Genomic DNA, 40,842 nt, shown 5'->3' with positions numbered 1-40,842 from the left:
GCCCCTCGGCGTCACCGCCGTCCAGGCCGAGGCGCTGCTGATCATCGCCGACGAGCAGCCGGTCCGGCCTTCGGGAAGCGCGGTGGTGAGGCGTGGCCCCTGGGTCAGGCCACCTTCTCGGACGAAGACGACTTCGACGAGGAGGCGGAAGACGAGGACGACGACGAGTCGCCCGACGAGCCCGACGAGGACGCCGAGTCGGACTTGCCGGAGTCACCGCTCGACGACGAGCCGTTCGAGCCGTTGGACGAGCTCCCCACGGTGGAGGACGACTTGCCTGAGCCGCGGCTGTCGGTGCGGTAGAAGCCCGACCCCTTGAAGATGATCCCCGCGGCGGAGAAGACCTTGCGGAGCTTTCCCTTGCACGCCGGGCATTCGGTCAGCGCGTCGTCGCTGAACTTCTGCACGACCTCCAGAGGCTCGCCGCACTCGGTGCAAACGTACTGATACGTCGGCACGGTTCCTCCTCGCTGACTCAGTCCGGCGCCGTCCCGGACTGGCACTCACTCTAGATGACTGCTAATGGTACCCACCCGTGGAACAGGATTCGCCGCGGGTCTGTTCCCAGCCGCCCCAAGCCTGCCCCCAAGCCCGGCCCCCAAGCCCGGCCCCACCCCAAGGCCCGGCCGAGCCTAGGTGCCCATGCCGCAGGACGCTCATGCGCCGGTCTCGCCGAACCAGCCGGCCAGCTTCCCGCGGCGGCTGATGGCGCGCAGCCTGCGTTCCGTGGTCTCGCGTACGGCCTCGGTGGTCACGACCAGCAGCGTGTCGCCGCTCGCCAGGGGCGTGGTGGGTTCCGGTACGAAGCTCTCCCCATCCCGCACGACGAGGGTAATGGACGCCCCGGCCGGCAACCGTAGCTCGAAGAGCTCCACTCCGCTCAACCGGGAGTCGGGCGGGATGCGGACTTCGAGCAGGTCCGCATGGAGTTCCTCCAGGGGCGCGGCCTCCACGTCCAGTTCGCGCGTCTGCTCGTCGCTCTTGAGGCGGCACCAGCGCGCGACCAGGGGCAGCGTAGGGCCCTGCAAGAGCGTGAACACCACGACGATGTTGAAGACGATGGAGAACAGCCGGTCGGCGTCCGGCACGTCCTTCACCATGGGGATGGTGGCCAGGACGATCGGGACGGCGCCGCGCAGCCCCGCCCATGAGGCGAACACCTTCTCGCCCCACGACAGCTTGAACCCGATCGAGGACAGGACGACCGACACGGGGCGCGCCACGAGCAGCAGGACGAACCCGATGACGAGCGCCGGGACGATCTGGCCGGGGAGCGCGCCGGGCGAGGCCAGCAGGCCCAGCATCACGAACAGCCCGATCTGGGCGAGCCAGCCGATGCCTTCGGCGAAGCCCCTCGTGGCCGGACGGTGCGGCAGGCGCGCGTTGCCGAGCACCAGCGCGCTGACGTAGACGGCCAGGAAGCCGCTCGCGTGCAGCAGCGTGGCGGCGCCATAGGAGCCGATGGACAGCGACATCACGGCGATGGGGTACAGGCCGGACGCGGGGAGGGCGACGCGGCGCAGCGCCTGTGCGCCGAGCCAGCCGATCGCGAACCCGAGCACGCCGCCGGCGATCAGCTCGTACACCATCACGCCCGCGAGCTCGGCGATGTTGGGGACGCCGCCGTGCTTGACGCTGAGCGTCGCCACGATGATCACGACGGGTGCGTCGTTGAAGCCGGATTCGGCTTCGAGCAGCCCGGTCAGCCGGGAGGGCAGGGGCAGCCGGCGCAGCACCGAGAACACGGCCGCGGCGTCGGTGGGGGCGAGGACGGCGGCCAGCAGGAACGCCGGGCGCCAGTCCATGCCGATCAGCCACATGGCGGCGAGCGCCACCACGACGATGCTGATCAGGGTGCCGATGGTGGACACGCTGAGCGCGGCCGGCACGGACGGCCGCACGTGCCGCCAGTTGGTGGTGAGACCGCCCTCGGCGAGGATCAGGACGAGCGCGCCGAGGCCGAGGGTCTCGGCCAGCTCGGCATTGTCGAAGTCGATGTGGAGGGGACCGGACTCGCCGATGAGAAGGCCGAGGCCCATGTACGCCAGAAGGGTCGGCAGGCCGGCCTGGTGCGACAGCCGGACCGCGACGATGGCGCTGAGTACGAGCACGGCCCCGAGGAGTAGCCAGATGTCGAGATGCACATCCCACCCTTCGGGGTCGTCAAAGTTGAACTTTTAGCAATACTACAGAATCGTGTGTCAAATGCATACTTGCGGTTGATGAACGGGATGCCTAGAACGTCCGTTATCTCCGTCTGACCTGCGGATCCACCCCGTTCACAACGTTCTGCACCGCGTGTCCCTGGACGGCCCTGGTGACGTTGTCGAGCAGCATCGTCACGATGTTCCGCTGCGACTGCGTCGTCCCTCCCGCCGCATGCGGGGACAGCAGGACGTTCTCGTTCGTGCGCAGGGGGTGGTCGGCCGCAGGCGGCTCCTCGTCGAAGACGTCCAGGGCGGCCCCGGCGAGCCGCCCCGACTCCAGTGCGGCGAGGACGGCGTCGTCGGGCGCGATGCCGCCCCGCGCCACGTTCACGAGAAGCGCCTTGTCGGGGAGTAGCGCGAGACGTTCCGGCCCTATGAGGCCGCGCGTCTCATCGGTCAGCGGAAGGGCGAGCACCAAGATGTCGGACGTGGCGAGCAGATCGTCCAGATCCCTGTAGGGGACGGGCGCCGAAGCACGCGGGTGCCTCGTCCAGTAGGAGACCTCACAGCCGAGGGCCTGGAACAGCCGCGCCGCTTCCGCGCCGATGGCCCCGTAACCGACGACCCCTACGCGCTGCGCATGGACTTCCCTGGTGCCCCGGGCCAGAAGCTCCGCCTGCGGCCATTCGCCCGCGCGCACATGCCGGTCCCCCCAGACGAAGTGGCGGCACAGGGCGAACGCGGCGCCGACCGCCCACTCGGCCACACCGCGCGCGTTGGCGCCCGCGGTGTTCGCCAGAGGCACGCCGGCCTCCGCCAGCGCGGCGCCGTCGATGCTGTCGGTCCCCACCGCGGGCATCTGCACGAACGCCAGGTGCGGCGCGGCGGCGACCGCCTCGGCGTCGAGTTTCAGTTGGGCGCTGAAGTCGCCGATGACCAGCTCGGCGTCCGGGAGCGCCGCGAGGAGCCCGGCGCGGTCCCTGGTCTGCGGGAACGCCACCTCCACGGTGTCGCCGAACGATCCGAACAGGCCCCGCACGATGTCCTCCCCGAGCGGGGGGAGGGAAAGGATCCGCCACGGCGCCGTCATCTGGAACCTCCCGGTGAGCCTCGGGTCCGACCGCGGTCCCCGATCCGCGATCTTGCTGATCCTCAGCCTATGCGCCCGTCCGGTACTGGCCACAGAGCCAGGTACTGCTAACCGCCAGGCCACACCTCTGCCACCGCCCGGCAGCGCTTCCGACGCCGCTCGGACACCCCCTGACGCCTCGGACACCCCCTGACGCCGCTCGGCCACCGCCCGGCACCCCCGGCCCCGCTCTCGGCACCGCCGGCCGCACTTCGCGGCCGTCCGAACGCCGGCCGGCGCCCGCCGGCGCCTCAGCCGAACCGCACCAGGCCCTCGGACGGCGTCGCCGCGGCCCGCACCCGCTGGTCGTGCGGCTCCGCGGGAAGCTCGTCCACCAGCTCGGAGTCGTACACCAGCCCGACGGTCAGGATCGCGGGCCCCACGCGGGCCAGCGCCCGGTCGTACGACCCGCCGCCGCGGCCCAGCCGCATGCCCGTCCGGTCGATCGCGACCGCCGGTGTCAGGACCACGTCCGCGCTGGCCACGGCGCCCGGGCCGCGCGGCGGCTCGGTCGGCTCCAGGCATCCGCGGGGGCCCGGCGCGAGCGAGTCGGGGCCCTCGTAGGACGCCCAGTCGAGGTCGCCGTCCGGCAGCAGGCGGGGGAGGAGCACGTAGGCGCCGCGCTTCCACAGCGCGAACAGCAGGCTCCGGGTGTCCGGTTCGGTGCCGACGGAGACGTAGGCGGCGATCGTCCCCGCCATCTCGATCTCGGGCACGGACAGCAGCGCGTCGCGCAGCGACCGGCCCGCCGCGGCGCGCTCCTCGGGAGCCATGATCCCACGCCTTTCCAGCAGTCCGGCGCGGATGTCGGTCTTCGAAACGATGTCGTGCACGCTGTTGTCCTCGCGGATGGCTAGGGTCTTTTCATGGTCGACATTGCACCCGTGCTCAAGGCCGTCGTCCCTGCGGCGGGCCTCGGTACCCGATTCTTGCCCGCCACCAAGGCGACGCCCAAGGAAATGCTTCCCGTCGTCGACAAACCGGCGATCCAGTACGTCGTCGAAGAGGCCGTCGACGCCGGCCTCAGCGACGTCCTCATGATCACCGGGCGCAGCAAGCGGTCCATCGAGGACCACTTCGACCGCGCCTACGAGCTGGAGGAGGCGCTCAACGCCAAGGGCGACAGCGAGCGCCTCGCGGCCATCCGCGAGTCCGCCGACCTGGCGATCATGCACTACGTCCGGCAGGGCGAGCCGCGCGGGCTCGGCCACGCGGTGCACTGCGCCCGCCAGCACGTCGGCGACGAGCCGTTCGCGGTGCTGCTCGGCGACGACATGATCGACGCGCGCGACAAGCTCCTGCAGCGGATGATCGAGGTGCGCGGCCAGTACGGCGGCAGCGTCGTGGCGCTGATGGAGGTCGAGCCCGACCAGGTGTCCGCGTACGGCTGCGCGGCCATCGAGGCGACCGGCGAGGACGACGTCGTGCGCATCTCCGACCTGGTCGAGAAGCCCGCGCCCGAGGAGGCGCCGAGCAACTGGATCATCATCGGCCGGTACGTCTGCGACCCCGCGGTGTTCGACGTGCTGGAGAAGACCCCGCCCGGCCGCGGCGGCGAGATCCAGCTGACCGACGCGCTGCGCACCCTCGCCGACATGCCGTCCGAGAACGGCGGCGGCGTGTACGGCGTGAAGTTCCGCGGCCGCCGCTACGACACCGGCAACAAGCTGGAGTACCTGCGCACGGTGGTGCAGTTCGCCGCGGAACGCCCCGATCTGGCGCCCGAGTTCATCCCGTGGCTGCGCGAGTTCGTCCGCACCCATGACGCCGCGGACGGCGTGGGCGGCTCCGGCGACGCGTGACGACCCGTCACACTGGGGCCGTGGGCATGAGAACGGTCGATGAGCACCTGACGGAGATCCTCGGCAGCGTCGCGGCGCTGCCGCCGCTCGACCTCGCGCTGCTGGAGGCGCAGGGGACGGTGCTCGCCGAGCCCGTCACCGCGCCGGTCCCGCTGCCGCCGTTCGACAACTCCGCGATGGACGGCTACGCCGTCGTCGCGGCGGACATCGCGGGGGCCACCGAGGCGGAGCCGGTCGTGCTGCCCGTGGTCGGGGACATCGTGGCCGGGGACTCGGGCGTCTCCGCCATCAGGACGGGGCTGACCGCCCGCATCATGACGGGCGCCCCGCTGCCCGCCGGAGCCGACGCGGTCATCCCGGTCGAGTGGACGGACGGCGGCGCCGCGACCGTCCGCATCAGCCGTCCCGCACCGGCGGGGAACTACATCCGGCGGTCCGGCGAGGACGTCCTCGCGGGCCAGACCGTCGTGGAGGCGGGGACGCGGCTCGGCGCGACGCAGATCGGCATGGTCGCCGCCGTAGGGCGCTCCCATGTCGCCGTAAGGCCGAAACCGCGCGTCGTCGTCGTCTCCACAGGGGACGAGCTCCAGGAGCCCGGCACGCGGCTCGCGCCGGGGCAGATCTGGGAGTCCAACAGCTACATGCTCACCGCCGCCGTCGTCGAGGCGGGCGGGATGGGCTTCCGGCAGGCGACCGTCCACGACGAGCCCGCCAAGGTCATGGAGATGCTGGAGGACCAGCTCGTCCGTGCCGACGCCATCATCACCTCGGGCGGGGTGTCCATGGGCACCAGGGACGTGGTGAAGGAGGTGCTGTCCGGCACCGGCACCGTACGGTTCCACAAGGTGCGCATGCGCCCGGGTAAGCCGCAGGGGTTCGGCCTGCTGGAAGGCGTGCCCGTCTTCACGCTGCCGGGGAATCCCGTTAGCGCGTACGTCTCGTTCCAGGTTTTCGTGCGTCCCGCCTTGCGCGCCATGCAGGGCCTGCCGCCCGAACCGATGCCCACCGTAAGCGCCGTCCTGGCGGAGGACATCAAGTCGCCCGCCGGGCTGCGGCATTTCGTCCGCGGGCGGCTGTCGTCCAACCGCGGCCACTACACCGTCACCCCGGCGGAGACGCAGGGCTCCCACCAGCTCGGTTCGCTCGCCATGGCGAACGCGCTGATCGCACTGCCCGAGGACACCGAGGCCCTGCCCGCCGGTTCGCACGTCGACGTCATGAGGTTGCCATGAGTGCCATGGGCACCGAGTTCTCGCATCTGGACGACAAGGGCGCGGCCCGGATGGTCGACGTGTCCGCCAAGGGCGTGTCGTCCAGGACCGCCACCGCGACCGGGTTCGTCCGGCTTTCCGCCGAATGCATCGAGTTGCTCCGCGCCGGCGACATGCCGAAGGGCGACGCGCTGTCGGTCGCCCGCATCGCCGGGATCATGGGGGCCAAGCGCGTCCCCGACCTGGTCCCGCTCTGCCACCCGATCGCCCTGCACGGCGTCACCGTCGAGCTGGAGATCCACGACGAGGGCGTGGCGATCAGGGCCGTGACGCGCACCGCCGACCGCACCGGCGTGGAGATGGAGGCGCTCACCTCCGTCTCCGTCGCCGCGCTCGCGCTGGTCGACATGGTCAAGGCGGTCGACCCGGGCGCCGTGATCACCGACGTGCGGGTCGAGGAGAAGACCGGCGGCAAGACCGGCGTGTGGCGCCGATGATCCGCGCGATGGCGGTCACCGTGTCCAACCGCGCCGCCGCCGGCGTCTACCCGGACAAGTCGGGCCCGGTGCTGGTCGAGCTGCTGGAGGACCTCGGCTGCCAGGTGGACGGCCCCGTCGTCGTGCCGGACGGCGAGCCGGTCGCCGAGGTGCTGCGGGACGCGGTCGCGCAGGGCTACGACGTCGTCGTGACGTCCGGCGGCACCGGCCTGACCCCGACCGACCGGACGCCCGAGATGACCCGGCTCGTCATCGAGCGGGAGGTCCCGGGGATCGCCGAGGCGATCCGGCTGGAGGGCCGCGACAAGGTGCCCGCCGCGATCCTGTCCCGCGGCCTCGCCGGGCTCGCAGGGCGGACGCTGATCGTCAACCTGCCGGGCTCGACCGGCGGCGTGCGCGACGGCATGGCCGTCCTCGGCCGCGTCCTGGCGCACGCCGTCGACCAGATCGGCGGCGGCGACCACCCCCGCCCCGCCGGCGGCTAGACCCGGACTGCACCGACCCTGGACGACCCAGACTAGACCTGGACGACCCGGACGCCGGCCTCGGTGAAGGCGGCGACGTCGGCGTCCCCGACGGTGCCGTCGGTGACCAGCACGTCGATCCGGCTCGTGTCGCAGATCCGGGCGAATGCGCGGCGCCCCACCTTCGAACCGTCCGCGACCACGACCACCTGGTCGGCGCGCTCGGCCATCAGCCGGTTGACGTCCGCCTCGCCCTCGTTGTGGCAGGTCGCGCCGTGCTCGACGGTGACCCCGTTGACGCCGAGGACGGCCACGTCCAGCGTCACCTGGTCGAAGATCCCGGTGGCCAGCGGGCCGGTCAGCTCGTAGGACTGGGGGCGCGGCACGCCGCCGGTCAGCACGATCTTCACGTGCGGGCGGACGGCGAGCTCGGTGCCGATGTTCAGCGCGTTCGTCACGATGGTGATCGCCGGTGAGCCGCCCTCGGCGTGCAGGTCGGCGCGCGTCGCCAGCACCCGCGCCACCTCGGACGTCGTCGTGCCGCCGTTCAGCCCGATGATCGACCCCGGCCGGGCCAGCTCGGCGGTCGCGGCGGCGATGCGCTGCTTCTCCGTCGCGTTGCGCGCGGTCTTGTAGCGCAGCGGCAGGTCGTAGCTGACGCTCTGCGCGACCGCGCCGCCGCGCGTCCGGGTGAGCATCTGCTGCTGCGCGAGCTGGTCGAAGTCGCGGCGGATCGTCGCGGCCGACACCGCCATCCGGGCCGCCGCCTCCTCGACGCTCAGCCGGCCGGCGTCGGCGAGCAGTTCGAGCAGCGCGTTCCAGCGTTCGTGGCGTGTCACCCCGGCCCCTTTCCGGTACGCGGACGGCCCCGCGGGACGGCTCCGGACTGGATTCTAGCGATGCACCACTATGGTCTTTTCTGCTCAGACTTGGTATTGAACAAGCAAGAACACGCAGACAGCTGCAGAGGGAGAGGTCCATGGCGGAGCGCGGCGGCGGGCACACCGAGGCCGAGATCGCGTCCCAGCCCGACCGGTGGCGGCGGGCCGCCGCGACGGCCGCGGACCTCGCGCCGGTGCTGCCCCGCCGCGGCGAGCGGGTCGCGGTGATCGGGTGCGGGACGTCCTGGTTCGTCGCGCAGGCGTACGCGGCGCTCCGCGAGTCCTCCGGGCACGGCGAGACCGACGCGTTCGCCGCGTCCGAGTTCCCGGACGGCCGCCGCTACGACCGGCTGCTGGCGCTGACCAGGTCCGGCACGACCACCGAGGTCCTGGACGCGCTGGCGCGCGTGCGCGGCGCGATCCCGACCGTCGCGATCACCGCCGACGCCGCGACGCCGGTGATGAACGCGGCCGACGAGATCATCGTCCTCGACTACGCCGACGAGCGCTCGGTGGTGCAGACCCGCTACGCCACCACGCAGCTCGTCCTGCTCCGCGCCCACCTCGGCGAGGACGTCTCCGGAGTGATCGCCGACGCCGAGCGGGCCGTCGCCGAGCCGCTGCCCGCCGCCGCCGTCGCCGCGGACCAGTTCACCTTCCTCGGCCGCAGCTGGACGATCGGCCTCGCGCACGAGGCGGCCCTCAAGATGCGCGAGGCCGCGGGCGCGTGGACCGAGTCGTACCCGGCCATGGAGTACCGGCACGGCCCGATCGCGATCACCGGGCCCGGCCGCGTCGCCTGGATGTTCGGCGAGCCGCCGGAGGGCCTCGCCGCCCAGGTCGCGGGCGTCGGCGGCACGATGGTCACGACCTCGCTGGACCCGCTCGCCGACCTGGTCAGGGCGCAGCGGCTCGCCGTCGAGATCGCCCGCGCACGCGGGGACGATCCCGACCGTCCACGGAACCTCACCCGCTCGGTCATCCTGGACGTCCGATGACGAACCTCACGAACGCCCGGATCGTCCTGCCCGGTGGCGTCGCGACCGGCACGCTGCGCATCGACGGCGGCCGCCTCGCCGCGCCGTCCGCCGGCCTCGGCGAGACCGTCGACCTCGGCGGCCGCCACGTCGTCCCCGGCTTCGTGGACATGCACGTCCACGGCGGCGCGGGCGCGTCCTACCAGACCGGACGTCCCGAAGAGGCCGAAAGGGCCGCCCGTTTCCACCTGTCCCACGGGACGACCACGACGGTCGCGAGCCTCGTCACCGGCACGCCCGACGAGCTCGCCAACGCGGTCGCGGGCCTCGCCGACCTCGCCGCCGACGGCCTCGTCGCCGGCGTCCACCTCGAAGGCCCCTACCTCGCCCGGGACCGCTGCGGCGCCCACGACCCCGATCTCCTGCGCCACCCCGACCGCGCCGAGTTCGCCCGCCTCGTCCGGCTCGGCCGCGGCCGCCTCCGCATGATCACCCTGGCGCCCGAGCTGCCCGGCGCGCTCGATCTCGTCCGGGACGCCGTGGACGCCGGCGTGCTCGCGGCCGTCGGGCACACCGACGCGCCCGGCGCGACCGCCCGCGCCGCCTTCGACGCCGGCGCCACCGTCGCGACCCACCTGTTCAACGCCATGCGCCCGCTGCACCATCGCGAGGGCGGCCCGGTCGCCGCCGCCCTCAACGACCCCCCCGTCACCGCCGAACTGATCAACGACGGCGTGCACGTCGAGGGCGCCGTCGGACGGCTGGCGTTCCGCGCCGCCCCGGGCCGCGTCGCGCTCATCACCGACGCGATGGCCGCCGCCGGCATGGGCGACGGCGACTACCGGCTCGGCGTCATGGACGTCCAGGTCCGCGACGGCCGCGCCACTCTCGCCGGAGGGACGTCCATCGCCGGAAGCACGATCACGATGGCGGACGCGTTCCGCCGCGCGGTGACCGTGCTCGGCCTGCCCATCGAAGAGGCCGCTGTAGCGGCGTCCCTCATCCCGGCGCGCGCGCTGGGCGTCGACTCGCGCGTCGGCTCCCTGGAACCAGGAAAGGACGCCGATCTCGTGGTCCTGAACGACGACATGTCCGTCCACCGCGTCATGAAGGCCGGCCGCTGGGTGTGACCCGCGCGCCCCCGGACGATTTCCCGGCCACAATGGATGGCGTTCGCAGGTCCTACCAGGGAATCATGGAACCGTGGAACGATTGCGGGGATGGCCGGTCACCCTCACCGAGGGTCCCGTCGGTCTGCGGCCGCTGCGGCACCGCGACGCCGCCATCTGGCGCGAACTGCGGGTCCGCAACGCCGACTGGCTGCGCCCCTGGGAGCCCACCAACCCCGAGACGCCGCTGTTCCGCAGCGGGCTCGGCCCCTACGTCAGCATGGTGCACACCATGCGCCGCGAGGCCCGCCAGGGCCTCGCCCTGCCCTGGGTCGTCACCTACGAGGACCGCTTCGCCGGCCAGCTCACCATCGGCGCGATCGTCTGGGGCTCGGCCCGCTCCGCGCAGATCGGCTACTGGGTCGACAAGCAGGTCGCCGGACGCGGCGTCATTCCGACCGCGGTCGCCCTCGCCGTCGACCACTGTTTCTTCACCGTCGGCCTGCACCGGCTCGAAGCGAATATCCGCCCCGAGAACGCCGCCAGCCGCCGCGTCGTCGAAAAGCTCGGATTCCGGGAAGAAGGAATTCGCCGCCGCCATCTGCACATCGACGGCGCCTGGCGCGACCACATCTGCTACGCCCTGACCGTCGAGGACGTCCCCGGTGGCCTGCGGGCCCGCTGGCTGGCCGAACGCAAACAGGCATTTCCCCGGCACACTTGAGTCCGGAGTGACTTTCGCCGCGTAAGAATCCTGCGATCGAGAAGACTCGGCAAACGGAGAGTAACGGCGGCATCGATCTCGCGACACACCGCCCCTTATGCTCGTCAACCTCTGACACCGGCTCGTACCGTGCGGGGCGTGACCCTGCTCCCATTGCACGCCCGCGCGCCGAAAGTCGGCCCGCCGATTCCGCGTGCCCTGGGACGGCCCGAGGCGGTGACCGCGTGAGCAGCGCCGTCCTCTACCTCGCCATAGTCGCGGTCTGGGCCATCGTCCTGGTACCCATGTGGCTGCGCCGCGACACCGAGAACGCCGGCATCACCCGGCTCCTCCACAAGCGCGCCGACGAGCTCGACGGCGACGAGGAGGCCACCGAGGCGCCCCGGACCGCCGAGGAGGAGCCGCAGGAGGCCGACGAGCCCCAGGAGGCCCCGCGGCCCCGCCGTCCGGTGACCCGCGCCGCCGTCATCGCCCGTCGCCGCCGCCGCACGTCGGGCCTGGCGGCCCTCGTCGTCACCGCCGTGGCCCTCGTCGCGTCCGGTGTGCTGCCCTGGTGGGCGACGGTGCCGCCGACCCTGCTGCTGGCCGGGCACCTCACCCTGCTACGCGTCGCCGTCGGCATGGACGCCGCCCGCCGTCGCGCCGCGGCCGAGGCCCGCGCCGCCGCCGCCCGCGCCCGCGCGATCGAGGCCCGCCGCGCCGAGCAGGAGACCGAGCCCGCCGAGGTCATCGAGCTGGTCACGCCGGAGGAGGTCTTCGACCAGTACGCCGACGACCGCCGCGCCGTGGGCGAATGACCCGGGCGTGCGCGAGCACCCCTCGGAGTGCGCTAACCTTACAGAGTCCTCGGGGCTGTAGCGCAGTCCGGTAGCGCACCTCGTTCGCATCGAGGGGGTCAGGGGTTCAAATCCCCTCAGCTCCACCCAGGATTTGCAAGTCAAGGGCCTGATCGGAATCTACTCCGGTCGGGCCCTCACTCGTTTGTCACCGAGATGTCATCACGACCGTCCGTCGTTAGGCCGGGCGTCGGGGGCCATTGCCTTGCCGGGGTGCTGGTGAGCTTACGGAGTGCGAACGTTCGGGCAGCTCAGGCGGCTACTGGCGGGTCACCTCCATAGCCTCGTCCTACGCGGACGCTCCGGACGGATCGGAGACCGCATGGGCGAGGGGAACGAGGATGAGCACAATCGTCGTCGAGGCACGCGACCTGCGCGTCGGCTCCGGCGGCCGGATGGTCGGGGGCTTGTCGCTGGCGGTGCCGGAAGGCGAGATCCACGCGCTGCTCGGCCATCGGGGGGCTGGAAAGACCCTGGTGCTCGAGGCGCTGGCCGGTCTCCGGCGGCCGTGCGGCGGCCGGGTGCGGCTCCGGGGTGCCGATCCCTACACCGAGCGGGACGGGCTGCGGGTCGGCACGGTGTGGCGGGACGGCGGCCTGTTCCCTGGCCTCACCGTCACCGAGGTCCTCGAAGGCTGGCGGCGCTGGACACTGGACCCGCTGACGGTGGACGAGGCGCTCGCGCTGACCGGGCTGGAGAAGGCCGCCCGGGTGCGGTTCGAGCGGCTGACGGCGGGTGAGCGGCGGCTGCTCGACCTGTCGCTGGCGATGGTGAACCGCTCGGACGTGCTGTTCCTCGACGAGCCGACGTCCGGCCTGGATAGTGGAACGGTCCATCGAATCTGGGCGACGCTGCGCCACGTGGCCGCGGCCGGGACGACCGTGCTGCTCACCACCCGCGACGCGGCCGAAAGCCGGCGGGCCTCCCGCGTCAGCGTCGTCGACCGGGACCGCTCCTACTCGGGCGGGCGTCGACTCGGCGCCGCCTGACCGCTGCGGCCTCCGCCGGTGAAAAGGGTTGACAGTGCCATGACGAGCAGGCCGATTCCCACGCCGCACAGCGTCCACAGCACTCGGTAGCCTTCGGCCGAGTAGTGCGAGGGCTGCGGAAGGTCCACCAGGATGAGCACGCCCGCGGCGATGCACGCGCTGTAGAACGTGTAGTTCCAGAAGCGGATCCCCGCGCCGTGCATGAACAGGACGAGCGCCACCATCTGGAGTCCGTGTTCCACCGCGAACAGCCGGAGGCCGTGCTCGCTCGCGGGGATCAGCAGCAGCAGTGCGGCGGCGACGGCACCGATCAGCGCGCCGGTGAGGCGCTGCGCGGCCACGAGCGTCGCCTGCTCCAGGCTCGGCTTCATCGCGATCATGGCCGCGATCGGGATCCAGTAGCCGTAGGACAGGTCGAGTCCGAACGCGAGCGCGACGGTTCCGGTGATGACGAGCGCGCGGATCAGGGCGAAGGCGACCAGCGGTCGGGTCAGCGCCTTGCGTGCGGTGTCGCCGGGGATCTCCGCGAGAGGACGCGGTGCGTCCCCGCGTCCGCTCACCAGCCACCAGATGGACGCCGCCGCGATCCACAGCGCCGCCCCGCCGGTCCAGGCGAGGACCTGCGCCCAGGTGTGGCTGCTGATGTGACTGTGCCGGTGGAGGGTGAACGCGACGCCGATGGTCACGACGAACCAGATGTTGAGAAGCAGGGCGGCGACGAAGCGGTGCACCCCGAAAGCGACGGTCAGCCCGGCCACCAGCGTGACCGCGAAGGCCGCGAGGACCGGCCAGCCCCAGGGGACCGCCCCGATTCCGAATCCCAGGGCGGTCACGCCCGCGCCGATCAGCGCGAAGAGGCAGAGGCGCGACATGCGGCGCCGGTAGCCGCCGCCCGGATCGCACAGCACGGTGAACAGCAGGCCGAACAGCGTGCTGAGCAGGTACTGCTCATGGCCGATCGCCCAGAAGACGAACAGCGGCACCAGCCCGACGTCCAGGAAGACGACCGCTCGCGGCCAGTTGAGGCCCGCCGGTTCGACCTTGAACACCCTCGCCGGTCGGCTCATGGTCCACTCCCGCTGTCAGGCCTGCCCGGTCACCGAGGTTCAGCGGATCGCAGGCGCCCGGCCTGGTCAAACACCTGGGCGCGGGCCTGAGCGTGTCCACCTCATGCCTTTGCTCCGGTGCGACCGTCGATCATCTCGAGTTCGAACCCGGCCACCGGACGGCGGGTGGGCGGGGTTTTCGGCAGGATGGGCGGGTGGCGGGAGAATCGTCGTACGTGGAGCGGGTGCCGGCGCCGGCGCTCGCGGCGGTGGCGTCGTTGGTGTGGATCCAGCAGGTCGGGGACGAGCCGCTCGCGCAGCGGATCGTGCCGCACGGCGGTGCCGAGCTGCGGTGCGTCCTCGGTGAGACGCCGCGGCTGCTCGGACCCCTCACCACGGCGACCTACCATGACATTCCGGCAGGTGGCACGGTCGTCGGAGTGCGCCTGCGACCGGGCGTGCTCGGTGGCCTCGCCGGAATCCCGGCGGACGAACTGGTCGACCAGGACATCGCCGGCACCGACATCTGGCGCGGCCTGAGCCGCCTGACGGATCTGCTCGGGGACGCCCCGACGCCGCAGGCCGCGCTCGGCCATCTCCAGTCGTTCGCCGCGCGGTCCGCCGGTGCGGACGACCCGCTGGTGGACGAGGCCGTCCGGCACCTCATGCCGTGGCGCGGCGGGAGGCCGGCGGCCCTGCCCGCGCTGCTGTCCATCTCCGAGCGCCAGTTGCGGCGCCGGTGCCGGGCGGCGGTCGGCGTCGGGGTGAAGGAGTTGCACCGCATCCTGCGTCTGCAGGGCTTCATCGCCCGGGTCCAGGCGTCGGTCGATCAGCAGGACGTCCTGGACGTCGACCTCGCGCGGTGGGCGGTCGAGACGGGCTACACCGACCAGGCGCACCTCGGCCGCGAGTGCCGCCGGCTCGTCGGCGTGACGCCGGGCGTGCTCCTCGCGCAGACGGGCGCGGCGTGCGGATGCGGGCACGATCACGCCGCGTCCTACCTTCCGATGCTGCGGCCGGGGGATGGCCGTTTTGTACAAGAGCGGCGATCGGTGCCCGCCTAACGTCGGGCGGGTGAGAACACCCGGCTCGCGTGCTGATCGCGATCCCCAGCGGAAGGGAACGACCGTGCTCAACGAGGCCGCCCGCGCCCTTTTCGAGGGGCCGAACATCGCCCACGTCGCCACGCTCCTGCCCGACGGCGGGCCGCACTCGGTGCCGGTCATGATCGACGTCGAGGGCGATCATCTGGCCTTCTTCACCTCGCCCGACTCGCGCAAGGGCCGGAACCTGGCCGCGGACGACCGCATCGCGATCTCCGTGACCGACCGGGAGAACCTGGTGCTGAGCGCGCTCGTGCGCGGACGCGTCGTGAAGCGGGTCGGCGGCGACGAGGGCTGGGCCATCGTCGATCGCATCTTCGCGAAGTACACGGGCGGTCCGTATCCGTCGCGGGAGGACCGCGAGGCGTATCTCGTGGAGCCGGAGCACGTGACCGTCCCGACATTCGGATGAGCCAAGGAGCGGGTGGAATGGCCAGGGTTGTCATGCAGGCCGTGGTCTCGGTGGACGGCTTCATCGCCTATCCCGACGACACGGTGGGGCCGCTGTTCGACTGGTACGGCAATGGTGACGTGGTGGTGCGCGCGAACGATGAATGGCAGTTCCGCGTCAGCCGCGCGTCCGCGGACTACGTCCAGCCTTTCTGGGACGCCGTCAAGGTCACGGTGATCGGACGGCACCTGTTCGACACCACCGACGGCTGGTCGGGCGTGCCGGCCGCCGGTGAGCAGTTGGTCGTCGTCACCCACCGGCCGCTGCCCGAGGAATGGCTGGCGAGGTTCCCCGACGCGCCGTTCCATACGGCCGACTCGGTCGAGGCGGCCATCACCCGCGCTAAGGAACTCGCCGGCGACGGTCTGGTCTGTGTGTGCGCGGGCGACGTCGGCGGCCAGGCATTCTCGGCGGGGCTCGTCGACGAGGTGGCGATGGACGTCGTCCCGGTGGTCCTGGGGGAAGGGGTGCGCTTCTTCGGCGGCCACACCGGGACGGTCCTGCTCGGGGATCCCGACGCGGTGGTCCAGGGCGACCGCGTGCTGCACCTGCACTACACCGTCAAGCGCTGACCGGCGCGTCCAGAGACAACTCCATCCAGAGACAACAGGGGTGCGAATGATCCTCGTCACCGGCGGCCTGGGTTCCATCGGGTCGCACACCGCACGGGCACTGCTCGACCTGGGCGAGTCCGTCGTGCTCACCGCGCACCGGTCCACCCGGTTGCCCGAGCACCTCGCCGGCGAGCCCGGCGGCCGGGTCGTCGTCGAGCCGCTGGACGCCACCGACGAGACCGCGTTCCTCGACATAGGGAAGCGTCACGAGATCACCGGCATCGTGCATCTCGCGGCGGGCCGGTACGACATGCCCGATCCTGTCGAGTACCTCCGCGCCGAAACCGCCGCGCTGCTCAACGCGCTCAAGGCGGCGAGGGAGTGGGGCGTGCGGCGGTTCTCCGTCGCCAGTTCCATCGGCGTGTACGCCGGGGTGGACGAATCCCCGTGGCGCGAGGACGTCCCGCTTCCGGTGGTGGCGCCGCACCAGATCCACGCGTTCAAGAAGACCGCCGAGCTGTTCACCGCACTGGCCGGCGACAGCGCCGGGTTCGAGACGGTGAGCCTGCGGATCGGCACGATCTGGGGGCCGCTCGGCCTGCCCGACTCGCCGTTCTTCCCGCTTCCCCGCCTGCTCAGCGCGGCGGTCCGGGGCGAGGACCCCGATCTCACCCCGCCCCGTCCGCCCGCCTATGCCGAGGACGCCACGGACCTCTGCTACGTGAAGGACTGCGGCCGGGCCATCGCGCTGCTCATGCTCGCCGAGCGGCTGAACCATCGCGTCTACAACGTCTCGACCGGACGGCTGGTGCGCTTCAGTGAGGTGGTCGCCGCGATCAACGCCGCTGTTCCGGACGCGAACATCGTCCTTCCCGAGGGGCGCAACCCGGACCAGCCTCGGCCCAACCACCTCGACATCACCCGGCTGCGGGAGGACACCGGATTCCGGCCGGAGTACGACGTCGAGAACGCCGTACCGGACTATGTCGACTGGCTCAGGAGGCACGACAGCTGAAGAGCCGGCCCGGGCCGCGCCGGTCGGCCGGTGCCTCGTCCGCTCCTCTAGGCTCAATAGGGTGAATCTGGGCGAAGCGGTACGTATGTGGGACCCGGAACCGGGGTGGCTGAACACCGCGAGCTACGGCATCCCGCCGGAGCCGGCGTTCGCGGCGCTGCAGGACGCGCTGGCCGAATGGCGCCGCGGCGCCACCGGCTGGGACAAGTGGGACCGGTCCACCGGCCGTGCCCGCGACGCGTTCGCGCGGCTGGTCGGCGTCGCGTCCGACGACGTCGCCGTGGGCGCCTCCGCCGCGCAGGTGCTGGCCCCGGTCGCGGCCTCGCTGCCGCCCGGCTCGCGCGTCGTCGTGCCCGACATCGAGCAGACGTCGAACCTGTTCCCGTGGCTGGTGCACGACCTCGACGTGCGCACGGTACCGCCCGCCGACCTGCCCGGCGCGATCGACGAGCACACGGACGCGGTGGCCTTCAGCCTGGTCCAGTCCGCGACGGGCGAGGTCGCCGACGCCGCCGCGGTCGTCGCGGCGGCGCGCGCGCACGGCGCGCTCGTCGTCGCCGACGCCACCCAGGCGGTCGGCTGGCTGCCGGTCGACGCGACGCCCTTCGACGTCCTGGCCGTCTCGGCGTACAAGTGGCTGATGTGCCCGCGCGGCACCGCCTTCTGCTACGTGAGCCCCGCCGTGCGCGACCGGATCCGGCCGCTCGCCGCCAACTGGTACGCCGGTGACGGCGACGCCTCCTACGGCCCGCCGCTGCGGCTGGCCAAGGACGCCCGCCGCTTCGACATCGCCGCCCCCTGGTTCTCCTACGTCGCGGCGGCCCCCACGCTGGAGCTGCTCCTGGAGATCGGCGTCGGCGCGATCCACGACCACGACGTGCGGATGGCCGACCGGTTCCGGGCCGGCCTCGGCATGCCGTCCGGCGACAGCGCGATCGTCACCGTCGACCGCCCGGGTGCGGCCGAGCGGCTCGCGGCGGCCGGCGTCCGGGCGTCCGTCCGCAAGGGGGCGGTGCGCCTGGCCTTCCACCTCTACACGACGGAAGCCGATGTGGACGCCGCCGTCGCGGCACTGAGCTGAGCCCGGCGCGGGCGACCGCCCGGCCGCGGTCAGGACTCGATCGTGATGCCCGCGTCGGCGGCCAGGACGTCCAGCAGGCTCATCGCGTCCTGGGCGGCGACGATCGCCCCGTCGAACGACCTGATCCCCGCGACACCGGACAGCTCGCAGTCCCGGAAGCGGGTGCCGCTCATGGTCGCGCCGGAGAACTGGGTGCCGCTCAGCCTGCAGCCCTCGAACCGCACGTCGTGCAGCTCGGCGGACTGGAAGCTGGCCTCGCTCAGGTTGCAGTCCGCGAACACGACCGTCCGCAGCCGGGCGAACCGGAAGCCGGCCATGTCCGCGCGGCAGCCGTCGAACCGCACGTCGCGCAGGCCGCCCTCGGTGAGCTGCAGGCCCGTCATGCGGCAGTTGCGGACCTCGGTGTTGAACATCCGCGCGTTGAACATCCGCAGGTTGGCCAGGTCGCAGCCCTCGAAGACGACGTCGGCGAACCCGGCGCGCTGGAGCCGCAACCCGGCCATGCCGCTGCGGGCGAACCGGCACCGCTCGAACTCCACGTCCTCGACGTCCTCGGCGTCCCCGGTGGTGAGGTCGGCCTCGCCGTAGGCCAGCGACAGGTACGTCCCGTCGTCGCGCAGCTCCAGCTCGTCGATGCCGGCCGCCGTCAGGTTCTCGGGGAGTGCCGGGGGGCGCGGTTCGCGCGGCGGACGCGCGCGGTGGGCGGCGTGTGGGGTCGCGGACATGACGGCGACCCTACTGCGCCTCCCGCACAGGTCCGGGGCGAGTCAGCCCGCCCGGCCGTCCTGGAGGCCGGATTCGAGGGCGGCGGCGACGAAGGACGCGACCAGCGGGCGGCGGTCCTGCTCGTTCCAGGCGAGGACGAGGCGGCTGGGCGGCGCGTCGGTCACGGCGACGCCCACCAGGCCGGGCGGGAGCGGTTCGACCAGCGAACGGGGCAGCATCCCGATCATCCGGCCCACCGTGACCATGTGGAGCAGCTGCACCACGTCGGCGACCTCCGGGCCGGTGCCGTCGCCTCCGGGGACCCCCTTCCAGCGCGGCAGCGTCTCACCGTCCAGATCCGCCGTCCGGACGCGGGCGCGCCCGGCCAGGCGGTGCCCGGACGGGACGACGGCGACGCGGTCCTCGGTGTGGAGCGTCTCGTGGGCCAGGCCGTCGAGGTCGTCGAACGGCGCGTAGAGCAGGCCGACGTCGGCGCGGCCGTCGCGCAGGAAGTCGGTGCGGTCGGCGGGGCCGCTGAACAGGATGTCCACCCGGCGGGCGTCGGGCTGCCGGGCGTACGCGGCGAGGATCCCCGACAGCAGGCCGGCGTCGCCACCGGGCTTGAGCACGAGCCGCAGGTGGGCGCGGGGATCGGCGGCGCGGCGGGCGCCGCGGACGGCGGCGGCGACCGCGTTGAGCGCGTGCCGCCCGTGCTCCTGGAGCGCCTTCCCGGGCTCGGTGAGCTCGACGTGCCGGCTGGAGCGGACGAACAGCGGGACGCCGAGCCGGTTCTCGATCCGCCGGATCGCCTTCGACAGCGCCGGCTGGGCGATCGACAGGCGGACGGCGGCCCGGCCGAAGTGCAGCTCGTCGGCGACCGCCATGAAGTACTCGAGTTCGCGGGTCTCCAGTTCGGCCATGCCTCCAGGTTATCGCCGGAGGCCGAACCGGTCTTGGACTCCGGAGGCGGGTACGGCCGAGAATCGAAGCATGATCCAGCACACGATGATCGTTTCCTTTGACGAGTCCCTGCCCGACGCCGAGCTCGATCAATACCTCGGTGACATCGAACGCGCCATGCGCGACACCGGTTCCGTCGAGTCGGTCGAGGCCCGGCGCCACATTCCCGTGCCGGGTGAGGAGGCCGTCCCGGCACTGGTCGCGACCGCGATCGTGCAGGTCGCCGTGGCGGACACCGGCGCGCTGGCCAAGGCGTTCGCGGCGCCCGGCATCCACGAGGTCATCGACCGCTGGCAGTCGCGGCACCCGTACAAGGTCGCCTGGGCGAACCACGAGCCGCTGGCCTGAGCGGCGCCGCCCGGCTGCTGTAGCTTCGGCTGATGACGATCGGCCTGATCTCCGCCCCCACCAATCTCGGGCTGCGCCCGCCCGCCCCGGCGAGCGTGCCCGGCACCGCCAAGGCGCCCGAGGCGCTGCGTGAAGCCGGCCTGTACCGGCGCTTCGCCGAGCGCGGCGCGCACGAGCGGGGCGTGGTGCTCCCCGGACGGTACGCCGACGACGCCGCACCGGGCGTGCTCCGCAACCAGGCGGCCATCGTGGAGCACGCCCGGCGGCTCGCCGAGCGCATCGGGAGCATCCGCGCCGACGGGCTCGTGCCGCTGGTGATCGGCGGGGACTGCAGCCTGCTGGTGGGGGCGGGGGTCGCGCTGCGGCGGGCGCCGGGACGCCACGGCCTGGTGCATCTCGACGGGCACACCGACTTCCGGCATCCCGGCAACTCGGACCGGTGCGCCAGCCTGGCGGGGGAGGACCTCGCCGCCGCGGTGGGCCTGCACTGGCCCGCCGTCGCCGACATCGACGGCCTGAGCCCCTACTTCGACCCGGCCGACACCGTCCATGCGGGCTGCCGGGACGACGACGCCGCCCTCGACGAGACCACCGCGCTCCTCGGGGCGGTGGTGCCCGCGGCGCGGATCCGGCGGGAGGGCGCCGCGGAGGCCGCGCGCCGGATCCTCGACGTCGTCGACCGCGACGACCTCGACGGCTACTGGCTCCACCTGGACGTCGACATCCTCGACCCGAGCGTGATGCCCGCCGTCGACTCCCCGGACCCCGGCGGCCTCGACGCCGCCGAGCTCACCGACCTGCTCGCGGCCCTCGCGCCGCGCGCGATCGGGGCGCAGGTGACCGTCTTCGACCCCGATCTCGACCCGGACGGGAGCCGCGCCCGCCTGCTCGCCGACGTCCTCGCCGCCGGCCTCGAAGCGCTCGGCGAGCGCCGCTGAGCGCGACCGTCCCGGCCCCGGCTACTTGGGCGCGCTGGCCAGTTCCTTGGTGTTGGGACGGGACGGATGGTCGCGGCCGAGCGGCCCGGCGGCCATGGCGCGGACGAGCGTCCCCGTGACCTGGGTGGTGAACGCGCGGCCGGCGTCGTTGACGCCGTGCCCGCAGGCGCGCCCGCGCATCGCGCACACCCAGCGCATCGTGCCGGTGGCGAACACGCCCGCGCCGCTGCGGGTGGTGTAGTAGGACGCGTGCGCGGTCGCCTGGGCGTTCCCGCAGGTGATCGGCGAGCGCGCGACGATCTCCAGGGTGGACGGCGTCGGGCCGGCGCGGTTCAGCGCGTCCGCCTCGGGGCCGACCACGCCGGGGAAGCGGGTCCCCGCGCGGACGCCGGTGCCGCGGAACAGCCAGAAGTCGGGCTCGTAGACGGTGAACGCCCCCTCGGCCGGGAAGCACATGTACTGGATGCCGATGATGTCGCTCTCCGGCCGCGGCATCGGCGGCAGCCGCCAGTCCTGCGTCGTCTCGGCCGGGTTCGTCCGGGACATGGGGTCGGCCGTGGAGTCCTTGTAGCAGATGACGAGCCGGTCGGCGCCGAGCGCCGTGCCGCCGAACCGGATGTGCCGGTTGACCGCGTTGGCGCCGAGGAAGGCGATGTTGACGCCGTGGTCGCGGGCCTGCGTCGCGCGCTGCCGCATGGTGGACGACCAGTACTCGTCATGCCCGAGGCTGAGCAGCCCGCGCGCCCCCTCCAGCAGGCGGGAGTCGGCATGCAGGTCGTTGTCCGTCGCGTACGCCAGCGGGACGCCGAGCTTCTCGGCGAGCGCGATGGCGGGCTGCTCGTAGAGCATGAACTTGCTCGCGCCGTTGCCGTCGTAGGGGCGGTCGAAGCTGACCGCGTGGGCGCGGTCGGTCTCGCCGCCGGACGGCCCCTTGTACAGGTCGTAGCCGCCCCACATGTTGTACGCCTGCCAGGTGGTGGTCGCGTTGAGCACCACGACGCGTCCGGAGGCGTTCGGCGAGCGGACGGTCACCGGCACGTACCGCTGCGCGCCCGACGCGGCGGTCAGCCTGATCAGGTAGCTGCCGGCGGGCCAGCCGGAGGTGGGGACGGTCAGCGACGGCCGCCACGGGGCCGACACGGTACGGGTCGTCCGGTCGATCCGCGGCGCGGCCTGCCGGGCGCCCGCGACCTGCCCGGACCGCCACACGCGCCGCGCCTCCGCGCCGCCGTACCAGCCCATCCGGAACGCCTCGGCGGTGAAACCGGACGTCGTGGTCGAGACGAACAGCCGGAACGATCCCCCGGGCGGCACGCTCACGTGATCGGCGTATCCCTCGATCTCGTGCTCGGCGCCCTTGTGGCGGATCTGCCAGTCAGGCGTGCCGGACTTGGTGTTCTCGGCCTTCTCCGCGACCGCCGCCGTGCTGGGCCGTCCGGAGGACGAGTGGTGGGACGACGTGCATCCGCCGGCCAGGACGACCACCGAGAGCATCACCAGCACGACCGGCGCCCCGAGCGCGCGCAGGACCGACCCTTCGCGCGGGGGCCGCCCCTTTTCCCCATCGGACACGCCGCACCCACCCCTCCCTGCATTTCTCGCGGGTGTCCCGTCCGCCGCCACGCACCAATGATCGCTTCCCCCGCCGAGCGGCCTTTTAACCGCCGGTGGCATTCTGGGTAATCGCCGGTGGCGTCAAGGTCGCCTGGAATGTCGCGTACGCCCCCGGAGGTGCGGAACATGCTGGTGGAGGACGGTGCCGTCGCGCTCGACGACCCCGTGGGCGAGTCGCTGCGCGGCGCTCACGCGCACCTCGCCCGACGGGCCGGCAGGGCCGCCACGTACCTCCCGGAAGTCGCGACCTTCGCCGCGGTGTCCGCCGGCCCGGACGCGGCGGAATGGGACCGGATTCCGCGTCCCGTAGCGGCTCCCGTCCGCCGGGCCAGGCGGACGCGCCGGCCGTGTCGTCCCCCGGTGATGCCTACACGGGGCCGAACCGGATAAGTATCCGCTCATGGGCGACCCGGAGAAGGCGACCGGCACGGCGACGGCCGAGCACGGTACCTCCGCGTCCGGGAGGAGGGGGCGCGCGGCGCTGATGCTGGGCGCGCTGGGCGTCGTCTACGGCGACATCGGTACCAGCCCTCTGTACTCCCTTCAGACGGTGTTCTCGATCGACCACGGGGCCGTCCACCCCACGCACAGCGACGTCAACGGCGTGATCTCACTGGTGTTCTGGACGATCACCGTGATCGTGTCGGTGAAGTACGTGACCCTCATCCTGCGGGCCGACAACGACGGCGAGGGCGGCGTGATGGCGCTCGCCGCGCTGGTCCGGCGGGTGCTGGGCGACGTGCGGGGCAAGGCCGCCGTGGCGATGGGGCTGGGGGTGCTGGGCGCCTCGCTGTTCTACGGCGACAGCGTGATCACCCCGGCGATCTCGGTGCTGTCGGCGGTGGAGGGCCTGAAGGTGAGCACGCCGGGCCTGTCGCACGCGGTCGTGCCCGTCGCGGCGACGATCCTCGCGCTGCTGTTCCTCGTCCAGCGCTGGGGCACGCACCGGGTCGGCAGCCTGTTCGGCCCGGTCATGCTGGTGTGGTTCGCGGCGCTGGCGGCGGCCGGCCTGGTCGAGGTGGTCGAGCGGCCCGCCATCGCCCGCGCCCTGCTGCCGTCCTACGCCGTCGAGTTCATCGCGGACCGCCCCTACACCGCGTTCATCGCCATGGGCGCGGTCGTCCTGGTGATCACCGGTGCGGAGGCGCTGTACGCCGACATGGGGCACTTCGGGAAGGCCCCCATCCGCCGGGTCTGGTTCGCGGTCGTGTTCCCCGCGCTGACGCTGAACTACCTCGGCCAGGGCGCGCTGATCCTCGGCGACCCGAGCAGCATCCGGAACCCGTTCTTCCTGCTGTACCCGCACTGGGCGCGGCTCCCGATGGTGGTGCTGGCGACCGCCGCGACCGTGATCGCCTCCCAGGCGGTGATCTCCGGCGCGTTCTCGGTGTCCCGCCAGGCCGTCCGGCTCGGCTACCTGCCGCCGCTGCGGATCAAGCACACCTCGCCGCGCGAGATCGGCCAGGTCTACCTGCCGGCGATCAACGGGATCCTGTTCGCCGGCGTGCTGATCCTCATGCTCGGCTTCCGCTCGTCCGGCCGGCTGGCGACCGCGTACGGCATGGCCGTCACCGGCACCTTCCTCATCACCACCGCGCTGTTCCTGGTCATCGCGCGGGTGGCCTGGCGGTGGGCGGCGTGGAAGCTCGTGCTGACCGGGGTCGTCGTCGGCGGCGCGGAGATCACCTACTTCTCCGCGAACCTCACCAAGGTCACGCACGGCGGCTGGCTGCCGCTGCTCATCGGGCTCACGGTGTTCACGCTGATGACGACCTGGGAGCGCGGGCGGGAGATCGTCACCGCCAACCGGAACTCCAAGGAGGGGCCGCTCCCGGAGTTCATCGAGAAGCTGCACCGGGACGGCGTGCGGCGGGTGCCCGGCACCGCGGTGTTCCCCCATCCGACCAAGACGACGACGCCGATCGCGCTGCGCGCCAACTTCGAGCACAACCACGTCGTCCACGAGCACGTCGTGATCGTCTCGATGGTGTCGGAGAACGTCCCGTACATCCCGCTCGAGGAGCGGCTGAGCATCGACGACCTCGGGTACAGCGACGACGGGATCGTCCACGTCACCGTCCGGCACGGCTTCCAGGACCGCCAGGACCTGCCGGCGGAGCTGCGCCGCGCGGCCCGGCTGCCCGGCGCCGAACTGCGCTTCGACCCCGACCGGGCCTCCTACTTCCTGTCCTACGGGGCGCTGCGGCTCACGCGCGCGTCCGGCATGCGCCGGTGGCGCAAGCGGCTGTTCCTGGCGCTGGCCCGCAACGCCGCGAATCCCGCCGAGTACTTCGCCCTGCCGGAGACCCGCACCGTTCTCATGGGCTCCCGGATCGACCTCTGACGTCGTCCGCCGCGTGCCGGGGCAAGGTCACCGCCCGCGCGTTCGCCAAGGCGGTCGGCGTCGGCCTGCGGGGCTGGTGCGGTAGACGTGGTGCATGAGGCTGCGCGACGAGACCGAACGCGTCCTGCGGGCGTGGAACGCCCATGAGACGGCCCGCGGCGGGTCCCCGATCATCGACTTCGACTGCCGTCCGGAGGGGGTGGAGCCCGAACCGGCCTCCGACCGGCTGGCCGTCCACCGGCGGCTCGCGGAGCTGCGCGCGGACGCCGCCGGGCCGGTGGCGGCGCGCCTGGACGCCGACCTCGCCTACCTCGGCGCCCTGCTCGGCGAGCGGCCGCCCCTCGGCGACTACGTCCGCAGGACGCAGGGGTGCGGCACCGCCGGGTGGCCCGAGGAGTACGTGGCGGAGCGCGGCGACCGGGCCCGCGCCGCGCTGTCCGACCTCGGTATCGGCTGGGGGCCGGACGCCAACGCCGAACTCCGGCAGTTGGAAGGGCCCTTGGACGTCCGCGACGCCCCGGACGCCATCCGGCAGGCCGCAGCCGAACTGGAGCCCGCCGTCCGGGAGGCGACGGGCAGCACCGCCGAATACACGCTGACCATCGAGACCGCCGAGGTGGACGCGTACTGGGCCTACTGGCTGGACGGCGCGGGCCACGACGTCCGGCTCCGGCTCAACCTCCCGAACGTCGCGTTCACCGAGTCCGGCGCCCGGCAGTTCGCGCTGCACGAGGTGCTCGGCCACGGGCTGCAGAGCGCGAGCCTCACCGAGCGGGCGTCCGCCGAGGACGTCCCGTGGGTGCGGCTGCTCAGCGTCCACGCACCGCACCAGGTGATGCTCGAAGGGCTCGCCCAGGCGTGGCCGCTGTTCCTCCTGCCCGATGACCGGGTGCTGACGGCGCGGGTCCGGCTCGGCCACTACGTGCAGCTCGTCCTCGCCCAGGTCCACCGCGCGATCAACGACGGGACGCCCGCCGCCGAGTGCGCCGCCCATCTGCGCGCGGCCGTCCCGTGGATGACGGACAAGGCCATCGCGGGCGCCCTCGCCGATCGGGGGACGAACCCGGAGCACCGCTCCTACATGTGGGCGTACCCGGCCGGGATGGACTGGTTCGCGGCTCTCGCCGAGGCGGGCGGCGAGACGTCCCGGGAGGTGCTGCGGGCCGCGTACCGGGCCCCGCTCACCCCGTCGGACCTCGCCGCGCTCTGGCCGGACGGCCCGGTCATCGGCGGTCCGAACGCCCCGTCCGCCCTGCCGAGGTGACCGGCGCCCGCGTCAGCCGTCCCGGGAGACGGACGAGGCGCGCTGGAAGCGGTCGGCCCAGTCATGGAGCAGGTCGACCAGCTCGGGCGGGTGCACGACCCGGAAGTCGGCGCCGATCGCGCCGACGGCCAGGGCCGCCCAGTCCAGCGAGTCGGACGTGAAGCGGACGCGGCAGCGGTCCGGCCCGGCCTCCTCGGCGGCGGCCCAGCGCCCGATCCGCTCGCGGACCGCCGCGGCGGGCGCGTCCACCAGCACCTCGACGCGGTGGGAGCGGGGCACGGCGTCGAGGCGGGCGCGGACGAACTCGGCGGCGTCGGCGGCGGGCAGCTCGCGGGGGCGGAAGCGGGCGCCGGTGCCCGCCGGGTCCGCGATCCGGTCGACACGGAGGTTGCGCCAGTCGGCGCGGTCGAGGTCGTAGGCGACGAGGTACCAGCGGCGGCCCAGCGACACGAGCCGGAGCGGCTCGACGTGCCGCTCCGTGCGCCGCCCGTCGGCGGCGGTGTAGGCGAACCGGAGCCGCTCGGTGTCGCGGCAGGCCAGCGCCACGGACGTGAGGACGTCGGGGTCGACGTCGGTCCGGGCGGGCCCGCCCCAGCCGCCGGTCACCGTCATGGCGCGCAGCGCCTCGACGCGGCGGCGCAGCCGGCCCGGCATCACCTGGACGATCTTGGCGAGGACCCGCAGGGACGGCTCGGCGATCCCGTCCACCGGGCCCTGCGCGGCGGCCTGGAGGCCGACGGCGAGCGCGACGGCCTCCTCATCGTCGATCACGAGCGGCGGCAGGGCCGCGCCCGCCGCGAGCTGGTAGCCGCCGTCGACACCGCGCCGGGCCTCGACCGGGTAGCCGAGCTCGCGCAGCCGGTCGACGTCGCGGCGCAGCGTGCGCTGCGAGACGTCGAGGCGCTCGGCCAGCTCGGCGCCCGGCCAGTAGCGGTGGCTCTGCAGCAGCGAGAGGAGCCGCAGGGTGCGGTTGCTGGTGTTCGCCATGGTTCCGAGTCTCCCGTAATTGAGGTCAGAAAGTGGCCGCTATGGCCCGTAGCGTGGTCGTTGTCAGGGAGAAGGACGAGACCAGGAGGTACGGACCATGACCGAGCACGCGATCGTCGGCGGAACGCGCGAGGACGCCCCGGCGGTGACCGGCGAGCGCGCCGACCTGCTGGCGCTGCTGGCCAAGGCCCGGCACTTCCTGCGGTTCCCCGCCCGCGGCCTCACCGACGAGCAGGCCGGGCTGCGGACGACCGCGAGCGAGCTGTGCCTCGGCGGCCTGATCAAGCACGTCACCTCGTGCGAGCGGGGCTGGGTGGACTTCATCCTGGAGGGGCCGTCCGCGATGCCCGACTTCTCCGCCATGACGGAGGCGGACTTCCAGCGCCGCGCCGACGACTTCCGGATGCTGCCGGGCGAGACCCTGGAGGGCGTCCTGGCGGACTACGAGGAGGTCGCGCGGCGGACCGACGAGCTGATCGTCTCGCTGCCCGACCTGGACGCCTCCCAGCCGCTGCCGAAGGCGCCCTGGTTCCAGGCCGACACCCACTGGTCGGCGCGCCTGGTGCTGATGCACATCGCCGCCGAGACGCTCCAGCACGCCGGGCACGCCGACATCATCCGCGAGTCCTTGGACGGCGCCAAGAGCATGGGCTGAGCGGCGGCGCGGCCGCCGTCAGGCCGGCTCGGGGACGGGGGCGGGGGACGGCAGCAGGCGCGGCGCCAGGGCGGCGGCCAGCGTCGCCGCCACCGCCGACGCCGTGACGATCGCCCAGGCGCCCGGCCCGAGCGGCGTGCAGCCGAAGAACCCGCTGACGCCCGGCGTCTCGATCACCGCGACCAGCGCGGCGGCCGAGACGGCGCAGGTCGCCATGACGAGCGGGCTGCGCCAGCGGGAGATCAGCGTCTGCCCGAGCTGCGCGCCGACCAGCGCGGCGAGCGCCATCGTGGAGGCCCGGCGGCGGCCCCCCGGGACGAGCCGGGTCAGCCGTCCGAGCTGCCAGGACACCAGGGCCGCCGCGGCGGTCGCGGTCCCGCGGACGGCCAGCGCCCGCCGCATCTCGCGGCCGGTGAAGCCGCGGACCGGCTCGCCGCCGAGCGGCGCCGCCCCCTCCCCGCCGTAGTCGGCCGGCGTGATCGCGACGGCGAGCGCCGGGAGCATGTCGGTGAGCATGTTCACCACGAGCAGCTGCCGGGTGCTGAGCGGCGCGTCCCCGCTGAGCGCGGTGCCGAGGACGGTGAAGGAGACCTCGCCGGCGTTGCCGCCGACGAGGATCGCGGCGGCGTCGCGGACGCTGTTCCACAGCGCGCGGCCCTCGCGCAGCGCGTCCAGGATGAGCGCCGTGTCGGGAGCGGTGAGGACGAGATCGGCGGCGATGCGGGCGGCGCCGGAGCCGCGGCCGACCACCGCGATGCCGACGTCGGCGCGGCGGATGGCGGCGGCGTCGTTGGCGCCGTCGCCGGTCATCGCGACGACCCGGCCGGCCCGCCGCAGGTCCTTGACGATCCGGACCTTCTGCGCGGGCGACACGCGGGCGAACACCGCGGCCCGCTGGACGGCGGCGATCCGGTCGGCGGCGGCCATCGCGTCGAGCTCCGCGCCGGTGAGGACCCGGTCCGCGTCGGGGATGCCGAGCTCGGCGGCGACGGCCGCGGCGGTGTCCGGATGGTCGCCGGTGATCATGGTGGTGCGGACGCCCGCGGCGCCGAGCCGCCGCACGGCCTCCTGCGCGGTGGGGCGCGGGGTGTCGGCGATGCCGATGAAGCCGAGCAGCGCGAGGTCCTCGACGTGGTCGGCGATCCGGCCGCGCACCGCCCCGGGGTCGGGGACGGGCCGCTCGGCGATGGCGAGCACGCGCAGCCCCTGCCCGGCGAGCCGCCGCACGGTCGACGCGGCGGCGCGGCGCCGGGACGCGGTGAGCGGCTCGTCGCGGTTGGCGGAGGTGTGGACGCGGGTGCAGCGGGCCAGCAGCACCTCGGGCGCGCCCTTCACCGCGAGGACCGTCCGGTAGCCGTCGTGGCCGAGCGACGCCGAGAAGCCGCGGGTGGTCTCGAACGGCAGCTCCTCCGCGAGGGACCACCGGCCGTCCGGCGGCAGGTCGCCGACCCGGTCCAGGACGGCGCGGTCGGTGGCGTGCGGGACCTGCCGGCTCCCCGGCGGCGGGCACGCGCGCGCCGCGACGCGCAGGACGCGCCGCTCGCCCTCGCCGGTGAGCGGGTGCGGGCGGGCCGGGCCCGTCGCGCGGACGAGCCGGAGCCGTCCCTCGGTGAGCGTGCCGGTCTTGTCGAAGCACAGGGTGTCGACCCGGCCGAGCGCTTCGAGCGCCCGCGTCGACCGGACCAGCACGCCGAGCCGCGACAGCCGCCGCGCCGCCGCGAGCTGGGAGAGGGTGGCGACCAGCGGCAGCCCTTCGGGCACGGCCGCGACGGCGACCGCGACGCCGGAGCCGAGCGCGCGCCGCAGCGGCAGGCCGCGCAGCATGCCGAGCACAGTGACCGCCGCGCCGCCGAGCAGCGTGGCGGGCAGCGCCTGGTGGGTCAGCTCCGCCAGCCGCGCCTGCATGCTGGACGAGGCGTCGGCCGTCCCGGCGAGCGCGGCGGCGCGCCCGCTCTCGGTGGCCTCGGCGGTGGCGACGACCAGGGCGATCGCGCTGCCCGCGACGACCGTGGTGCCCTCGTACAGCATGCAGTGCCGGTCGGCGGGGTCGGCGCCGGGCGACGGCTCGACGTTCTTGTCGACGGGCACGGACTCGCCGGTGAGGGTGGCCTCGTCCACCTCCAGGGACTCGGCCCACAGCAGCCGGGCGTCCGCCGGGACGAGGTCCTCCGAGCGGAGCTGGATCACGTCGCCGACGCGCAGCCGGCCGGCCGCGATCTGCTCGACGGCGGCGGTCCGCAGGTGCGCGAACGGGTCGGCGGCCGTCCGGTCCGGCTCGGCGGCGGCCCGCACCCGGCGGGCGCGGGTCTGCTGGCCGAGCATCAGCTCGCCGAGCGCCTTCTCCGCGCGCATCCGCTGCGCGCCGCCGATCAGGGCGTTGCCCGCCATGACGCTGCTGACCAGCAGCGCGTCCACGCTGGAGCCGACCACGGCGGACGCGGCGGCGCCGAGCGCGAGCACCGGGGTCAGCGGGTCGTCGAGCTCCTGCCGCACCGCGGCGGCGAGCCGCAGGACGGCCTTCACCGGCCGTATGGCGGTCCGCTGCACCAGCGGTCCGGCCGTCCGCGGCTCCCGGTCCTCGCCGGGGCCGGCGGCGCGGGCCAGCCGCCGGGCGGCCTCCTCGGCGGTGAGGGCGTGCCAGGCGTCCCGGACGACCGGCGGCGGCAGCGGCCGGTGCTCCAGCCGCCGCGCGCTCAGCCCGTTGGCGAGCATCGCCATCAGCGACGCCGCGTGCACGGGCGGCAGGTCCGGCCAGGACGCGACGGCCCGGCGCAGCAGCGGCCCGCCGACGCGCCGCCGGGGCCGGCGTCCCGCGATCAGCAGCGCGCCGAGCGCCGACGCGCTCAGCGACAGCTCCGCGGCCCGGTCGCTGGCGCGCCGCGCGGGCCGGACGGCGGTCAGCAGCCGCCACGCGCCGGCGAGCCCGGGCCCGGTCACGAGGTCGGCGCGCCAGTCGGCGAGGCCGCGGCCGCGCAGCACGCTCACGCCGACGTCGGCGGCGTCCAGCGCCTCGTCCTGCCCGCTGGAGATCGCCAGCACGACGTGGCCGTCGCGCTGGAGACGGCGCACGGACTCCGCCAGGCCGCCGACGTCGACGGGGGAGTCGTCGCCCCAGGCGACCAGCTCCTGGATGCTGGCGTGCTCGGTTAGGACGACCACGTCGGCCGCCTCGTGCGCCGCCGACAGCAGTGCCTCCGCCAGGGGGTCGAGCGAGGAGCCGACCCGCACCCGGCCGCAGCGCCGGTCGCGCCGGTCCAGCAGGTCGAGGGTGACGCCCTGCGGGTCGGCGGGGCCGCCGGACGGGGCGTCCGGCGCGCGCGCGAGGCGCCACGCGTCCCCGTCGCCGTCTGCGGGCCAGGGGCCCGGTCCCGCGAGGTCGTCCGGCTCGCGGCCGGCCAGGACCGTGCCGGCCGCGCGCCAGACGTCCGCGTCGTCCATGCCGCCGGTGAGGGCGACGGCCGACAGCAGCCGCAGCTCCCCGTCGCACAGCACTCCCGAGTCGATGACGACGGCGTCGACCCGGTCGAGGCGGCGCAGCGCGGTGGGGTCGAGGGCGACCGTGCCGCGGACCGCCAGGTCGTGCCCCAGCACCGCGGCGAACGCCTCCCGGCCGTGCCGCGCCGCCTTCGGGACGGTCGCCAGCAGCAGGTCGGCGGCGGCGGACGCGTCCCGCGTGCCCGCCAGGACCCCGGCGCCGCCGAGCAGGTGCCCGAGCGCCGTCCGGTTCCCGGCCTTCTCGACCGGGCCGTCCGGCAGCGGGCACGGCCGCTCGGCGCGGCCGGCGCCGGCGTGCGGCAGCTCTCCGGCGACCGCGAGGTCCGGTTCGCGGCGCCGCCACACGTCGCGGCGCGCCCCGATCTCGTAGAGCTGGAAGGCGCGGTGCGCGGCGTCGGCGGCCAGCGGGGCGATGCCCTGCCCCGCCCCCTGGACGATGGCGTTGGCGGTGCCGAGCAGCGCGTCGGCGCGGAGCCTGCCGAGCTGCTGCTCCAGCACCGATCGGAAGCGCGGCAGCGCGTCCGCGACGGACACCGCGGCCCGCACGGGGCTCGGCATCGGCGGGAGGTTCAGCAGCCGTCCGGCGACGGCGCCGACGGCCCCGGCGCAGTCGGCGACGAGCGCGGACGTGGCGGCCGCCCAGGCCGCGTCGTCGTCGGGCGGCATCGCGTGCGCGGCGTGGTCGAACTTGTCCGCGTCGTGCGCCTCTTCGACGTCCTCGATGGTCGAGACGAGGTCGCCGGGGTCCACCGTGCCTTCCGCGTAGGTCACCATGACGCGGCCGGTGACCGCGTTGACCTCCGCCCAGTCCACGCCTTCGAGGCCGCGCAGCGCCTCCGTCAGCGCCCCCACGTACCGGCGGTGGCGCTCCCCGCCGCCTCCCAGCCCGTTGGCCTGTATGTGGGCCCGGCCGCCGTGCGCCCAGACCCGCCGCCTGCGCCCGCCCGAGGCGAGGGACGCGAAGGCCCCGAGGACGTGGGACGTGTGGCGCGCACCCGTCCGCACGCCGGTGGCGGTGGTCCGCGCGCCCAGTTCCGCGCCCTTGGCGGCCAGGTTCGACGCCGCGTCCGCGGCGGCGGCCGGCACGTTCAGCGCCGCCCTGGCCAGGGACGCTCCAGGAAACGCCACTGCCCGCCCCTCCCGCCCGCGCGGTTCGCCTTGCCCCCGACGATCGGCGGGTACCCGCGACCACGCTCAGTAAACGGGCGGTGCACCCGGCGGAGTCGTCAGCGCGCGCTCTGCGCCGCCTCCGCGGGAGGCGCCTGCCGGAGCGCCGCGTTCTCGACGCGGAGCCGCACGGCCAGCATCCCGAGGTTCGCGACGGTGAAGACCGACGCCGTGAGCCACGCGGTGTGGACGAGCGGCAGCGCGACGCCCTCCGCGACCACGGCGACGTAGTTCGGATGGCGCACGAGGCGGTACGGGCCGCGGTCGACGAGCGGGAGCCCCGGGACGGTGACGACCCGGGTGTTCCACTGCTCGCGCAGCGACGCGATGCACCACCAGCGCAGCGCCTGGGCGAGGACGGCGACGGTCAGCATCGGCCATCCCAGCGCCGGGACGAACGGCCGGTGCAGCAGCCAGACCTCCAGCGGCGCCCCCGCCAGCAGGAAGACCTGGACGGCGACGAACCCCGGATAGTGCCGCCGCCCGTACTCGACGCCGCCGCGCCGCCTGGCCCACGCGAGGTGGCGGCGCGACAGGGCGACCTCGGCGAGCCGCTCGGCGGCGACGAGCAGGATCAGCAGCGTGTAGGCGATCAGGGGGTCACCACCGCAGCAGCACCATCTCGGCGGAGAACCCCGGGCCGAGCGCCATGAGCAGGCCGGGCGCGCCGGGCGGCCGCGGCCGCCGCGCGATCGTCTGCTCCAGCACGTTGAGCACCGACACCGACGACAGGTTCCCGGCGCCGCGCAGCGACTCCCAGGTCAGGTCCAGCTCGCCGGAGTCGAGCCCGAACGCCTCGGCGATCGTCTCGATCACCTTGGGGCCGCCCGGATGGCAGACCCACGAGGCGATCTCGCCGGGGGACAGGCCGTGCCCCTGGAGGAACGCGGCGACGTCGTCGGCCAGGGTCGCCTTCACGTGGTCGACGAGGTCGGCGGCCAGCACGATGCGGAAGCCGTGCTCGCCGACGTTCCAGCCCATCAGCCGGGACGTGCCCGGGTAGAGGCGGCTGGCGGTCGCGACGACGCGCGGGCCCCGGCCCGGGCCGTCCGGGCGCCGCACGCGGACCCTCCGCCGGTCGCCGGCCGCGACCACGGCCGCGGCGCCGTCGCCGAACAGGCCGCTGCCCACCAGGTTCGCCACCGACGCGTCGTCGCGCTGGACCGTCAGCGAGCACAGCTCGACGCAGACCAGGACCGCGACCTGCTCGGGCCAGGCGCTCAGGTAGTCGTGGACGCGGGACAGCCCGGCCGCGCCGGCCGCGCAGCCCAGCCCGAACACCGGCAGCCGCCGGATGTCCTCGCGCAGTCCCACCCGCTGCGCCAGCGCGGCGTCCAGCGACGGGGTCGCCACCCCGGTCGACGAGCAGAACATCAGGTGGTCGACGTCCCCGGGGTCGAGGCCGGCGCCGTCGAGGGCGTCCCGGACGGCGCGTTCCGCCAGGTCCAGCGCGGTGGCGATGTAGGTGTCGTTGGCGGCGGTGAAGTCGGTGAGCCGGTCGTAGTCCTCGATCGGCAGCGCGAGGTTGCGGCCGCTCACCTGCGTCGCGGAGTGGAGCCGCGCGAGGAGCCGCTGGTCGGTCCGCACCGTCCCGGCGACGGCCTCGGTGATCTGCTGCTGGTCATAGCGATGTTCCGGAAGAACGGTCCGAACCGCCAGCACGCGCATGAGACCTCCAGCCCTCCCGCCTCCCATGCCCACCTTGACGGCGTCGATGCCGGTCGGACGGCGGTGAGGTGGTTCCGGCGCCGCGCCGGGCGGCTTCCGCCGGGTGATCGCCGCCGCGACAATGGGGCCGTGCTGCGGCTGGCGATCGTCGACGACCACCCGGTGGCCCGGCGGGGCCTGGCGGCCATCCTCGCCGAGGACGCGGACGTCCGGGTCGTCGCCTCGGTCGCGGCGCCCGCCGCGCTGCCCGACCCGGGCGGCTGCGACGTGGTGCTGTGCGACCTCTACCTGGACGGGGACCGCCCGTCCGTCGCGGCGGTCCGGGAGCTGAGCCGGGTCACGCGGGTGCTGGTGGTGTCGGCGGCGAGCCGACCGGCGGACGTGCTGGCCTGCATGGCGGCGGGCGCGGCCGGCTACGCCACCAAGGACATGGAGGAGGACGCGCTGCGGGCGGCGGTCCGCGAGGTGGCGGCCGGCGGGTTCCACCTGTCGCCGCAGCTCGCCGCGATCGTCGGGGCGGCGGAGCGGAGCCGGCCGGGCGGCGGCGGGACGGCGCTGACGGCCCGCGAGCGCGAGGCGCTCGACTGGATCGCCCGCGGGATGACGCACGCGCAGGCCGCGCGGCGGATGGGCGTCGCGCCGTCCACGGTCGACACGTACGTGAAGCGGATCCGCGCCAGGCTCCGGCTGGGCAACAAGGCGGAGCTGGCCTGGTTCGCCCGCAACCTCGCCGAAGGGGACCCCGGTGGACGCGGCGGCCCGCCCGGCTGACGCGGCACCCGCGCGTCCCCCCGCCGCCGTGCCTGCCGCCGTGTCCGCCGCCGTGCCCGCCGCAGGGGCGGCGGCGCGTCCCGGCGAGGCGGCGGCGCGGGTGGTGCGGATGGAGGCGTGGGCGCTGCTCGCCACCCGGCTGGCGGCCCTGCTCAACGTCGCGGTGGCGCTGGGCACCGGCGCGGGCGGCGGGCAGCTGCTCGGCCTCGCCGTCGTCCTGGCGGCCGCGATGTTCGCGGAGTCGATGCTGCTCGCCGGGTGGGCGCTGCGGCGGGGCGGGCCCGATCCGCGGGCGGGCTGGGCGGACCTGGCGGCGGGCTGCGCCGCGCTCGCGGCCAACGCGGCGCTGGTCGCCGGCGCCGACGTCCACACCTGGGGGTTCTTCGCCTACCCGTACACGCTGGTCGGGTCGTGCGCGCTCGGCCTGCTGTTCCCGCGCGCCTGGCAGGTCGCGGCGGGCGCCGCGACGCTCGCGCTGGTCTACGGGGCCGCCGACCACCTGTCCAGCGGGCAGCCGCTGTGGAACGCCGTGCCGAACGCCGCCAGCTACCTCGGCATCGCGCCCGTCGTGTGGTTCGTCGCGCGGCAGCTGCGCCGGATGGCCTCCGAGCTGGACGCCTCCCGCGCGGCGGCGCTGGAGCTGGCGCGGCGGCGGGCCGTCGAGGCGGAACGGGAGCGCCAGTCGCGGATGCTGCACGACCGCGTCCTGCAGACGCTGGAGACCCTCGGCGGCGGGACGTGGGTCGCCGACGCCTGGATGCGCGACCAGGTGCGGGCCGAGGCGGCCTGGCTGCGCTGGCTCGTGGAGCGGGGCGGCGCCGTGCCGGACGGCGACGTCCCCGACCTGGCGTCGGGCCTCCAGGCGCTCGCGCGCGACCGCGCCCGCGACGGGCTGCGGGTGGCGGTGCGGTTCCCGCCGCCTCCGCACGACGACCTGTCGGGCGTCCCGGACGTGGTGGCGGGCGCGCTGCTCGACGCCTGCCACGAGGCCCTGACCAACGTGATCAAGCACGCCGGGACGGACCGGGCCGTGCTGGGAGCCGCCGTGGAGGACGGCGCGGTCGTGGTGACCGTCGTCGACCAGGGCCGCGGGTTCGACCCCGCCGCCCGGCCCCGGCGCCTCGGGCTGTCCCGCTCGGTCGAGGGGCGCGTGGCGGACGTCGGCGGCACCGTCCGGGTGGACGCGGCGCCCGGCGCGGGCACCTGCGTGGAGCTGCGCGTCCCGCTGCCGGAGCCCGGCCGGGACGCCGCTGACCAGCGCTGACCGCCCTGTCCCCGAAACCGGGGACGGCGCGGGCCTGGCCCGGTGATCGTCCCGGACCGTACAACGTGACCATGCACAACGTGAACCTTCCGCCCGGCACGGGCGGCGCGGGGCGGGGCGGGACGCGGCGGCTCCGCCTGGGCCTGTTCGCGGGAGCCGCGGCCCTCGTGACGACGGCGGCGGGGCTCGGCGCCGCCGCCTTGGCGTCCTCCGGCGGCGACGGCGCCAGGAGCGCCTCCCACACGTTCGCGCTCCCCGCCGAGGGCGAGAACGACGCGGTGCACGCCCGCATGACGATGACCATCGGCAAGCCGACCCGGCACACCGGCTGCGGCCGGATGCGGACCGCCACCGTGTACCCGATCACGCTGACCATCCACAACGACGACCCGACCGGCTGGACCGAGGACTCCGACCGGAGCACGACCCCGGCCCTGGAATTCGCCCTCGCCCGGGCCGACGGCCGGCAGGACCCGGACGCGACGCCCGAGGACCCGTTCGTCGTGGCGGACTACAACTGCCGGTCCTTCGAGGCCGTCTCCGACAAGATCATGGAGATTCCCGCGCGCGGCGCGGCGACCGTCCACCTGGAGCTGCAGGCGTCGGCCGCCCCGGCCCACGCCCAGATCGTGGTCGCCGCCCTGCGGGCCGACTCGTTGACCAACGGCCTCGCCACGACGAAGGCCGTCTGGGCGCTCCGGCTCGACGGCGCCCCCTTCCCGCTGCCGAGCTCGTCCTGAGCCCCTGGTGAGCCCGCCGCCGCGCGGCACCGAGATATCCGCTCTGAACTGGGTAGATGTGGATTAAGGGGAAGAACGACTTGATGTCTGGGTGTGTGACATGTTCGCCATAGAGGACATACGGGAGTGGCGGGGGCACGACGTGGTCGACCCGTCGGGGAGCCGGATCGGGGAGCTGGAGGCGGTGTACGTCGACACCGCCACCGACCAGCCGTCCTTCGCCACCGTCAAGGTGGGGCTGCCGACCCGGCAGCGGCTGGTGTTCGCGCCGCTCGCCGGGGCCGCCGTGGGGCCGGGGCACCTGCGGCTCGCCCACGACAAGAAGGAAGTGAAGGGCGCGCCCTCGATCGGCACCGACGGCGAGCTGCCCGCGAGCGAGGAGCAGGCCGTCTTCGAGTACTACGACCTGCCGTACGGGGCGGCGCCGACCGAGCGCCGGCTGGGCCGCCGCTGACCGCCCCCCGAGCCGGGGGACGCGCGGGCCGAGGGGGGAGAGCGCCATGGTCCTGTTCCTGCTGCTGCTCATCGTCGCGATCGCGCTCGGCATCGTCGGGGTGGTCGTGAAGGGCCTGTTCTACCTGCTGATCATCGGCGTGGTGGTGTTCCTGGTCAGCCTGGTGCTGAGCGGGATCCGGATGGGCCGCCGGCGGGGGACGCGCTACCCCCGCTGACGCGCCCGCACGGCCGGGCCGGCGTCAGCGGGACCGGCGGTCCGCCGCCTCGTCCGCGTCCCGCCGGGACCCGCCGTCATGCCCGGACGGCCCGAACCGCTGCCACAGCCAGCGTCCGGCCTCGACCAGGACCGACACGCCGATGGCGATGCCGAGGCCGAGCAGCAGGCCCTTGAACGGGTCGTTCTGGAAAGCCGCCCCGCCCAGGTAGCCGATCATCGTGGAGTACGTGGCCCACAGGCCGGTGGCGAGCGCGTCGAACAGCGAGAACGAGCGCAGCGGGTAGGCGACGGCGCCCATCACGAGGGTCGCGGCCGTCCGCCCGCCGGGGATGTAGCGGGCGATGAGCAGGATGAGGCCGCCGCGCTTGTCGAGGAGCTTCCCGGCCTGGTCGTAGGCCTTGCGGCGGCGGCTGCCGGGACGCAGCCAGACCCGCTCCAGCCAGCCGCCCGCGTAGCGGCCGATGAAGTAGGAGACGTGGTCGCCGCAGAACGCGCCCGCCCACGCGGTGACGATCACCAGCGGCAGCCACGGCTTGCCGTGGTGGGCGAACACGCCCGCGGTCACCACCAGCGACTCGCTGGGGAAGACCGGGATGAAGGCGTCGACCATCGACAGCCCGAACAGCGCCACGTAGATCCACGGCGACGACATCAGGCCGCGCAGGTACTCCAGGATGGCGTCGCTCACGACCGGGAACCGTTCCCCGTGCCGCGGAACTGATGCACCGCGGCCCGGACCGGCGGGCCGTCACGCCTCCAGGCGCTTGATGATCCGGTCCTTCCCGCTCATCCAGTTGGCCTTCAGCGCCTCGACGGCCCCGGGCACGTCGCCCGCGACCAGCCGCTCGGCGATCCGCTCGTGCTCCTCCGCGGACCGTTCGAGGACCTCGCGGTCGCCCACCACGACCCGCTCGTACCGGTGCATCGTCAGCTTCAGCGAGGTGATGAGGTCCATGAGCCGCTCGTTCGGGCAGCCCGACAGCATCAGGTCGTGCCAGGCGTCGTCGTAGCGCTCGATGACCTCGTACTCCGCCTCCGGCACCGAGAACGCCCGCGCCTCCTCCAGCAGCCGCGGCGCCACCGAGCGCAGATCCCCGGGATCGGTCAGCTCCAGCGCCAGCGACTCCAGCGCCGCGACGATCGTGGTCAGGTCGTGGAACTCGCGGGGGCTCATCGGCGCGAACCGGAACCCCTTGCCCCGCTCGCTGACGATGATCCCTTCGCGCTCCAGCCCGATCAGGGCCTCGCGCAGCGGGGTGCGGCTGACCCCCAGCTCCGCGGCGAGCGCCATCTCGTTGATCGGCTGGTCGGGCGCGAACTCGCCGCGGCCGAGCCGTTCCAGGATCTCGTCCTTGATCTGCTCGCGCAGCGGGCGCCGTTCGATCGCCATGCTCGCGTCACCCTCTCCAGACGGCCGGCGGCCGCATCGTCGTCACGCCGTCCCGGCGCCGTCGACCGGGATCACCGCACCGCTCACGAACGCGGCCGCGTCGCTGGCCAGGAACGCCACCGTCCGCGCGATGTCGGCCGGCTGCCCGATCCGGCCGAGCGGCCGGTCGGCCGCGCCGGCGTAGAACGCCTCGGCCGGCTCCCCGAGCTGGCGGGCCTCCTCGGCGAGCATGCCGGTGGCCGTGTCCCCCGGACACACGCAGTTGACCCTGATCCCGCTCGCGCCGTGGTCGATCGCCATCGCCCGGGTCATGTTCACCACCGCGCCCTTGGACGCGCAGTACGACACCGCCCGCGCGCCGCCCTGGATGCCCCAGCCCGAGCCGGTGTTGATGATACTGCCGCCGCCCGCCGCCTCCAGCAGCGGAACGGCGTACCGGCTCATCAGCATCACCGACCGGACGTTGACCGCCATCACGAGGTCCCAGTCGTCCTCGGTGATCTCCGTGACGGTGGTGCGGCGGATGATCCCGGCGTTGTTGAACAGCACGTCGAGGCCGCCGAACCGGTCCTGCGCGGCCGCGACGGCGCGGGCGCAGTCGTCCGCCCGGGACACGTCCGCGCGGACGAACGCGGCGCGCCCGCCCGCCTTCTCGATGCCCGCCGCGACCTCGGCTCCCGCCTCGTCGACGTCGGCGAGGACGACGGCGGCGCCGAGCCCGGCCATCAGTTCGGCGGTGGCCCGCCCGATGCCGGACGCGGCGCCGGTCAGCACGGCGCGCTTGCCCTCCAGAGTGATCAACCGCTTCTCCTTCTCGTGAGATCAGTGGACGGGGTCGTGAGGTCAGTGGACGGGGTACATGGCGGCGCGGCCGTGCCCGGTCAGGACGGGCACGTGCCCGCGCAGTTCGGCGTCGAGGGCCTCGTCGCCGGTGTCGACGAGCAGCGGGCGGCCGCCGAGGCCCGCGAGCTTCGCCTCGGTCGCGACGACGATCAGCCGGTCGCGCCCGACGGCGCGCACGACGTCCGGGGAGATCTGCTGGTTGCCGCGGCCGAGCAGGAACCCCTGCCCGCCGATCGGGGTCACCGCCAGCCACGCCGGCGCCGACCGGACCAGTTTCTCCAGCGGGCCGGACGCCACGTCCACGGCGACGGCGCGCCGGTCGCGCAGCACATTGACGCCCATCACCGGCACGTCGGCGCCGAGCGCGGCGGCCACCGCCCGCATGGTGCCGCCCGGCCCGAGGACGAGCGGCTCGGACGGCCCGGCCCGGTCCGCGAGCTCGGCGGCGATGCCCGCGACCGACGACGGGGACGTGATCGAGCTGCCCATCTTGCGCTGCTGCACGCGGACCGGGACGTCCGGCACCGCCATGTGGCCGTGGAGCCGGGCCGAGACCCGGCCGTCGCGCACCGCGTCCTCGTCCAGGTCCATGACCTCGGCGGGGCGCGTCCCGGCGCCCGCGGCGAACAGCGCGGCGACCTCGCCGGCGGCCCGCGGATGGACGGCGAACACGGCCGAGTGCATCTTCACCCCGGTCGGGACACCGAGCACCGGCCCCGGAACCGCGCCGCCCCCCAAGTCGCCGAGCGCGTCGAGCACGTCGCGGGCGGTGCCGTCGCCGCCCGCGAACAGCAGCAGGTCCACGCGCGGGGCGAGCGCGGCGGCGGCCGCCCGCGTGTCGGCGGCGGTGGTCGGGTCGCCGGGCTCGTAGACGACCGTGGGCGCGAGCCCGGCGGCACGCGCGGCGTCGGCGCCCATCGGACCGGCGGCGGTCAGCATCGCGCTGCTCGGCTTCATCGGCATCGCCGACACCCCGCGCCCCACCGCGCAGGAGGCCGTG

41 protein-coding genes and 1 tRNA gene are annotated in these 40,842 nt (G+C 74.1%); 25 read left to right on the top strand and 17 right to left on the bottom strand.

Annotated features, from left to right (window positions below):
* Positions 1–104 precede the first annotated feature (104 nt).
* The 4 genes from ABZ914_RS09790 to ABZ914_RS09775 all read right to left on the bottom strand — a co-directional run bounded on the left by ABZ914_RS09790 (position 105) and on the right by ABZ914_RS09775 (position 4,100).
* Positions 105–458, bottom strand: coding sequence for an FmdB family zinc ribbon protein (locus tag ABZ914_RS09790; RefSeq protein WP_500192625.1), 354 nt, complete (start codon positions 456–458; stop codon positions 105–107).
* A 198-nt stretch (positions 459–656) separates the two neighbouring features.
* The gene (locus ABZ914_RS09785) at positions 657–2,144 is read right to left on the bottom strand and encodes a potassium/proton antiporter (RefSeq protein WP_500192624.1); all 1,488 of its coding nucleotides are present in this window, start codon (positions 2,142–2,144) and stop codon (positions 657–659) included.
* Between the two features lie 103 nt (positions 2,145–2,247).
* On the bottom strand, positions 2,248–3,237 hold the full coding sequence (locus tag ABZ914_RS09780; protein ID WP_500192623.1) for an NAD(P)-dependent oxidoreductase: 990 nt from the start codon (positions 3,235–3,237) through the stop codon (positions 2,248–2,250).
* A gap of 290 nt (positions 3,238–3,527) precedes the next feature.
* A complete protein-coding gene (locus tag ABZ914_RS09775) occupies positions 3,528–4,100 on the bottom strand; it encodes a 5-formyltetrahydrofolate cyclo-ligase (protein WP_500192627.1) in 573 nt (190 codons plus the stop codon).
* A gap of 42 nt (positions 4,101–4,142) precedes the next feature.
* Between ABZ914_RS09775 and galU the strand changes: the two genes are divergently transcribed.
* The 4 genes from galU to ABZ914_RS09755 are packed head-to-tail and all read left to right on the top strand — an operon-like array spanning position 4,143 to position 7,271.
* Positions 4,143–5,078 carry a UTP--glucose-1-phosphate uridylyltransferase GalU gene (galU, locus tag ABZ914_RS09770; protein ID WP_500192622.1) on the top strand — a complete coding sequence of 312 codons (936 nt, stop codon included), beginning with the start codon at positions 4,143–4,145 and terminating at the stop codon, positions 5,076–5,078.
* A gap of 26 nt (positions 5,079–5,104) precedes the next feature.
* Complete coding sequence (glp, locus tag ABZ914_RS09765; protein ID WP_500192621.1) at positions 5,105–6,310, top strand: molybdotransferase-like divisome protein Glp; 1,206 nt, start codon at positions 5,105–5,107, stop codon at positions 6,308–6,310.
* Complete coding sequence (moaC, locus tag ABZ914_RS09760) at positions 6,307–6,786, top strand: cyclic pyranopterin monophosphate synthase MoaC (protein WP_500192620.1); 480 nt, start codon at positions 6,307–6,309, stop codon at positions 6,784–6,786. The genes glp and moaC overlap by 4 nt, the downstream gene beginning before the upstream one ends.
* Positions 6,783–7,271 (top strand): MogA/MoaB family molybdenum cofactor biosynthesis protein, encoded by a 489-nt coding sequence (locus tag ABZ914_RS09755; RefSeq protein WP_500192619.1) that lies wholly within the window; start codon positions 6,783–6,785, stop codon positions 7,269–7,271. Before moaC ends, ABZ914_RS09755 begins: the two co-directional genes overlap by 4 nt.
* 32 nt (positions 7,272–7,303) lie before the next feature.
* Here the strand turns inward: ABZ914_RS09755 and ABZ914_RS09750 are convergent, their stop codons facing one another.
* Positions 7,304–8,089 carry a DeoR family transcriptional regulator gene (locus ABZ914_RS09750; RefSeq protein WP_190854947.1) on the bottom strand — a complete coding sequence of 262 codons (786 nt, stop codon included), beginning with the start codon at positions 8,087–8,089 and terminating at the stop codon, positions 7,304–7,306.
* Positions 8,090–8,229: 140 nt separating this feature from the next.
* Between ABZ914_RS09750 and ABZ914_RS09745 the strand changes: the two genes are divergently transcribed.
* The 6 genes from ABZ914_RS09745 to ABZ914_RS09720 all read left to right on the top strand — a co-directional run bounded on the left by ABZ914_RS09745 (position 8,230) and on the right by ABZ914_RS09720 (position 12,766).
* The gene (locus tag ABZ914_RS09745; protein ID WP_500192618.1) at positions 8,230–9,129 is read left to right on the top strand and encodes an SIS domain-containing protein; all 900 of its coding nucleotides are present in this window, start codon (positions 8,230–8,232) and stop codon (positions 9,127–9,129) included.
* Complete coding sequence (gene nagA / locus ABZ914_RS09740) at positions 9,126–10,238, top strand: N-acetylglucosamine-6-phosphate deacetylase (RefSeq protein WP_500192617.1); 1,113 nt, start codon at positions 9,126–9,128, stop codon at positions 10,236–10,238. The genes ABZ914_RS09745 and nagA overlap by 4 nt, the downstream gene beginning before the upstream one ends.
* A gap of 82 nt (positions 10,239–10,320) precedes the next feature.
* Entirely contained in the window at positions 10,321–10,941 is a 621-nt protein-coding gene (locus ABZ914_RS09735) for a GNAT family N-acetyltransferase (protein WP_500192626.1), read from the top strand.
* A gap of 224 nt (positions 10,942–11,165) precedes the next feature.
* Positions 11,166–11,738 (top strand): divisome protein SepX/GlpR, encoded by a 573-nt coding sequence (sepX, locus tag ABZ914_RS09730; RefSeq protein ID WP_500192616.1) that lies wholly within the window; start codon positions 11,166–11,168, stop codon positions 11,736–11,738.
* A 51-nt stretch (positions 11,739–11,789) separates the two neighbouring features.
* Positions 11,790–11,863: transfer RNA gene (locus ABZ914_RS09725), tRNA-Ala, on the top strand.
* Positions 11,864–12,118: 255 nt separating this feature from the next.
* Positions 12,119–12,766, top strand: coding sequence for an ATP-binding cassette domain-containing protein (locus ABZ914_RS09720; RefSeq protein WP_500192615.1), 648 nt, complete (start codon positions 12,119–12,121; stop codon positions 12,764–12,766).
* Here ABZ914_RS09720 and ABZ914_RS09715 read toward each other — a convergent pair.
* Positions 12,733–13,833, bottom strand: a complete 1,101-nt coding sequence (locus ABZ914_RS09715) for an FUSC family protein (RefSeq protein WP_500192614.1) — start codon at positions 13,831–13,833, stop codon at positions 12,733–12,735. The genes ABZ914_RS09720 and ABZ914_RS09715 overlap by 34 nt on opposite strands.
* 194 nt (positions 13,834–14,027) lie before the next feature.
* Here ABZ914_RS09715 and ABZ914_RS09710 point away from each other — a divergent pair, with 194 nt between their 5' ends.
* The 5 genes from ABZ914_RS09710 to ABZ914_RS09690 all read left to right on the top strand — a co-directional run bounded on the left by ABZ914_RS09710 (position 14,028) and on the right by ABZ914_RS09690 (position 18,016).
* Positions 14,028–14,876, top strand: a complete 849-nt coding sequence (locus tag ABZ914_RS09710; protein ID WP_500192613.1) for a DUF6597 domain-containing transcriptional factor — start codon at positions 14,028–14,030, stop codon at positions 14,874–14,876.
* Positions 14,877–14,940: 64 nt separating this feature from the next.
* Positions 14,941–15,327: a pyridoxamine 5'-phosphate oxidase family protein gene (locus ABZ914_RS09705; RefSeq protein WP_206699882.1), complete on the top strand. Its 387-nt coding sequence runs from the start codon at positions 14,941–14,943 to the stop codon at positions 15,325–15,327.
* Between the two features lie 17 nt (positions 15,328–15,344).
* Positions 15,345–15,938 carry a dihydrofolate reductase family protein gene (locus tag ABZ914_RS09700; protein ID WP_500192612.1) on the top strand — a complete coding sequence of 198 codons (594 nt, stop codon included), beginning with the start codon at positions 15,345–15,347 and terminating at the stop codon, positions 15,936–15,938.
* A gap of 46 nt (positions 15,939–15,984) precedes the next feature.
* Entirely contained in the window at positions 15,985–16,935 is a 951-nt protein-coding gene (locus tag ABZ914_RS09695) for an NAD-dependent epimerase/dehydratase family protein (RefSeq protein WP_500192611.1), read from the top strand.
* A 61-nt stretch (positions 16,936–16,996) separates the two neighbouring features.
* A complete protein-coding gene (locus ABZ914_RS09690) occupies positions 16,997–18,016 on the top strand; it encodes an aminotransferase class V-fold PLP-dependent enzyme (RefSeq protein WP_433245392.1) in 1,020 nt (339 codons plus the stop codon).
* Positions 18,017–18,045: 29 nt separating this feature from the next.
* Here ABZ914_RS09690 and ABZ914_RS09685 read toward each other — a convergent pair whose 3' ends face one another.
* The gene (locus ABZ914_RS09685) at positions 18,046–18,741 is read right to left on the bottom strand and encodes a pentapeptide repeat-containing protein (protein WP_500192609.1); all 696 of its coding nucleotides are present in this window, start codon (positions 18,739–18,741) and stop codon (positions 18,046–18,048) included.
* 42 nt (positions 18,742–18,783) lie between these two features.
* Positions 18,784–19,641, bottom strand: a complete 858-nt coding sequence (locus ABZ914_RS09680) for a LysR family transcriptional regulator (protein ID WP_500192608.1) — start codon at positions 19,639–19,641, stop codon at positions 18,784–18,786.
* A gap of 70 nt (positions 19,642–19,711) precedes the next feature.
* Between ABZ914_RS09680 and ABZ914_RS09675 the strand changes: the two genes are divergently transcribed.
* Together ABZ914_RS09675 and ABZ914_RS09670 are read left to right on the top strand one after the other, a co-directional pair.
* Entirely contained in the window at positions 19,712–20,029 is a 318-nt protein-coding gene (locus tag ABZ914_RS09675) for a hypothetical protein (RefSeq protein WP_500192607.1), read from the top strand.
* Between the two features lie 32 nt (positions 20,030–20,061).
* Positions 20,062–20,967, top strand: coding sequence for an arginase family protein (locus tag ABZ914_RS09670; protein WP_500192606.1), 906 nt, complete (start codon positions 20,062–20,064; stop codon positions 20,965–20,967).
* A 21-nt stretch (positions 20,968–20,988) separates the two neighbouring features.
* On the opposite strand, the gene ABZ914_RS09665 is transcribed toward ABZ914_RS09670, so the two are convergent.
* On the bottom strand, positions 20,989–22,539 hold the full coding sequence (locus tag ABZ914_RS09665) for a N,N-dimethylformamidase beta subunit family domain-containing protein (RefSeq protein ID WP_500192605.1): 1,551 nt from the start codon (positions 22,537–22,539) through the stop codon (positions 20,989–20,991).
* Between the two features lie 442 nt (positions 22,540–22,981).
* On the opposite strand from ABZ914_RS09665, the gene ABZ914_RS09660 reads away from it, so the two are divergent.
* Together ABZ914_RS09660 and ABZ914_RS09655 are read left to right on the top strand one after the other, a co-directional pair.
* Positions 22,982–24,925, top strand: a complete 1,944-nt coding sequence (locus tag ABZ914_RS09660; protein WP_500192604.1) for a potassium transporter Kup — start codon at positions 22,982–22,984, stop codon at positions 24,923–24,925.
* A 94-nt stretch (positions 24,926–25,019) separates the two neighbouring features.
* On the top strand, positions 25,020–26,189 hold the full coding sequence (locus ABZ914_RS09655) for a hypothetical protein (RefSeq protein WP_500192603.1): 1,170 nt from the start codon (positions 25,020–25,022) through the stop codon (positions 26,187–26,189).
* Positions 26,190–26,201: 12 nt separating this feature from the next.
* Here ABZ914_RS09655 and ABZ914_RS09650 read toward each other — a convergent pair whose 3' ends face one another.
* On the bottom strand, positions 26,202–27,176 hold the full coding sequence (locus ABZ914_RS09650; protein ID WP_500192602.1) for a helix-turn-helix transcriptional regulator: 975 nt from the start codon (positions 27,174–27,176) through the stop codon (positions 26,202–26,204).
* A 97-nt stretch (positions 27,177–27,273) separates the two neighbouring features.
* On the opposite strand from ABZ914_RS09650, the gene ABZ914_RS09645 reads away from it, so the two are divergent.
* Positions 27,274–27,831 carry a DinB family protein gene (locus ABZ914_RS09645; RefSeq protein WP_500192601.1) on the top strand — a complete coding sequence of 186 codons (558 nt, stop codon included), beginning with the start codon at positions 27,274–27,276 and terminating at the stop codon, positions 27,829–27,831.
* A gap of 18 nt (positions 27,832–27,849) precedes the next feature.
* Here the strand turns inward: ABZ914_RS09645 and ABZ914_RS09640 are convergent, their stop codons facing one another.
* The 3 genes from ABZ914_RS09640 to ABZ914_RS09630 form a co-directional block, all read right to left on the bottom strand.
* Positions 27,850–32,454, bottom strand: coding sequence for a cation-translocating P-type ATPase (locus ABZ914_RS09640; protein ID WP_500192600.1), 4,605 nt, complete (start codon positions 32,452–32,454; stop codon positions 27,850–27,852).
* 98 nt (positions 32,455–32,552) lie between these two features.
* Positions 32,553–32,867 (bottom strand): isoprenylcysteine carboxylmethyltransferase family protein, encoded by a 315-nt coding sequence (locus ABZ914_RS09635; RefSeq protein ID WP_241755415.1) that lies wholly within the window; start codon positions 32,865–32,867, stop codon positions 32,553–32,555.
* A 226-nt stretch (positions 32,868–33,093) separates the two neighbouring features.
* A complete protein-coding gene (locus ABZ914_RS09630; protein ID WP_277819873.1) occupies positions 33,094–34,188 on the bottom strand; it encodes a type III polyketide synthase in 1,095 nt (364 codons plus the stop codon).
* Positions 34,189–34,290: 102 nt separating this feature from the next.
* Here ABZ914_RS09630 and ABZ914_RS09625 point away from each other — a divergent pair, with 102 nt between their 5' ends.
* The 5 genes from ABZ914_RS09625 (at position 34,291) to ABZ914_RS09605 (ending at position 37,607) form a co-directional block, all read left to right on the top strand.
* On the top strand, positions 34,291–34,932 hold the full coding sequence (locus ABZ914_RS09625) for a response regulator (protein WP_433241923.1): 642 nt from the start codon (positions 34,291–34,293) through the stop codon (positions 34,930–34,932).
* A 28-nt stretch (positions 34,933–34,960) separates the two neighbouring features.
* A complete protein-coding gene (locus ABZ914_RS09620; RefSeq protein ID WP_500192599.1) occupies positions 34,961–36,196 on the top strand; it encodes a sensor histidine kinase in 1,236 nt (411 codons plus the stop codon).
* A gap of 71 nt (positions 36,197–36,267) precedes the next feature.
* Positions 36,268–36,936 (top strand): hypothetical protein, encoded by a 669-nt coding sequence (locus ABZ914_RS09615; protein WP_500192598.1) that lies wholly within the window; start codon positions 36,268–36,270, stop codon positions 36,934–36,936.
* A 100-nt stretch (positions 36,937–37,036) separates the two neighbouring features.
* Entirely contained in the window at positions 37,037–37,390 is a 354-nt protein-coding gene (locus ABZ914_RS09610) for a PRC-barrel domain-containing protein (RefSeq protein ID WP_433241932.1), read from the top strand.
* Positions 37,391–37,436: 46 nt separating this feature from the next.
* Positions 37,437–37,607 carry a hypothetical protein gene (locus ABZ914_RS09605; protein ID WP_500192597.1) on the top strand — a complete coding sequence of 57 codons (171 nt, stop codon included), beginning with the start codon at positions 37,437–37,439 and terminating at the stop codon, positions 37,605–37,607.
* A 24-nt stretch (positions 37,608–37,631) separates the two neighbouring features.
* Here the strand turns inward: ABZ914_RS09605 and ABZ914_RS09600 are convergent, their stop codons facing one another.
* The 4 genes from ABZ914_RS09600 to ABZ914_RS09585 form a co-directional block, all read right to left on the bottom strand.
* A complete protein-coding gene (locus ABZ914_RS09600) occupies positions 37,632–38,297 on the bottom strand; it encodes a DedA family protein (protein ID WP_500192596.1) in 666 nt (221 codons plus the stop codon).
* A 60-nt stretch (positions 38,298–38,357) separates the two neighbouring features.
* A complete protein-coding gene (locus ABZ914_RS09595; RefSeq protein ID WP_500192595.1) occupies positions 38,358–38,999 on the bottom strand; it encodes a GntR family transcriptional regulator in 642 nt (213 codons plus the stop codon).
* A 42-nt stretch (positions 39,000–39,041) separates the two neighbouring features.
* Positions 39,042–39,800, bottom strand: a complete 759-nt coding sequence (locus ABZ914_RS09590) for an SDR family NAD(P)-dependent oxidoreductase (RefSeq protein WP_500192594.1) — start codon at positions 39,798–39,800, stop codon at positions 39,042–39,044.
* A 42-nt stretch (positions 39,801–39,842) separates the two neighbouring features.
* Positions 39,843–40,842: ATP-NAD kinase family protein (locus ABZ914_RS09585; protein WP_500192593.1), on the bottom strand; the 1,000-nt coding region annotated here is incomplete at its 5' end.

Source organism: Spirillospora sp. NPDC046719 (genome assembly GCF_040645715.1).
In the GTDB taxonomy this organism is placed as follows: Bacteria; Actinomycetota; Actinomycetes; order Streptosporangiales; family Streptosporangiaceae; genus Spirillospora.
The sequence above is the reverse complement of the archived record's forward strand: the minus strand, read 5'-3'. Positions and strand labels throughout refer to the sequence as shown.

Excerpts from the sequence above, each read along its gene's own strand:
- ABZ914_RS09780 (WP_500192623.1), bottom strand. The coding sequence starts at position 3,237 with ATGACGGCGCCGTGGCGGATCCTTTCCCTCCCCCCGCTCGGGGAGGAC.
- galU (WP_500192622.1), top strand. The coding sequence starts at position 4,143 with ATGGTCGACATTGCACCCGTGCTCAAGGCCGTCGTCCCTGCGGCGGGC.
- glp (WP_500192621.1), top strand. The coding sequence starts at position 5,105 with ATGAGAACGGTCGATGAGCACCTGACGGAGATCCTCGGCAGCGTCGCG.
- moaC (WP_500192620.1), top strand. The coding sequence starts at position 6,307 with ATGAGTGCCATGGGCACCGAGTTCTCGCATCTGGACGACAAGGGCGCG.
- ABZ914_RS09755 (WP_500192619.1), top strand. The coding sequence starts at position 6,783 with ATGATCCGCGCGATGGCGGTCACCGTGTCCAACCGCGCCGCCGCCGGC.
- ABZ914_RS09745 (WP_500192618.1), top strand. The coding sequence starts at position 8,230 with ATGGCGGAGCGCGGCGGCGGGCACACCGAGGCCGAGATCGCGTCCCAG.
- nagA (WP_500192617.1), top strand. The coding sequence starts at position 9,126 with ATGACGAACCTCACGAACGCCCGGATCGTCCTGCCCGGTGGCGTCGCG.
- ABZ914_RS09720 (WP_500192615.1), top strand. The coding sequence starts at position 12,119 with ATGAGCACAATCGTCGTCGAGGCACGCGACCTGCGCGTCGGCTCCGGC.
- ABZ914_RS09715 (WP_500192614.1), bottom strand. The coding sequence starts at position 13,833 with ATGAGCCGACCGGCGAGGGTGTTCAAGGTCGAACCGGCGGGCCTCAAC.
- ABZ914_RS09700 (WP_500192612.1), top strand. The coding sequence starts at position 15,345 with ATGGCCAGGGTTGTCATGCAGGCCGTGGTCTCGGTGGACGGCTTCATC.
- ABZ914_RS09695 (WP_500192611.1), top strand. The coding sequence starts at position 15,985 with ATGATCCTCGTCACCGGCGGCCTGGGTTCCATCGGGTCGCACACCGCA.
- ABZ914_RS09685 (WP_500192609.1), bottom strand. The coding sequence starts at position 18,741 with ATGTCCGCGACCCCACACGCCGCCCACCGCGCGCGTCCGCCGCGCGAA.
- ABZ914_RS09680 (WP_500192608.1), bottom strand. The coding sequence starts at position 19,641 with ATGGCCGAACTGGAGACCCGCGAACTCGAGTACTTCATGGCGGTCGCC.
- ABZ914_RS09675 (WP_500192607.1), top strand. The coding sequence starts at position 19,712 with ATGATCCAGCACACGATGATCGTTTCCTTTGACGAGTCCCTGCCCGAC.
- ABZ914_RS09670 (WP_500192606.1), top strand. The coding sequence starts at position 20,062 with ATGACGATCGGCCTGATCTCCGCCCCCACCAATCTCGGGCTGCGCCCG.
- ABZ914_RS09660 (WP_500192604.1), top strand. The coding sequence starts at position 22,982 with ATGGGCGACCCGGAGAAGGCGACCGGCACGGCGACGGCCGAGCACGGT.
- ABZ914_RS09655 (WP_500192603.1), top strand. The coding sequence starts at position 25,020 with ATGAGGCTGCGCGACGAGACCGAACGCGTCCTGCGGGCGTGGAACGCC.
- ABZ914_RS09650 (WP_500192602.1), bottom strand. The coding sequence starts at position 27,176 with ATGGCGAACACCAGCAACCGCACCCTGCGGCTCCTCTCGCTGCTGCAG.
- ABZ914_RS09645 (WP_500192601.1), top strand. The coding sequence starts at position 27,274 with ATGACCGAGCACGCGATCGTCGGCGGAACGCGCGAGGACGCCCCGGCG.
- ABZ914_RS09635 (WP_241755415.1), bottom strand. The coding sequence starts at position 32,867 with ATGCTGACCGTCGCCGTCCTCGCCCAGGCGCTGCGCTGGTGGTGCATC.
- ABZ914_RS09630 (WP_277819873.1), bottom strand. The coding sequence starts at position 34,188 with ATGGGAGGCGGGAGGGCTGGAGGTCTCATGCGCGTGCTGGCGGTTCGG.
- ABZ914_RS09615 (WP_500192598.1), top strand. The coding sequence starts at position 36,268 with ATGCACAACGTGAACCTTCCGCCCGGCACGGGCGGCGCGGGGCGGGGC.
- ABZ914_RS09610 (WP_433241932.1), top strand. The coding sequence starts at position 37,037 with ATGTTCGCCATAGAGGACATACGGGAGTGGCGGGGGCACGACGTGGTC.
- ABZ914_RS09605 (WP_500192597.1), top strand. The coding sequence starts at position 37,437 with ATGGTCCTGTTCCTGCTGCTGCTCATCGTCGCGATCGCGCTCGGCATC.
- ABZ914_RS09595 (WP_500192595.1), bottom strand. The coding sequence starts at position 38,999 with ATGGCGATCGAACGGCGCCCGCTGCGCGAGCAGATCAAGGACGAGATC.